This window comes from Pedobacter gandavensis (genome assembly GCF_032678465.1).
Classification (GTDB): Bacteria; Bacteroidota; Bacteroidia; order Sphingobacteriales; family Sphingobacteriaceae; genus Pedobacter; species Pedobacter gandavensis_B.
Map to the genome: position 1 here is coordinate 115,344 of NZ_JAVTSK010000002.1, position 57,671 is coordinate 173,014.

At 37.6% G+C, this 57,671-nt stretch carries 49 protein-coding genes and 1 riboswitch (2 of these 50 cut by a window edge); of the genes, 34 read left to right on the forward strand and 15 right to left on the reverse strand.

Features of this window, described 5'->3' with window-relative positions; genetic code table 11:
- The 6 genes from R2Q94_RS03550 to rplT all read left to right on the forward strand — a co-directional run.
- Positions 1-558, forward strand: partial view of an MFS transporter gene (locus tag R2Q94_RS03550; protein WP_316820061.1) — the 3' portion only. 747 nt of this gene lie to the left of the window's left edge; only the last 558 of its 1,305 coding nucleotides appear in the window; its start codon lies off the left edge, out of view; its stop codon occupies positions 556-558.
- A gap of 32 nt (positions 559-590) precedes the next feature.
- Entirely contained in the window at positions 591-1,319 is a 729-nt protein-coding gene (locus tag R2Q94_RS03555; protein ID WP_316820062.1) for a (Fe-S)-binding protein, read from the forward strand.
- A 172-nt stretch (positions 1,320-1,491) separates the two neighbouring features.
- Entirely contained in the window at positions 1,492-3,417 is a 1,926-nt protein-coding gene (thrS, locus tag R2Q94_RS03560; RefSeq protein ID WP_316820063.1) for a threonine--tRNA ligase, read from the forward strand.
- Positions 3,418-3,430: 13 nt separating this feature from the next.
- Positions 3,431-4,000, forward strand: a complete 570-nt coding sequence (gene infC, locus R2Q94_RS03565; protein WP_015807729.1) for a translation initiation factor IF-3 — start codon at positions 3,431-3,433, stop codon at positions 3,998-4,000.
- A 26-nt stretch (positions 4,001-4,026) separates the two neighbouring features.
- Entirely contained in the window at positions 4,027-4,227 is a 201-nt protein-coding gene (gene rpmI, locus R2Q94_RS03570) for a 50S ribosomal protein L35 (RefSeq protein WP_041887185.1), read from the forward strand.
- 74 nt (positions 4,228-4,301) lie between these two features.
- Positions 4,302-4,646, forward strand: a complete 345-nt coding sequence (gene rplT, locus R2Q94_RS03575; RefSeq protein WP_062547999.1) for a 50S ribosomal protein L20 — start codon at positions 4,302-4,304, stop codon at positions 4,644-4,646.
- A 66-nt stretch (positions 4,647-4,712) separates the two neighbouring features.
- Here the strand turns inward: rplT and bioD are convergent, their stop codons facing one another.
- The 3 genes from bioD to R2Q94_RS03590 all read right to left on the reverse strand — a co-directional run bounded on the left by bioD (position 4,713) and on the right by R2Q94_RS03590 (position 7,321).
- Positions 4,713-5,324, reverse strand: coding sequence for a dethiobiotin synthase (gene bioD / locus R2Q94_RS03580; protein ID WP_316820064.1), 612 nt, complete (start codon positions 5,322-5,324; stop codon positions 4,713-4,715).
- Position 5,325: 1 nt separating this feature from the next.
- Positions 5,326-6,450 (reverse strand): 8-amino-7-oxononanoate synthase, encoded by a 1,125-nt coding sequence (locus R2Q94_RS03585; protein WP_316820065.1) that lies wholly within the window; start codon positions 6,448-6,450, stop codon positions 5,326-5,328.
- 94 nt (positions 6,451-6,544) lie between these two features.
- The gene (locus R2Q94_RS03590; protein ID WP_316820066.1) at positions 6,545-7,321 is read right to left on the reverse strand and encodes a LexA family transcriptional regulator; all 777 of its coding nucleotides are present in this window, start codon (positions 7,319-7,321) and stop codon (positions 6,545-6,547) included.
- 134 nt (positions 7,322-7,455) lie between these two features.
- Between R2Q94_RS03590 and R2Q94_RS03595 the strand changes: the two genes are divergently transcribed.
- Positions 7,456-7,806 (forward strand): GIY-YIG nuclease family protein, encoded by a 351-nt coding sequence (locus R2Q94_RS03595; protein ID WP_316820067.1) that lies wholly within the window; start codon positions 7,456-7,458, stop codon positions 7,804-7,806.
- Positions 7,807-7,877: 71 nt separating this feature from the next.
- Here the strand turns inward: R2Q94_RS03595 and R2Q94_RS03600 are convergent, their stop codons facing one another.
- The 3 genes from R2Q94_RS03600 to R2Q94_RS03610 form a co-directional block, all read right to left on the reverse strand.
- The gene (locus tag R2Q94_RS03600) at positions 7,878-10,883 is read right to left on the reverse strand and encodes a basic secretory protein-like protein (protein WP_316820068.1); all 3,006 of its coding nucleotides are present in this window, start codon (positions 10,881-10,883) and stop codon (positions 7,878-7,880) included.
- Between the two features lie 308 nt (positions 10,884-11,191).
- Positions 11,192-13,666 (reverse strand): transglycosylase domain-containing protein, encoded by a 2,475-nt coding sequence (locus R2Q94_RS03605; protein WP_316820069.1) that lies wholly within the window; start codon positions 13,664-13,666, stop codon positions 11,192-11,194.
- 389 nt (positions 13,667-14,055) lie between these two features.
- Complete coding sequence (locus R2Q94_RS03610) at positions 14,056-14,466, reverse strand: hypothetical protein (RefSeq protein ID WP_316820070.1); 411 nt, start codon at positions 14,464-14,466, stop codon at positions 14,056-14,058.
- 720 nt (positions 14,467-15,186) lie between these two features.
- Here R2Q94_RS03610 and R2Q94_RS03615 point away from each other — a divergent pair.
- From R2Q94_RS03615 to R2Q94_RS03705, 19 genes are all read left to right on the forward strand, one after another.
- Positions 15,187-16,479: a nucleotide sugar dehydrogenase gene (locus R2Q94_RS03615; RefSeq protein ID WP_316820071.1), complete on the forward strand. Its 1,293-nt coding sequence runs from the start codon at positions 15,187-15,189 to the stop codon at positions 16,477-16,479.
- A 5-nt stretch (positions 16,480-16,484) separates the two neighbouring features.
- Positions 16,485-17,933: a lipopolysaccharide biosynthesis protein gene (locus R2Q94_RS03620; protein WP_316820072.1), complete on the forward strand. Its 1,449-nt coding sequence runs from the start codon at positions 16,485-16,487 to the stop codon at positions 17,931-17,933.
- A gap of 64 nt (positions 17,934-17,997) precedes the next feature.
- Positions 17,998-18,867 carry a glycosyltransferase family 2 protein gene (locus tag R2Q94_RS03625; RefSeq protein ID WP_316820073.1) on the forward strand — a complete coding sequence of 290 codons (870 nt, stop codon included), beginning with the start codon at positions 17,998-18,000 and terminating at the stop codon, positions 18,865-18,867.
- 34 nt (positions 18,868-18,901) lie between these two features.
- Entirely contained in the window at positions 18,902-19,999 is a 1,098-nt protein-coding gene (locus R2Q94_RS03630; protein WP_316820074.1) for a glycosyltransferase, read from the forward strand.
- 23 nt (positions 20,000-20,022) lie between these two features.
- A complete protein-coding gene (locus tag R2Q94_RS03635; protein WP_316820075.1) occupies positions 20,023-20,619 on the forward strand; it encodes a sugar transferase in 597 nt (198 codons plus the stop codon).
- A gap of 25 nt (positions 20,620-20,644) precedes the next feature.
- Complete coding sequence (locus tag R2Q94_RS03640) at positions 20,645-21,946, forward strand: hypothetical protein (RefSeq protein ID WP_316820076.1); 1,302 nt, start codon at positions 20,645-20,647, stop codon at positions 21,944-21,946.
- Positions 21,947-22,013: 67 nt separating this feature from the next.
- Positions 22,014-23,129, forward strand: coding sequence for a glycosyltransferase family 4 protein (locus tag R2Q94_RS03645; protein WP_316820077.1), 1,116 nt, complete (start codon positions 22,014-22,016; stop codon positions 23,127-23,129).
- Positions 23,130-23,155: 26 nt separating this feature from the next.
- Positions 23,156-24,058, forward strand: a complete 903-nt coding sequence (locus R2Q94_RS03650; RefSeq protein WP_316820078.1) for a hypothetical protein — start codon at positions 23,156-23,158, stop codon at positions 24,056-24,058.
- Between the two features lie 45 nt (positions 24,059-24,103).
- Entirely contained in the window at positions 24,104-25,210 is a 1,107-nt protein-coding gene (locus R2Q94_RS03655; protein WP_316820079.1) for a glycosyltransferase, read from the forward strand.
- A 44-nt stretch (positions 25,211-25,254) separates the two neighbouring features.
- On the forward strand, positions 25,255-27,099 hold the full coding sequence (asnB, locus tag R2Q94_RS03660) for an asparagine synthase (glutamine-hydrolyzing) (protein WP_316820080.1): 1,845 nt from the start codon (positions 25,255-25,257) through the stop codon (positions 27,097-27,099).
- Positions 27,100-27,178: 79 nt separating this feature from the next.
- Complete coding sequence (locus tag R2Q94_RS03665) at positions 27,179-28,300, forward strand: NAD-dependent epimerase (RefSeq protein WP_316820081.1); 1,122 nt, start codon at positions 27,179-27,181, stop codon at positions 28,298-28,300.
- Between the two features lie 338 nt (positions 28,301-28,638).
- Positions 28,639-29,943, forward strand: a complete 1,305-nt coding sequence (locus R2Q94_RS03670; protein ID WP_316820082.1) for a pectate lyase — start codon at positions 28,639-28,641, stop codon at positions 29,941-29,943.
- Positions 29,944-30,252: 309 nt separating this feature from the next.
- A complete protein-coding gene (locus R2Q94_RS03675; protein WP_316820083.1) occupies positions 30,253-31,401 on the forward strand; it encodes a glycosyltransferase family 4 protein in 1,149 nt (382 codons plus the stop codon).
- Positions 31,402-31,441: 40 nt separating this feature from the next.
- Positions 31,442-32,479, forward strand: coding sequence for a GNAT family N-acetyltransferase (locus R2Q94_RS03680; protein WP_316820084.1), 1,038 nt, complete (start codon positions 31,442-31,444; stop codon positions 32,477-32,479).
- Positions 32,480-32,533: 54 nt separating this feature from the next.
- Positions 32,534-33,337 (forward strand): phytanoyl-CoA dioxygenase family protein, encoded by an 804-nt coding sequence (locus R2Q94_RS03685; RefSeq protein WP_316820085.1) that lies wholly within the window; start codon positions 32,534-32,536, stop codon positions 33,335-33,337.
- Positions 33,338-33,348: 11 nt separating this feature from the next.
- Positions 33,349-33,846 carry a GNAT family N-acetyltransferase gene (locus R2Q94_RS03690; protein ID WP_316820086.1) on the forward strand — a complete coding sequence of 166 codons (498 nt, stop codon included), beginning with the start codon at positions 33,349-33,351 and terminating at the stop codon, positions 33,844-33,846.
- Positions 33,847-33,885: 39 nt separating this feature from the next.
- A complete protein-coding gene (locus R2Q94_RS03695) occupies positions 33,886-34,944 on the forward strand; it encodes a GNAT family N-acetyltransferase (RefSeq protein ID WP_316820087.1) in 1,059 nt (352 codons plus the stop codon).
- Positions 34,945-34,963: 19 nt separating this feature from the next.
- Positions 34,964-36,916 (forward strand): nucleoside-diphosphate sugar epimerase/dehydratase, encoded by a 1,953-nt coding sequence (locus R2Q94_RS03700; protein WP_316820088.1) that lies wholly within the window; start codon positions 34,964-34,966, stop codon positions 36,914-36,916.
- A 109-nt stretch (positions 36,917-37,025) separates the two neighbouring features.
- Complete coding sequence (locus R2Q94_RS03705; protein ID WP_316820089.1) at positions 37,026-37,415, forward strand: helix-turn-helix domain-containing protein; 390 nt, start codon at positions 37,026-37,028, stop codon at positions 37,413-37,415.
- Between the two features lie 274 nt (positions 37,416-37,689).
- Here the strand turns inward: R2Q94_RS03705 and R2Q94_RS03710 are convergent, their stop codons facing one another.
- From R2Q94_RS03710 to R2Q94_RS03745, 8 genes are all read right to left on the reverse strand, one after another.
- Positions 37,690-38,955 carry a DegT/DnrJ/EryC1/StrS family aminotransferase gene (locus R2Q94_RS03710; protein ID WP_316820090.1) on the reverse strand — a complete coding sequence of 422 codons (1,266 nt, stop codon included), beginning with the start codon at positions 38,953-38,955 and terminating at the stop codon, positions 37,690-37,692.
- A gap of 19 nt (positions 38,956-38,974) precedes the next feature.
- Positions 38,975-40,162, reverse strand: coding sequence for a DegT/DnrJ/EryC1/StrS family aminotransferase (locus R2Q94_RS03715; RefSeq protein WP_316820091.1), 1,188 nt, complete (start codon positions 40,160-40,162; stop codon positions 38,975-38,977).
- A 112-nt stretch (positions 40,163-40,274) separates the two neighbouring features.
- Positions 40,275-40,808, reverse strand: coding sequence for a UpxY family transcription antiterminator (locus R2Q94_RS03720; protein WP_316820092.1), 534 nt, complete (start codon positions 40,806-40,808; stop codon positions 40,275-40,277).
- Between the two features lie 116 nt (positions 40,809-40,924).
- Positions 40,925-43,237, reverse strand: coding sequence for a polysaccharide biosynthesis tyrosine autokinase (locus R2Q94_RS03725; RefSeq protein WP_316820093.1), 2,313 nt, complete (start codon positions 43,235-43,237; stop codon positions 40,925-40,927).
- Positions 43,238-43,263: 26 nt separating this feature from the next.
- The gene (locus R2Q94_RS03730) at positions 43,264-44,010 is read right to left on the reverse strand and encodes a polysaccharide biosynthesis/export family protein (RefSeq protein ID WP_316820094.1); all 747 of its coding nucleotides are present in this window, start codon (positions 44,008-44,010) and stop codon (positions 43,264-43,266) included.
- Positions 44,011-45,029: 1,019 nt separating this feature from the next.
- Complete coding sequence (locus R2Q94_RS03735; protein ID WP_316820095.1) at positions 45,030-45,671, reverse strand: hypothetical protein; 642 nt, start codon at positions 45,669-45,671, stop codon at positions 45,030-45,032.
- Positions 45,672-45,885: 214 nt separating this feature from the next.
- Positions 45,886-46,863 carry a helix-turn-helix transcriptional regulator gene (locus R2Q94_RS03740; protein WP_316820096.1) on the reverse strand — a complete coding sequence of 326 codons (978 nt, stop codon included), beginning with the start codon at positions 46,861-46,863 and terminating at the stop codon, positions 45,886-45,888.
- A gap of 114 nt (positions 46,864-46,977) precedes the next feature.
- Complete coding sequence (locus R2Q94_RS03745) at positions 46,978-47,934, reverse strand: helix-turn-helix domain-containing protein (RefSeq protein WP_316820097.1); 957 nt, start codon at positions 47,932-47,934, stop codon at positions 46,978-46,980.
- 263 nt (positions 47,935-48,197) lie between these two features.
- Between R2Q94_RS03745 and R2Q94_RS03750 the strand changes: the two genes are divergently transcribed.
- The 8 genes from R2Q94_RS03750 (at position 48,198) to R2Q94_RS03785 (ending at position 57,446) form a co-directional block, all read left to right on the forward strand.
- Positions 48,198-49,079 (forward strand): polyphosphate kinase 2 family protein, encoded by an 882-nt coding sequence (locus R2Q94_RS03750; protein WP_316820098.1) that lies wholly within the window; start codon positions 48,198-48,200, stop codon positions 49,077-49,079.
- Between the two features lie 61 nt (positions 49,080-49,140).
- Positions 49,141-49,330, forward strand: a riboswitch (cobalamin riboswitch).
- Positions 49,331-49,426: 96 nt separating this feature from the next.
- Positions 49,427-51,487, forward strand: a complete 2,061-nt coding sequence (locus R2Q94_RS03755) for a TonB-dependent receptor (RefSeq protein ID WP_316820099.1) — start codon at positions 49,427-49,429, stop codon at positions 51,485-51,487.
- Between the two features lie 44 nt (positions 51,488-51,531).
- Positions 51,532-52,683, forward strand: coding sequence for a YncE family protein (locus R2Q94_RS03760; RefSeq protein ID WP_316820100.1), 1,152 nt, complete (start codon positions 51,532-51,534; stop codon positions 52,681-52,683).
- A 54-nt stretch (positions 52,684-52,737) separates the two neighbouring features.
- Positions 52,738-53,853: a YncE family protein gene (locus R2Q94_RS03765; RefSeq protein ID WP_316820101.1), complete on the forward strand. Its 1,116-nt coding sequence runs from the start codon at positions 52,738-52,740 to the stop codon at positions 53,851-53,853.
- A gap of 124 nt (positions 53,854-53,977) precedes the next feature.
- On the forward strand, positions 53,978-54,868 hold the full coding sequence (locus R2Q94_RS03770) for a cell surface protein (protein ID WP_316820102.1): 891 nt from the start codon (positions 53,978-53,980) through the stop codon (positions 54,866-54,868).
- 34 nt (positions 54,869-54,902) lie between these two features.
- Complete coding sequence (locus R2Q94_RS03775) at positions 54,903-56,009, forward strand: DUF5074 domain-containing protein (RefSeq protein WP_316820103.1); 1,107 nt, start codon at positions 54,903-54,905, stop codon at positions 56,007-56,009.
- Positions 56,010-56,078: 69 nt separating this feature from the next.
- Positions 56,079-56,654: a DUF6580 family putative transport protein gene (locus R2Q94_RS03780; protein WP_316820104.1), complete on the forward strand. Its 576-nt coding sequence runs from the start codon at positions 56,079-56,081 to the stop codon at positions 56,652-56,654.
- Positions 56,655-56,765: 111 nt separating this feature from the next.
- The gene (locus tag R2Q94_RS03785) at positions 56,766-57,446 is read left to right on the forward strand and encodes an SIR2 family NAD-dependent protein deacylase (protein ID WP_316820105.1); all 681 of its coding nucleotides are present in this window, start codon (positions 56,766-56,768) and stop codon (positions 57,444-57,446) included.
- Here R2Q94_RS03785 and R2Q94_RS03790 read toward each other — a convergent pair.
- Positions 57,443-57,671 carry the 3' portion of an STN and carboxypeptidase regulatory-like domain-containing protein gene (locus R2Q94_RS03790; protein WP_316820106.1) on the reverse strand. 1,571 nt of this gene lie beyond the right edge of the window, so 229 of the gene's 1,800 nt are visible here — the last part of the coding sequence; its start codon lies off the right edge, out of view; the stop codon is at positions 57,443-57,445. The two genes, R2Q94_RS03785 and R2Q94_RS03790, sit on opposite strands and share 4 nt — an antisense overlap.

The following is a 57,671-nucleotide window of genomic DNA, read 5'->3' on the forward strand; positions in this document are numbered from 1 at the left end:
CGTTACCTAATTGCTTTCTTCTTTTACTCTATGGGCGTTCAAACGGTGATGCTGGCAGCAGCTGGTTTTGGAGAGAAAACCTTGCATTTAGGCACTTCTAAATTAATAGCCGTGATTTTGATAATGCAGTTGGTGGCCATATGGGGTGCGATATTGATGTCGAAACTGGCCAATAGAATTGGAAATGTGAATGTATTAATTTTAGTAGTCATCATATGGGTAGGGGCTTGTGTCTCTGCATATTTTATTACCAATGAATTTGAATTTTATGGACTAGCGGCAGTAGTTGGCCTGATTATGGGTGGTATCCAGTCTTTATCGAGGTCTACTTATTCTAAATTTTTACCGGAAAACACACCAGATGCGGCTTCTTTTTTTAGCTTCTATGATGTGACAGAAAAATTGGCTGTCGTAGTTGGTCTTTTTAGTTTTGCTTATATTGAGGAGCAAACCGGCAGTATTAGGAATTCTGTACTGGCTTTGGCCTCATTTTTTATAATTGGTTTGATATTTTTGCTGCTTTTAAGAAAGACAGCGCCAAAAATGGTTAAAGGTTAACCATAATAGATTTTAATAAGAATTAGATACACATGAAGATAGAATTGTTTGTTCCTTGCTTTGTTGATCAGTTATATCCTGAGACCGCATTTAATACGATAAAGCTATTGGAAAAGGCGGGTTGTGAAGTGTTTTATAATTCTGCGCAAACCTGTTGTGGGCAGCCGGCATATAATGCAGGCTATTGGGAACAGGCCAAAGAAACAGGAACGAAATTTTTGAACGATTTTTCTGGTACAGATTATATTGTTGCACCCTCTGCCTCCTGCGTAGGGATGGTGAAAAATGGATATAGTGATTTATTTACAAACACTAATCTTCATAATAAATGTCGCAATATTCAACAGAATATTTACGAGCTTTCTGATTTTCTGGTGAATGTATTGAAGAGAGATTATTTCGGTGCAGAGCTGGATGGGAAAGCCGTTTATCATGATTCCTGCAGTGGTCTGAGGGAGTGTAAGATTAAAGCAGAACCTCGTCAGCTTTTGTCGAAGGTACATGGATTGGAAATGGTAGAAATGAAGGACACTGATATGTGCTGCGGTTTTGGTGGTACATTTTCGGTGAAATTTGATGCGATTTCTTCTGCAATGGCCGAACAAAAGGTCAATAATGCAATAGAACAGGGCGCAGAATATGTGATTTCCACAGATTTATCCTGTCTGATGCATTTACAGGGATATATTGATAAAAATAATATTCCACTAAAAACGATGCATTTAGCCGATGTTTTAGCAAATGGTTGGTTAGAGTATTAGTTAAAATAAAAAATGATTTCTTATACCAGAACTCAGTTTCTGAATGAATTGTTATATTTGTAGCAATGGAGGTATAAAAACCACTATTATTTATATGATGTTTTATTACACGTAGAATAAGATTTGTATAAATTATTTAATTTCAATCAATTAACTTAAATCATAGTTGTAGATGATTAATATTACACTGCCTGATGGCTCCAGCCGTCAGTATGAAAAGGGGATAACAGCCCATCAAATCGCACTCTCTATATCGGAGGGACTAGCGCGTAACGTATTAGCTGCGGAAGTAAACGGAGAAATTTGGGATTCATCTAGAGCAATTGAAAGTGATTCAACTGTAAAGTTGCTGACCTGGAATGATGCTGCGGGTAAATCTACATTTTGGCATTCATCTGCCCACCTTATGGCAGAAGCATTGGAGGCTTTATACCCGGGTACAAAATTTGGTATTGGTCCTGCAATTGAAACTGGATTCTACTATGATGTAGATTTCGGGGACAGAGAATTTTCTTCAGACGACTTCAAAGCAATTGAAGCCAAAATGATTGAGCTGGCCAAACAAAAACAAGTTTTTGTTAGGGAGAGTGTTTCTAAAGCGGATGCGATCAAGTATTTTACAGAAAAAGGTGATGAGTACAAGCTGGACCTGTTAGAAGGACTGGAAGATGGAAAAATTACATTCTATAACCAAGGAGACTTTACTGACCTTTGTCGTGGGCCACACATTCCAAATACCGGGTTTGTAAAAGCGGTAAAATTGATGAATGTTGCAGGTGCTTACTGGCGCGGTGATGAAACTAAAAAACAACTGACTCGTATTTATGGGGTAACTTTTCCTAAAGCGAGTGAGCTGACTGAGTATCTTCATATGATTGAGGAGGCGAAGAAAAGAGATCACCGTAAGTTGGGTAAGGAATTGGAATTATTTGCTTTCTCTGAGAAAGTAGGGATGGGATTGCCATTGTGGTTACCTAAGGGGGCTGCTTTGCGTGAACGTCTGGTTCAGTTTTTAACAAGAGCACAAGCAAAATCTGGTTATGAGCAGGTAGTTACTCCTCATATTGGGCATAAAAATTTATACATCACTTCTGGTCATTACGAGAAGTATGGTAAAGATGCCTTCCAGCCGATTAAAACACCACAGGAAGGGGAGGAGTTTTTCTTAAAGCCGATGAACTGTCCTCACCATTGTGAGATCTATAAAGTAAAACCTCGTTCTTACAAAGACCTTCCTTTGCGTTTTGCAGAGTTTGGAACGGTATATCGTTATGAGCAAAGTGGGGAACTTCATGGATTAACAAGGGTTCGTGGGTTTACACAGGATGATGCGCATTTGTTTTGCAGACCGGATCAGGTAAAAGATGAGTTCAAAAAAGTAATTGATCTGGTATTGTATGTGTTTAAATCTCTTGGATTTAATGATTACATCGCTCAGGTATCCTTGAGAGATCCAGAAAACAAAACTAAATATATTGGTTCTGATGAGAACTGGGCTTTGGCTGAGGCGGCAATCATCGAAGCAGCTGAAGAAAAGGGCTTACCTACTGTAGTTGAATATGGTGAAGCTGCTTTCTATGGTCCAAAGTTAGACTTTATGGTGAAGGACGCACTAGGTAGAAAGTGGCAGTTGGGAACCATTCAGGTAGATTATAATTTACCTGAGCGTTTCGAATTGGAATATACTGGTAGCGACAACATGAAGCACCGTCCGGTGATGATCCATAGAGCTCCATTCGGCTCTTTAGAGCGTTTTATAGCGGTATTAATTGAGCATTGTGCGGGTAATTTCCCATTGTGGCTTTCACCTGAGCAATTTATTATCTTGCCGATCTCTGAAAAGTATGAAGATTATGCAAAAAAAGTTTCAGATGAACTAAATAATTCCGATATTCGCGGTTTGATTGACTTCCGGGATGAGAAGATTGGAAGAAAAATCAGAGACGCTGAGGTGAAAAAAATTCCTTATATGCTGATTATCGGTGAGAAGGAAATGGCGGAAGGAAAGGTTTCAGTTAGGAAACATGGAACTGGAGATTTAGGAGAAATGACTCAGCAAGAGTTTAGTGAATTATTAATTAAAGAAATAACAATTTAAATAGTATATAAATTTGGCATTAGGCAGACCAGGATTTAATAGGGGACCACGTCCTCCTTTTAAGAAAAAAGAAGCAGAACATAATATTAATCAGTTTATCAGGGCTCAGGAGGTTAGATTAGCTGGAGATAATGTTGAACCGGGGATCTATCCTTTGGCAAAAGCTTTAGCCCTTGCCGACGAATTGGAATTGGATCTGGTTGAGATCTCTCCAAATGCAGTGCCTCCGGTATGTCGGATCATTGATTACAGTAAGTTTGTTTACGAGCAGAAGAAAAAACAGAAGGAGATAAAAGCAAACGCAAAACAGACTGTCATTAAGGAGATCCGTTTTGGTCCTAATACGAATGATCATGATTTTCAATTTAAGTTGAAACACGCGATCAGTTTCCTTGAAAATGGGGAAAAGGTTAGAGCTTATGTACACTTTAAAGGTAGAGCAATTGTTTACAAAGAGCAGGGAGAGATCTTATTGCTTAAGTTTGCACAAGCACTTGAAGATATCGGTAAAGTGGAGTTATTACCTAAGTTAGAGGGCAAGCGTATGTTTTTAACGCTAGCTCCAAAAGTTGCTAAAAAATAAATAAATTACATAAATAAACACAGGTTATGCCAAAAATGAAAACCAATTCCAGTGCTAAAAAGCGTTTTTCGCTTACTGGAACAGGTAAAATCGCAAGGAAGAATGCCTACAAAAGCCACATCTTAACAAAGATGTCGACTAAACGTAAGCGTAATTTGGGTCACACTTCAATGGTGTCCGCAGCTGATATGGGCAACGTTAAGCGTATGCTTGCCATCGGTAAATAATTAAATTTTTAACCAGGTATCCGGTAGTAAGTTTGCTGTAATACGCAACACCGTTTATCAAAAAACAACACACTATGCCACGTTCGGTAAACGCAGTAGCTTCGAGAAGAAGAAGGAAAAAAGTCCTAAATATGGCCAAAGGCTATTGGGGATCAAGAAGTAAGGTTTTCACTATCGCTAAAAATACGGTAGAAAAAGGTTTGCAATATGCATACCGTGACCGTAAAGTTAAGAAAAGAGAATTCCGTGGATTATGGATTCAACGTATCAACGCTGGAGCTCGTCAACATGGTATTTCTTACTCTCAATTGATCGGTAAATTAGCGACTGCAAACATCGGTTTAAACCGTAAAGTTTTAGCTGATTTAGCAATGAACCATCCAGCAGCTTTCAAAGCAGTTATTGATGCAGTAAAATAGATCTAAGGATCATTTTAATAATAGAAAAAGGGAGCGAAAAGCTCCCTTTTTTATTGATGATGTTTTTTAAAGTTGAATGAATTTACCAGCTTCCGCAATAGACTCCTGATCCAGGCTTGTTAATTTTGGAATCTTACCAAGTATAGGAATACCGCTATAGTTTGCTATATAGCTTTCTGATTCCTGATTTTCCTCCCCATTGAAAATAATTCCTGCTACCGGGATTTGTCTTTGTTTCAATACTTCAAGTGTAAGCAAAGTATGGTTGATACTCCCCAGATAATTCTGTGATACAATGATGAGCTTTGCATTTAGTATAGGGATCAGATCTAAAATCAATTCTTTTTCATTGATAGGAACCATCAATCCACCGGCACCTTCAATAATCAACTGATTGTTCGTTACAGGAAGTTTGAGCGCGTTCGATCTAATTTCTATCCCGTCTAATCTTGCTGATAAATGTGGAGATAATGGCTTGCTTAGTCTATATTGTTCCAGATGAATCGCCGTTTTTGTATTACTGATGAGGTTTCTGATGGATAGGCTGTCACTTTGATCTAAATCTCCGGATTGGATAGGTTTCCAATAATCCGCCTGAAGTTTTTGGGTAAGAATGGCACTGACGATCGTTTTTCCGATACCAGTACCAATACCAGAAATGAAGTATGTATTATTCATATTATTTTAATAAAACCAATGATTGAATCAGGGCGTTAATTTCTTCTTCTGTATTGTATATGTGTAGGCAAATTCTTAATCTTTCTGTTCCTATAGGAACAGTTGGGCTAACAATAGCGCGAATATCGAATCCCTTTTGTTGTAAACTGGCTGCCGCATTTTTTGCAGTTGTATTACTTTGATAGCGTATTGTCTGAATGGTACTTTTACTGGTGAGTCCTCTGTAACCAGCTGACTTCAGTGCATTGCTATACTGCATGATGGTTTGCTGAAGCCATGGTGTATGGTCTGCTGAAGCCAGAAGTTGATAAGCACAGTTGATGCTTACAATATTATGGAGTGGTGCAGCGGTAGTGTAAATAAAGGATCTGGCATAATTGACGAGGTATTCCTTTAAAGGTGCCTCTCCCAGAACTATCGCACCATGACAGCCGAGTGCTTTTCCAAAAGTAACAACCCTTGCAAACACTTCTTTTTCCAGACCCAATTCCTGAATCCTACCTTTTCCATAGGGACCAAATACACCCAGGGCATGGGCTTCATCTACGATCAGGTTGGCTTCATATTTCTTACAGCAGGCACTGATTTCCTGTAAAGGAGCAAGATCTCCGTCCATGGAGTATACACTTTCTACGAGAACATATATATTTCCTGTAGCTATCTTTAGTTTAGCTTCCAGTGCTTCTATATTATTGTGTTTAAAGCTATATCTGTTGGCATGTGTGAGGCGTGCGCCATCAATCAGACTGGCATGTATGAGTTCATCTGAGATAATAGTGTCTCCACGTTGCGCTAAACTGGAAATGAGGCCAACGTTAGCATCGTAACCGGAGTTAAAAATAAGGCCACTTTCTGCTCCATGAAACTGAGCAATAAAATTTTCGGTTTCTTCAGTATAAAAATGGTTGCCACTAAGTAGTCTAGAGCCACCGGAACCTATGGGCACATGTTCAATCTGGCTGAGGGTATCTGTGATGTGTTGCTGTAATAAGGTTGATCTGGCGAAACCCAGATAGTCGTTCGAGCAAAAGTCGATAGGATATAGCGCAGTGGATAATTTTCTCAATGATCCTTTTTCTTTTCTATCCTGTAACTTGTGTAATATAAACTGCCAGGTCTTATTCATTGCCCAAAAATAAAGAAAGCAGGAGGAACCTGCTTTCTTTATTTTTAATTTATGCCTATGTTTTGTCTTTTTTAATGCTTTTTGGGCTTTAATATTAGTTTTTATTCAGTTGAGATATCGATTTCTGCATTTGCGCCATCATACTGCTCAGCGTTTCAATGCTAGGTTCTGGTGTAGGATCAGGAAGTGTCGAAGAAATAAAAGCCTTAGCCTTCCATATTTCCAGGATCTCTTCTGAAGGAATAGTGTATGGATCGTATAGCTTATTGTCGGATACTAGCTTTAGTTCTTTGTGCTCTTTAAATTTATTGCCAGCTCTTTTATAGACTACTCCTTCGTTTTTACTGATGACGATATAAGTTTCTCCTACTTTAACATCATTCCAGTTGTCCAGGTATTCCGCCAGGATGATACTACCAGATTGAATAGGTAACATAGAATCTCCAAGAATTTCAAAAGCCCTAAATGTACCTTGTTTTAAAAAGGGAAGAGGCAACTGAAATTTCGGTAAATCTTTAATGTATTCCGGATCGGCGAAACCGTTCAGGTAGCCTGCACTTGCTCTTACCGGTACCATTTCTATGTTCTCTTTATCGTCTTTATCAACGGAGATACTGAGTATTCTTAAATTAGAGCCCTGACTTTTTAGCTTAGGTTTCCAGTTATCATTGATATTCTCGTTGATGAATTCGTCAATTGTCAGCTCGTAGTAATCTGCTATTTTTTTTAGTAAATCATATTTTGGTTCTGCCCGGTCTTCTTCGTAAGCACCAACAAGTGATCTTTTAATGCCCATTGCATCAGCAAATTGCTGCTGTGTGAGGCCTTTTTTCTTTCTTAGGTATTTTAAGTTAGGGGAGATATTTGACATAAAATAAAAGTTTAGTATTTATTTGTTTTTACTAAATTAGTTAGTATTATTGTACCAATAAAGTTAGTAATATTTATTTGAATACCAAATAGCTATACTAACTAAATTAGTTTGTATCATTTAAACCTACAGTCATGAAGAAATTTGTATATATCGTCACCGATAGAAACCGCAAGAGTTTACATGTTGGAATGAGTTCTGATCTGATTAAAACACTTGCATTTTATAAGCAGATGCCAAATCTGTTTTTTGATTGCGGCCAGCAGCTCACCAGGTTGGTATATTTTGAAGAATTCAAGACAGAGGCCCAGGCATTGGGTAGGTTTAAAGTGATTAGTCGTTTTACAAGGATGCAAAAAGAGCGGATGGTCAGGTCTTGCAATCCAAACTGGATTGATTTGACGATGGGTTTGGATTTTGAGAATATCCTTAGTAGTAAGCCACTAATCAATCAGGTAACTTTACCATTTCAGACTTTGTCTTAGTATATGGAGTGGAGGAAGGATAAAAGAGGAACACCTTGTGGTGTAAGGCAAGATGTTCCTTTAATAAATTTTTACCAGCCTGGTGCAAAAGTTAATCCAAATACACCGGATTTTACATCTTTTCGCTGAAGTGGAAAGGCGTAATAAGGTTCTAATACAAAATAACCGAATACATTTACTCTAAGAGAAAGTCCAACGCTCAATGCAGGCACACGTTCATTGGTAACTTGTGTAAGAATTGGATTGCCATCTTGATCTAAAATGGGGTTACCCTGTCCATCTTTTGCAGGTTCAATCTGGTAGCTGGGTTGACTTTTGAAAACCACTTTATTTCCCTGGTTCCAGGCCAATCCAGCATCGAAAAATAAGTTCAGGTCAGTAAACAATAGTTTCGATGGTATCTGAGCCAATTTTTTTGGTCCGGTAAAAGGTAGGCGAACCTCAAAATTAAAGATGGCCATTTTACTTCCGGAAAGTTGATTAATGTCAAAATCTCCATTGCTGGAATTGCGGCTCTTATAGAAGGAATTTGCTTCGTATCCTCTGATGAGATAAGGATATCCCGCATATAAAGGATATAATCTTTCTCCTTGTTTACCTACTCTAATGTAATTAAATGTTCTTGCAGCAAGTGTAAATGGCTTAATACGCAGGTATTTTCTAACGTCAACTGCAACAGCATAAAATTTATAATCTCCAAAATACTGTTCTACACCCAGACGGTATCTAAAACCATCAAGGGGAGCCGTTAACCCCATCACGGAATTATCTCCCACAAGAGATGCATTCACTTGCATGATGGTAAAAGAGTTTAAAGAGAAACCCAATTCCTGCGCAGCTTGTGCTGTATTCGCTTTTGTTCTGTCGGAACCCAGATAACGCCCAGCAAAACCATTTATATTCTCGTAGTAATTATTGAATCGATCTACCCGGTAGCTATAGCGCGACAAGCTTCCACCCATTTCAAATCGATGTACTTTGTTGAAAGGGTAGGCGCCAAAAACCTGGGCTTGTTCTTCAAACGTACGGATAATATTTGTACGGTCATTGATTACATCCATTGGTCCATCAGGACGATTGATTCGCTCCGGAACAATATCCCGATAGCCTGTGACATAAGGAACATGGGAAATAGCTGCTCCCCAGTTGATCCTGCTGGCTTGATTGATATAGCCCACTAGACCGCCAAAATCTTTAACATCTCCGTTGATGGAAAGATTGGCGATGATCTGATTTTTGCCTAGAATGTCACTAAATCTACCAGAAATACCTCCTTGTACTCCAGTTCCAAATCTACTTGTTGAAACGCCTACACCACCGCTGTTGGCCAGGTAGTCCAATTTGAATTTAGGTTTATATGGTATGAGCCTCATAGAGTCGGCTATCGTTTTTTCAAATCGTTCGAAGTTCAAAAGGTTGTTGTTAACGATATCCACACCAGTACTTTCTACCGGAGGAAGTACTGCTGCATCAAAGTTTACTGCGTTCGCATCGACAGGTTTAGCTCTGAAATTTTGACGAGAGGAATGGTACAAGGTATACCTCTGTGAACGATAGTAACTATACACAATATCGTCATTTCTGGAAACACTCATAGCAGGAGAAAACTCTGTGATCCCGCTGATTCCTGTAAAGTAATCAGTCAATTGCTGTACTTTTTGATCAGTCAGGCTGTATTCATACATATTTCTGAAACCATCCCTATTAGAAAGAAAGTATATTTTTTTGCTATCTCCTGAAAACTGTGCATTTAAGTTGTTTGCGCCTGGAAACACCGGGATATTCGAAAGCGTTTTACTTTCAATATCGTAAATGCTTAGGTTTAGGGGGTGGACCGCATTATAGCTCTTTTGGGACATAGATACTCTATCGGAAGAGAAAACGATTTTTTTTCCATCAGTTGAATAGTTTGGCGCATAGTCCGAGTAACTATCATTGGTGATCTGGCTGACCTGTTTTGTTTTTAGATTATAGGAGAAGATATCACTTTGTCCCTCCATCATTCCTGAAAAGGTAATATCTTCTCCGTTGGAAGCCCAGGAAAGGTTACCAAATTGGGCAACCGCTCCCATTGCCTCCTGAAGTAATACTTTTCCTGTGGCCACATCAATGATCATCAATTGATTTTTTCCTTTACTAAAAATACTGAAAGCGAACTGCTTGCTGTCTGGGGACCAGGTGCCTGCTGATTCCAAAAAGTTAAAATCATCGATATGGGAATTGGAAACCTGACTACTCAATTTTCGTATGATCTTCCCGGTTCTTGCATCTGCAAGGAAGAGGTCGATCCCAAACAGGTCTTTTTCTGATAAAAAGGCGAGGTATTGACCATCCGGACTGATAGCAGGAGCCACATTCATATTACCTGCGTTTTTATTGTCAATGATCTTGGTCCCTGTAATCTTAATCTGAGAGCTGTCGGGTTTTAGCATAGGTCTATAATGCGCCTCTATTGCATTTTTCCAAAGACCTGAAAGTGTGCGGTCATCATAACCAAAAATATATTTTAGACCATTTTCATATCCATATTTCGCAGTTGCTTTAAACAATGGGACAATAGTTGTATCTCCATAAACGGAACCTACAAAAGTCCAGAAAGCTTGTCCATATCGGTAAGGGAAATATTTATTGGAATTGGTTAGGTCTTTTAAGGAGGGTACATCTCTATTGAGCAATGCATCTCGCATCCACATGGAAGTGAAAGCATCTGTCTTTCCAATAGACAAGTATTCTGCCATTCCCTCAACCATCCACAATGGTGTGTTACTAATGTTCTCTAGGCCGATCGAATCCTTTTCTAATAAAAGACGATACTGAAAGGCATGAACAAGCTCATGTCCCAGTACATGACGGGTTTGGTTATTGAGCTCCATTACGGGCATAATCACACGGTTTTTAAATGCTTCGGTTACCCCTCCGGTTCCTATTCCAATTTCTCCGCTCAAAGCAGTGGTAGTTTGAAAATCAGGATGGTTGTTGTAAAGAATAATTGGATTTCTCTTAACAAATGTATCTTTGAATATTTCCTGATGCATTTTATACCAGGTTTCGGCATCTTCTGCGAATTTCTTGACCATCTTCTCATTTTTGAGGTAGTAGTAAATTTCAAAATGGGGGGTCTGTAAAACCTTGAATTTCTCATTCTTATACCGCACAACATTTTGTCCGAAAACCTGTCCCTTGAGGTTACTGGCTGATAGACTTAGGATAATCAAAAGAGGAAGTAATCGTCTAAAAAGGGTAGCGCTTATATTCATATGGTGATTATATTTTGTTAGGGTTAAATTTATACAAAAATGTCTTATAAAATAGGCTGCTAACAGGCTCATTTTATAAGACATTTTTCAAAAGCGAAATCCGCTATTCCAGAAGGGGCTAAATTCTTTTATTTAGTTGCAGGTTTGGCTTTTTCCTGCTCTTTTTTTATGCGTTCTCTTTCTTTTTCTTCTTCACGTTCTTTCTTTCTCTGCTCCCGTTTTTCTTTTCTGGTTAATGGAACTTCAGTAGCGGGCTGCTTTACGGGTTCCGGAATTTTTTTCTCCTCAGTTTTGAGGATATCTTCTTCTTTTATTACTGGTAACTGGTCATCTGCTATTGGCACTTCTGTACTGGTAGAGTCCATGGCCAGACTATCAGTGGCAGCTGTATCTACTCTTATTCTCGGACTTGGGCAGTTAATTTCCCGCGTGATTTTTACTTTTGCTTTCGGGAAAGGACCGTAAGTATAGCCTGTACTAGGGTCATGATATACTTTTTCCATGAATTTGGCAAAGATTGGCAATGCAGTTCTGGAACCTTCTCCTGTTGCACCATTGTTAAAGTGAGCAGTACGTTCATCACAACCTACCCAGACACCAGTGACCAGATCTTTGGTTACGCCCATATACCAGGCATCTACATAATCAGAAGAAGTTCCTGTTTTTCCGCCAATCTGGTTTCCTTTTTTCCACAGATCCCATTCCCAGAGTGCCTGAGAAGTTCCACCAGGTTCTTCCATACCACCACGTAGCATATACAACATTAGCCACGCAATTTCTTCGGAAAGTACTCTTTTAGTTTTTGCTTTGAAGTCTTCAATTAAATTGTCGTCCTGATCGGTGATTTTCTCTACTAAAATAGGGTCGGTTCTCACACCTTCATTCAGGAAGGTACTGTATGCTCTTACCATTTCATAAACGGTTACATCATTTGGGCCAAGGCTTACTGATGGTACCGCTTGTAATGGACTTTCTATTCCACATTCTTTTGCCCATTTAACCACATTATCTGCACCAACGGCTTCAGTTACCTGGGCAGTAATGGTGTTTACAGATTTACCCATTGCCCATCGAAGAGACATTTCCCGGTAACTGTAGTTCCAATCAGCATTTTTTGGTTCCCAGTATTCGGTTTTTCCTTTTTCCTGATACTCAATTTTAACCGGCTTATCAGTGAATTTATCGCAAGGACTCATACCTGCTTCCAGTGCTGCCAGATAAGCAAATGGTTTAAATGTAGATCCTGCTTGTCTTTTGCTTTGGTTTACATGATCATATTTGAAAAATTTATGATCTATACCACCTACCCAAACTTTAATCTTACCACTGAAAGGATCCATTGTCATCATTCCAGCGTTCATAATCTTTCCATAGTACCGGATAGAATCCATCGTAGAGAAGAGGGTATCTCTGTCGCCTTTCCAGGTAAAGATTTTCATTTTTTTCTTTTTATTGAAATAGGCTTTTACAGAATCCGGACTGTTGCTGTATTTTTTCTCCAACAAAGCATAGATGGGTAATTTGCGCATGGCGCGGTCCGGGTAATCCACCTTTTTCTTTTCAGAATCCTGCCATGGATCTTCATTACCCCAAACACTGTAAAATCTTTTTTGGATAATTTTCATTTGATCTGCGACTGCCTCCTCTGCGTATTTCTGTAGTTTAGAGTCGATAGTGGTGTAAATTTTCAAACCGTCTTCATAAAGATCGTAATCGTTATCGTCAGCCCATTTTTCGAGGTATTTATCAACTGCAGCACGTAAATAGGAATCTCCATCGCTACCATCATCTATACTTCCTTCTTTAAGTTTGATTGGAGTACTTTTGTATGTGTTTAATTCCTCTTTGGTGATGTAATTGTATTTATTCATTTGAGCCAGGACTACATTTCTACGTTCCAATGCTTTTTCAGGATTCTTCACTGGGTTATAGATGGAAGTCCCTTTTAACATGCCTACCAATAGTGCAGATTCTGGTACCTCTAGTTCATTTGGTCCTTTGTCAAAATAAACTCGTGAAGCAGTTTTTATACCAAAAGCGTTGTTTCCAAATGAGACCGTATTAAGGTACATGGTGATAATATCGTTTTTAGAATAATTGGCCTCCAGTTTTACGGCAGTCATCCATTCTTTTAACTTTGAAACAATGGTACGCACTACCGGAATATGTTTAATGACACCCTGTGATTTATTATACCGCGTTCGGTACAGGTTTTTTGCAAGTTGTTGGGTAATGGTGCTGGCCCCACGTTTGTCGCCAGTAGCAGTGGAAATTCCGCTAGACAAGAGGGAACGAAAATCTATCCCCATATGGCTATAAAAGCGAACATCTTCTGTCGCGATTAAAGCGTTCACCACACTGGGAGAAATGTCTTTAAAATTTACCGGAGTACGGTTTTCTTTATAGTAGCGGCCGATCAGTTTTCCATCAGATGTATACAATTCAGAACCTACACTTTGTGTTGGAGCTTTAATGTCTTTGTAAGAAGGGGAGTAGCCAAATAGCCATAAAAAGTTGAGCTGTAGCGCACAAAAGAATATGATAATGCAATAGAGGAAAATGCTGATATAGCGGATATACTTATTGCGGATTTCTTTAAACATGGAAGTAAAGATCAAAAAAAACGTAAAACAGTTTGTGTTAAATAATGTTAAAATTGCTAACGCAAATTAACGTAAAAAAAATTGCGAATGTTCTTATTTGTTGTTTAAAAGCGTTTTTAGTCTTTTCCTGCTTAAAATAAGCAGCCAATCAGCCATAGACTCTAAAAATGGATTGTTTGTATAGGAACAGTTTAGGATTTAAGATTGTTTGCAACGAAAAAACGAGCAGGGGTGATATCGAAAGCTCAGGTCGCAATGATTAATCGAATGAGATTCGATTAACTCATGAGTATAATCTGTCCATTTCCATGCAGAAAAATGGACAGATTCTTATAAGTAGGATTTAGCTATGGCTTCATGATATATTGATGAAGACCTTTGCTTGGAATTTAGACCATACTGAAATGATCACTAATCTCTGTATTGATAGGGCTTAAGCTGGTTTTCTTGCCTGGGTAATTCAGGTCGACAAGCATTTCATTATACCGCTCTAACAAGCTTATGTATTTGTTCATCCAATAATCTACGGCTTTAGTTGTAATCTCATCTTGGTTCTCTTTTTTACTACCAAGATTTTTAGTGTTTGGATTCTGGGCATTTGAAAATTCTTCAGGGAATTCCTTTCGGAAGTCATAATCTATAATCTGACCAATTTTACAGATCATTTCAAGATTTATCTGCCCGGTTTCAAACCAATTATATATAGCTGTCCTACTGACTTGTAATTTTCTTGAAAGTTCGCTGATTCCGATCTTGTTACGTACTATACGTTCGATCACATCTCCTTTATTAGGTGTCATATTTGTAAATAGTTTAAAGTTAACTTAATCCAATTATCAAAATATACCTGACCAGTGGGATGTGCTGGTCTTCTTGACAGTGTGAAAAAATGATACCAGTTAAATATAAGTTGTGTTTATGATGCAACTTTAAACCTTATTGTTGTAGAAGTTTTGTGAATTGTTTCATTTCACAATCGCAATGAACGTTATTGACGGACTAAGTATTTTTTTTTGATTTTAAATCGAACTGGTTCTTTCTACAGAAAGTGTTGATTTTTGTGTAAATATGGGGAATCTATGTGTAGTTCTGAGGTTTAATTTTTACAATATTGTAAACCAGGATGTGTAAAGTGTACAATAATATAACAACTCTAATAAATCACTGTTTTGTAAGTAATTATTCCCTAGCTTTATTCTATGAAATCACTTATTATAAGCGGTTTTTAGAACAAGGCTTAGTTTCAAAGACGAATTGTCTGAATAATTAGCTGATTAATTTTATAAATACGGAGGGTGGTGTTTCTTGGATGTTTTAGTTCAAAATCAGCTGATGTAACTGATGTAGCGAAGCTATAAGTCAACTTGATTATTCAAATTCCCTTCGATCACCATTAAAAATCAACCATTAGATTTAGTCCTACCATCATCATTAATGATGTGTTCATAAGTTGATACTTTTTGTTAAGAGTTTTAACTCCAGAATGATTGTCTAATTCATTTATTTCTAACACTTTAGTTATGCTATACTCCCGCAGTAAAATTGGTATTATTGGCCTTGGGTACGTAGGTTTACCCCTCGCTGTTGAATTTGCAAAGAAATACAAAGTAATTGGATTTGATATAAATATAGAGCGGGTTTCTGAACTCAACTCAGGTTTAGATCATACACTTGAAATTGATCAGGAGCAATTAAATCAGGTGTTGACAAATGATTGCAGTTCAGCGCAGGGCCTGTATTGTACTAATGACCCTGAAAAAATGGAAAGTTGTACTATTTATATCGTCACAGTACCTACACCAGTAGATAAAAATAACCGTCCCAATTTAATGCCTTTAATCAATGCCAGTTTAACGGTGGGAGCCGTGCTTAAGCCCGGAGATATTGTTATTTATGAATCTACCGTTTATCCAGGGGTTACAGAGGATGAATGTGTTCCAGTATTGGCTAAAACGTCCGGACTTGAATTTAATGTTGATTTTTTTGCCGGTTATTCTCCGGAACGCATTAATCCAGGAGATAAGAAACATACAGTGGCTAACATTCTTAAGATCACTTCTGGTTCAACACCTGAGATTGCAGAGGTTGTAGATCAGCTGTATAGATCTATCATCGTTGCCGGGACCCATAAAGCGTCCTGTATTAAAGTTGCAGAAGCTGCTAAAATCATTGAAAATGCACAACGGGACATTAACATTGCTTTCGTGAATGAGCTGGCGATGATTTTTAATCGTTTGGGTATTAATACAAATGAAGTGTTGGATGCTGCGAGTACGAAATGGAATTTTTTAAATTTCAGGCCCGGTCTTGTTGGTGGACATTGTATTGGAGTAGATCCTTATTATCTTGCTCAAAAGGCACAGGAAGCGGGGTATCATCCAGAAATTATTTTAGCTGGGCGAAGAGTCAATGATGGCATGGGCGCTTATGTAGCAGACCAATTGGTAAAACAAATGATCCAGAAGGACACTCATATCGTGGGTGCAAAAGTGTTGGTGTTGGGCTTTACCTTTAAAGAGAATTGTCCGGATGTAAGGAATACGAAGGTTATTGATATTATCAATAGATTGAAAGAGTATAATGTACAGGTTACTGTTCATGATCCATGGGCGAATGTTGCACATGCCAAACATGAGTATGGAATTATATGTGAGAATGGGGAGTCTAAAACCAGAAAATATGATGGAATACTATTAGCGGTTGCCCATCAGGAATTTAAAAAAATTGAGTTGCCCAATTTATGTAAAAAGAATACCGTTGTGTACGATATCAAATCTTTGCTCCCAAATGCATCAGTCGATTTCCGATTATAAAGGTGATGGATTTACAGGGAAAAACAATTTATGGGGTGTTTTGGTCGGTTGGTCAGGAATTAAGCTCAAAATTCATCAGCTTTCTTATTACGATTATTCTGGCGAGGATTCTGTCTCCCGCAGAATTTGGTTTAATTGCAATGTTGTCTGTTTTTATAGCAATTGGGAATTCATTATTGGATGGGGGATTAACCTCATCTTTAATCAGAACCACAGACATCAGTCAAAAAGACTGTTCTACCGTCTTTTATTTTAACATCTTTGGGAGTATCTTGATTTATGGCTTTTTGTTTTTAGCTGCTCCTTTTATCTCCAGGTTCTATGAACAACCAGTGCTTACGAATGTAGTTCGGGTTTATGGCATATCCTTAATTATTAATGCTTTTTTTGGAATTCAACAGACGCTTTTGGTGAAGGATATGAAATTTAAAACAATGACGATGATTCAGATTCCATCAGTGATTGCAGGTGGTATAGTTGGTGTTATTTTAGCAAAAATGGGTTATGGGGCATGGAGTTTAGTGTGGATGAGCCTGGTTACCTCATTTATTTCAACGGTATTACATTGGTATAATTCCAGCTGGCGGCCAGTTTTGCTGTTTGATCGGGATAGTTTTAAAAGTCATTTTAACTATGGTTATAAACTCACTTTGTCGAGCCTGATCGATAAATTTTACCAGAATATTTATACGATTATTATTGGTAAATTTTACGCTCCTGCACAACTGGGTTTCTATTCGAGGGCTGATTCAATTAGCCAGTTACCGATTGGTATTATATCATCAGCAGTTAATAAAGTCACCTTTCCAATGTTTGTAAATATCTCTCATAACAATGAGCAGCTGGTACTTGTGTACAGGAAGGTGATGTTGCAAGTACTTTTCTGGATGGCACCCACATTAATCGCACTTTGTGTAGTCGCAGAACCTTTGTTTCGACTCGTGTTAACCGATAAATGGCTCCCTGCCGTTCCATATTTTCAAATTCTATGTGTCGCTGGAATTACTTATCCCATCCATGCTTACAACTTAAATATTTTAAAAGTTAAAGGGCAGACACATTTATTTTTGAGGTTGGAGATGATAAAAAAAGTACTGTGTGTGATTGGGATCCTCTGTGTTTTTCCTTTGGGGATTTATGGATTGCTATATTTTCAGTTGGTTTATAGTTTTTTGGGTCTTTATATCAATTCTATTTATACCGTAAGATTTATTAACTACAGTTTTTGGAGACAAATAGGGGATATAATACCCACATTTTTCATCTCAGTTTTAGTGGGGGGCAGTTGCTATTTCTTAGATAAAATCTTGTTGAGCGCCAATTTTAATGATTTTTTCAGAATTATAACATTGGGCTTCACTTACTTTATCGGTTATTTTTCAGTAAGTTATCTCTTTAGATTGTCAGCGGTTGTTGATTTTAAACAGCTTGTGCTGAAAAGGTTATATCAATAAGGAGCGAAGGATCTTCGCGGCTTTTCTTCTTCAAAATACAAAATCAAAGAATCAATTATACGAAATGGAAGCAAATGATCATGAAATTATGGTTAGTGTGAGTTGTCTCACCTACAATCACGAGCAATACATCGCTCAAGCTCTGGAAGGCTTTATCATGCAAAAAACAAATTTCAAATTTGAAGTATTGGTTGGTGAAGATTGCTCGACAGATGGTACCAGAAAAATTGTGGCTTCGTATCAGGAAAAATATCCTGAAATTATTAAAATGTTAACCTCAGAGCACAATGTTGGATTAAAGGATAATTTCAATAGGATTGTAAAACAGGCTAAAGGAAAGTATATGGCTATGTGTGAAGGCGATGATTTCTGGACTGATCCTTATAAACTTCAGAAGCAGATTGATTTTCTGGAAAACAATCCTGACTATATCATCTGCTGCCATTATTCAAAAATTATTAATCAGGAAGGGGACACGTTGTATGTACATCCTAATCCTGTGAGTCTGGAGTTTGGTTATGAGGATATATTGCAAGGAAACAAGGACGAAACTTTTACAGCTACACTGATCTACAGAACCAGCCTGGATGTTACCCATATGGGGACTCAGGATTGGTATCTTAAATGTCATGCCCCTGATAAATTCCTGAAATTATATGCAACGGCCGTTACCGGTAAGAAGATATATGTGATGCCGGAAGTGATGAGTTGCTATAGAAAACATGTAGGTGGTGTCTGGAGCATGGTTGATCCACAGATTATTAGGGGGAGAATGCTCAGTGATTTTAATGTAATTATTAAGAATTTCAAATATCCGACAGCCCTGAAATGGAAACTGTTAAAAGTTTATTCCAAAAATTATCTCCGACATGACATTAGACATTTGCAATTAAACAACGCCATAAGTACCATCAAATATCTCCTGCTTTATTAAGAAACATGACCTTAAGGTTTAAAATTGATTGAATATGAGAAAGCTCAAACTTTTTTTTGTAATTAATTCCTTAACATCTGGTGGTGCAGAACGTGTGGTCACCAATCTCGCTAATTATTTTTATAGAGAGGGCTTCAATGTGACTATGATCTGTTTAAATTATAAAGAGCCAGTTTATGCTATAGACGACGGCATGAGGCTTATATACCTGACGAATAGAGCTGAAAAGGATAGTTTGCCTTACCGAATCTGGTTTGCAATGGTTACCTTCTTTAAACTGCTGTCTCTTTTGATTAAAGAAAAACCGACTACTGTAATTTCCTTTATGACCTCCGCTAACCTCTGGGCAGGTTTAACTTGTAGCCTGACAAGAACCCCTTTTATTGTTTCAGAACGAACTACACCTGACAATACCATTCATAAGTTTAATTCTTTTCTAAAGTGGATTTATTTCCAAGTGTATCGTAAATCTAAAGCGATAGTGGTACCCGCAAAAGCAATTGAAGGTTGTTTAAAGAAAAACAAATCATTTCAAAAACTGAACAATTTCTATCTCATCAAAAATTATGTGAATGTATTTCAGCCAGTTGGCCTGGAGCAAGTTCATTATAAGAAATTTATTCTTGGGGTGGGACGGCTGTCTTATGAAAAAGGTTTTGATCAATTAATCGACGCTTATAGTAAAATAAATATTCCTGAAGTGGATCTTATCATCGCAGGAGACGGAAATGAACGGGAACTTTTAATGGAAAAGATTAAAAACCTTGGTTTGTCAAATTCTGTGCGACTTATTGGTGCTAGGGAAAATCTCCAGGATTATTACCAGCAAGCAGAATTGTTCGTACTTCCTTCAAGAAATGAAGGTTATCCAAATGCCTTGATTGAGGCGATGAGCATGGGATGCCCTAGCATCGCTATGGATTGTGAGTTTGGCCCTGCTGAAATTATTGAAACTGGTAAGAATGGAATTCTGGTAGAAGATAGAAATATAGGTATGCTTGCAGAATCTATGTTGGAGGTTTTAAATGACTCAGAATTTCAGAGAAAGTTATCGAAAAGTGGAAAAATGATCAATCAAACAAACTCCCAGGAATTGATCACTTCAAAATGGCAGGAGTTAATATTGAGCTAGTGTTTTCCCTAAATGGACATATTATGTACGTTAAAAGAGCATTTGATGTTATTGTTTCTATAATAGGCATGCTAATTCTTCTTATTCCATTTCTTTTCATCGCCATATTTATTATGGTAGACTCCAGAGGAAGTGTTTTTTACAGACAAACACGCGTAGGTAGAAATAGGGTTAACTTTGAATTGTTGAAATTCAGGACGATGTACGTTAATTCGGATAAAGCAGGCTTACTAACGGTTGGAGATCATGACAAACGAATCACTAGGATTGGTTACTGGTTGAGGAAATATAAAATAGATGAATTACCTCAATTGGTTAACGTCCTTAAAGGAGATATGAGTTTTGTTGGACCAAGACCAGAGGTACATAAATATGTTGCGCTGTATAATGCCCAGCAGGAAATGGTACTTTCAGTAAAGCCCGGAATTACGGATTGGGCCTCGATTGCTTATTCAGATGAAAATGAGTTGCTGGCCAGGTCAGATGATCCGGAAAATTTCTATATCAATGAGGTGATTCCATCTAAAATCATGCAAAATCTGAAATACATTAACAAACATGACATCTGGGTTGACCTTACTATTATATTCCTCACCTTGAAAAAGATAATGATCAGGTAATCGACGATCACAAAATCATAAGGATATGCTATTTAAAAAAATTATGATCACAGGATTAATGACAGGATATTTATACACCTTGTCTTTCGGGATTTTCATGACTCAAATCTTCAGAATTCCAGCACCACTGGTATTTTGTTTGCCATTGATTGTTCTTTTTAAAACGCAGAAATTCTCGTTTTTATACTGGAAAGAAGCGATTTTTTTCTTCTTTGCCCTTTTTCTTTATGATTTTATTGGCATGTCTGATCGCCTATCTTTTTTTTCAAGCCTGATTGTAATTTCATGTTGCCTGTTTTATTTTAATTATTTCGTGGGGTACGACAGGCGTAGACTCAATCTTTCTGTAGGGATATTTTATGTGTTATTGTTATTCTCTGCTGTTATTATGGTATTGAATCATTTTTTTCCTGCCAGAATAGATCAAGTGAGGGGAATATTGCTCAATGATACCATTATTCAGACCCCAGCCGGCCTGGCGCTGACCCAGTTTAACTATGGATATCAGCTAGCGGCATTGGTGTCTTTCCTTTTTGTTTTTACGCATGTATTTCGATTGAATATTTTGCTAAAAATTATCGGTTTGATCGTATGTATTACTTTCATCTATCTCGGGATGAACCGCTCAGTATTTGTTACCTTTTTAAGTTCCTCTTTTTTGTTTGTGGTTTTCTATTATCGATACAAGTCTATTTTTATCATAGTTGCAGCAGTATTAATTGGTTTTGTAGCTTACGCTTTTATTATCAAGGAGAATTTCGATGCTAAAAATAACATTCTGGCTAAGAATGAAGGGAAAAATGCAAATGAATATAACCGGGTTGGACTTTCTGAAGAGAACCTCAAGATATATGCAGATTACCCTTTTGGCTTAATCTTTTATGGGAAAAACTGGGGCGATGTTACTTATAGAAGTACAACCTTCAGTCCGGGCTTGACTTCCCATAATGCTTACCTGATGTTCTTTACTTATCTCGGACCGTTTCTTGGACTTGGCTTGTTGATATTCCTTTATTTTAGGGTGGGCAAAATATTCTTTGGGGTATTGTTTAAGATCAGGGATAAGGATAATGCATTACTCATAGGATTGTGCTTTTCTTTTTTAGGCGTTTCCATCAATGCATTTTCTCATAATGGTTGGTTGATCAGTGCAGATGGGCCCACCTTGTTTCTCTACCTCAGTATACTCCATTTGGCTAAAATTCAAAAATATCCTAAAGCTCAGGAGCATATCGAGCTGACCCTGGAGAATATTGACGTTGAAAACAATGGTTTTGAATATGAAAATGGCAACAATTTAGGAAATCATAGGTTGGGATATCGTTAATTGATCTAAGAGCCCATTCATTATATTCTGATCGGGATAGCTGAAAAATTGTAAATAACGTTTACTCATGAATAAAATAGCACATATTGTTGGTGATTTGGGCAGAGGGGGTGCCGAACGTTTCGTAGTAGATCTATGTAACGAATTCGCTGAAAAGCCGTATAATGAAGTGCATTTAATCTCACTTTGTTACAATAATCCGGAAACTACCTTTGTCAATGAAATTAGTGAAAAGGTAAATTATTTATCGTTTTATAAATCCCCAGGATTCAGTTTACAAGTACTTGTAGAATTGACCAACTGGTTGTTAGTACAAAAAATTCAGATCGTTCATTCCCATTTAAACTCTTTGGAGTATTTGATGCTCTACCTGTTCAAGAAAACAGAGACTAAGTTTTTTCATACCATTCATTCTACTGCAGAGGCTGAATGTCCAGGTTTTATGATGAAATCATTACGGAAAAGTCTTTATAAAAGGAAGTTGGTTACTCCAATAGTTGTTTCCAAAGATGGGAGTGAATCTTTCCGTAGATATTATGGTTTAGACAATGATGTGGTAATAGAAAATGGCAGGCCATTTTTAGCTTTAACAAAAGAGTACCCAAATCTGGTCAGGAAATATAAAGGAAATCAAGATGCCTTTCTTTTAATTCATGTTGGTCGAATTGTTAAAGTAAAAAATCAACAATTACTCATTGAAGCAGTACAAAAATTCAATCACAAGGAGGAGCAGAAATGTAAATTGTTAATTATAGGAGAAGTCCGTGATGAAGCCTTGTATCAAAACCTTCAAGAATTAACAAAGAAAGACCAGTTTATCGAATTTTTAGGGGGGAAGGACAATATTGCAGATTACCTGAATATTGCAGATTTTTTTTGCCTGTCAAGCTTTTATGAAGGGATGCCCATTTCTTTAATTGAAGCTTTCTCAGTTGGCTGTATCTCTATATGCACTCAGGTTGGTGGAATTAAAAATATGATTAATCACCAGGATACTGGGTTCTTAAGTACGGATGATAGTGTAGATAGTTATTATCAAGCATTAAGGGAGGCCATTTTTTTTCAGGATAAGTCTAAGATCAGGGAGAATGCTAAAAATGCATTTAGGCTAAAATACCATATTGGAGCCTCTGAAAAAAGACATAGTCAGCTTTACAACATGCCTATCACTAGTTTATCCTAAGTATACACCTCTATTAGCTTAAACGTATGAATAAAGTAATCGATAGATATTTTGGTGCCGATAAGTGGAATATTGGAGTGTTAAGACAATCTGCAGAAGACCTGGTGCTCAAAAAAGGTTTCAATAGAAAAGTGATGTGGCTTAAAGAGGACCATGCAGATTATTCAGCAGATCCTTTTGTAGTAGACATTGATTCAAATCTGTATGTCTATTATGAAGAACTTAATTTTTGGAAAATTAAAGGTAAGATTTCTCAGATCAGTAATTTTGATTTCAATACAAAACAAGAAGTTACCGGGTTTTTTCCGGCCGATATACATTTTTCCTATCCATATATTTTCCAGGAAAAAGATAGTTTTTATTGTGTTCCTGAAACTGCTGATGCAGGGGAGGTGAGTTTATATCAGCTGCACCATGAGCATTCCAGCGTATTGATTAAGAAAAGGATATTGCTCTCCGGAGCACGTTATGTAGATAGTTCCATGATCAGATATCAAGGGAAATACTGGCTCTTTACCAATATTGATGGAGCTTTGAATGCTTTGTACATCTATTATTCGGATGATTTGGATGGGGAATTCATTCCACATTCAATGAATCCAATCCCAGTGAGCTTAAAAAATTGCAGAGGGGCAGGTAAACTCTTTATCGTGGATGAGGTGTTATATAGACCAACACAAAATCTTGAACTTAGGTATGGGGGCTCAATTATGATCAACAGGATTGAGAAGCTGACAACGGATGATTTCAAATCTGAGGAGGATTTTGAGCTGTTTCCAGAAGCCCCTTATTTACAAGGTATGCACAATATTAGTTTTGGTAAAGATTTTATAGTGGTGGATGGAAAAAGAAGAAGACATTCTCCGATTACCCCCGTACACCGGTTGTTAAAGAAAATTTTCTATAAAAGATCACCATCCTTCCATTAAAATATACGAGGCATAGAAAGCTTTATTCCTTAATCATCAGATATTATGGTACAGAATGTATTATTTATAACAACCGGCCTGTTAAAAGGTGGGGCAGAGACACAATTGATTAAGATTGCCAGATTTTTAAATAGCAAGGATTATAAAGTGTGTATTGTTTCTTTAAAGCCCATTAATGATTTTAATATTGATTTCAAATCGGAAGGGTTAGAAGTGGTATTTCTCAATACATGGTTCACAAAACCTGTCTCGAATTGCATTAACCTCTGTAGAACAGTAAGCGCATTTAAGCCTGATGTAGTGATTGCGTTTATGTTTATCTCTATCATTTTTGCTCGTTTTCTGAAAATGTGGTTTAAGTTTCAATTGATATCCTCTATCCGGACACCTGTGATTGCTAATAAATGGTACAGTCTATTTAAATTAACTGCAGATTGGGATGATGTCATCGTCTATAACTCTCATAAATCTAAATCTAATTTTGAGAAAAATAAGCTGGTAAAAAAAGCAGGCTTGGTGTTAAATAATGCCATCACGCTTCCAGAGCTATCTTTAACCAAAAAGTTGACATTAGAAAAACAACCATTTGTTTGGATTTCCATGGCTCATTTTGTTCCAGAAAAGGATTATCAGACCTTATTTAAAGCGATCGCATTAATTAAAGAAAAAAATTTCAGGGTAGATATTTTGGGAAACCTGTTTCAGCAGGAATGGCCAGCGGAGGTCATCAATCAATTGGGGATAGCTAATCGTGTCAGGTTATTAGGTTTAAAAACTGATACCAGTATTTATCTGAAGGAAGCAGATGGTTTTGTGCTCTCTTCTTTTTTAGAAGGGATGCCTAATGCATTGCTGGAAGCGATGGCATTTCATAAACCTGTTATCGCTTCTGCGGTAGATGGTATCGAAGAGCTGCTTGAAAACATCGACTGTGGCTTTCTATTTAAACAAGGTGACGAAAAGGAGCTAGCCGAAAAAATGACGGAGATGATGAAAATGTCTGTCGCAAAGCGGGAGGCTCTTGGAAAAAATGGACGAAAACATATTCAAATGTACTTTTCAGAAGAAAAGGTTTTCCAGGATTGGAAATCATTAATTGACCAGCTCGCTGTAAAGAGGAAAGCTTCTTTATCAGGATCATTATCACACTAAATCAGTATTTGCTACACTCCATTCATCGCTTAAAAATCAACCATATGTGCGGAATATTTGGGACTTTAAATTTCAATTCCAGAGAGCATGATGATCACATCTATCGCGATCTGTTTCATCGTGGGCCTGATGAACAACGTCATCTCCAACATGATAACCTAGAATTATACCATACCCGGCTTGCTATACAGGATTTAACTGAGCAAGGGCAGCAGCCGATGAAATATCAGGGGCTTAGCATTGTTTTTAATGGGGAGATATATAATCATATGGAAATCAGAAAGAAATATGGTTTGCTGGATACTTCAAACTCTGATACCAAGACCATTTTGATGCTATATGAAGTAATTGGAATGAAGATGTTAGAGGAATTTGATGGCATGTTTGCCTTTGCTTTATATGATTCTGTGAAAAAGAAGTTGTACCTGGCTAGAGACCGTGCAGGAAAGAAACCCTTGTATGTATTTGTGAAGGGGGTACAGTGTGTGTTTTCTTCTGAATTGAATATCCTTTCGAAAGTGGTACGTCCTGAAATAGATTATGCTTCAATTGCAGATTACTTATATCTGGGATATCATTACAGGAAGTCAACACCTTATCAGCAAGTATCTGAGCTTGAAAATGGATGTTACATGGAAATTGATACCCATTCTAACCTCAGTAAAAAGGTGAAATGGTTTGATATTGCTACTTTTTATCAAACTGAAAACAAATTAAGCTATTCCGATTCCATTGAAAGATTAGATCATCACCTTCAACTTGCAGTAAAAAGAAGAATAGATAGCTCGGATCTGGATGTAGGTGCCTTTTTGAGTGGAGGAATTGACAGTGGGTTGGTCTGCGCTATAGCAGCCGGACATACAGCAAACCTAAAAACCTTTACAGTTAAAGTCGAAGGTAGTTATGATGAATCACATCTGGCGAAAAAAGTAGCTGAAAAATATGCTACAAATCATACCGTAGTAGATATCACCTTCTCGGATTTACAGAAAGATATTGAAAAGATTCTAAGTAATCATGGAGAGCCTAATTGTGACAATTCTGCGATTCCAAGTTACTATGTTGCAAAGGAAGCAAAGAAACACATTACTGTGGTGCTCAACGGAGATGGAGCAGACGAATTATTCGGAGGTTACCGACGTTATGTACCCTTTAAGCATTTTGATTTTTTCAATTCGGGTAAGCTGAGCACTACTGCTGCCAAAATGTTAACCAGTATTTTGCCCATTGCTAATGAAAAGCAAAGCAGTTACAATTACTTTTACCGGTTATTGAAATTGGCGGGTTACCATGATATTCTTAAGGTTTATAATTCCGCATCCTGTGATTTGTTTGTAGGTTTTGAAAACCAGTTTCTACGCAAGCCATTAATGAAAGAGATGACGGCAGACCTCTGCATGGTGAATCAATTGCCGATATCTGCGTTAAAAAAGATTATATTAACTGATTTTCAGTCCATGTTATTTAGCAGGCTACTTCCCAAAATGGACATCGCAACGATGGCACATTCCCTGGAAGGAAGAAGTCCGTTTTTATCGAAAGAAATTTTAGAGTTTGCTCCAGGTTTACAAGACCATTATAAAGTAAACAACCTGACCACCAAGCCCATTCTAAGGAACTTGGCCCTCAGGTATTTGCCTTCAGAGCTGATCAATCAACCAAAACGTGGCTTTGAAATTCCCCTAAAATCCTGGGTGAATGGAGAATTAAAAAGTATTATAAATGATTATTTGCTTGCCCCAGATCCCTTGTACGCTAAAATTATTAATAAAAGTTTTATCGAGGATTTAATCGATTCAAAAGTTAAAATCTCGGATGAAAGAAGAGCAAAGATTCTCTTTTGCATTTTCGGACTTGAGGTTTGGTTTAAGGGCTGCTATCGCAAATAGGGTATTCTCAAGTCTATCTGTTCCTGCCAGAAATTATCAATTGATACAAAACCATATTTAAACATTTAAAATAAACACTATGAAAATTTTAGTAACTGGTACAGCCGGATTTATTGGCTTTCATTTAGCAAAACGTTTATTGGAAAGAGGAGATGAAGTTGTCGGTATAGATGTCATAAATGATTATTACGACGTGAATTTAAAATATGCCCGTCTTGAAGAGTGTGGCATTTCCCGTGAACAGATTGTTTATGATCGGCCTATGCTGAGTACAAAGTATAGTAACTACGTATTTGTAAAAATGGATCTTAATGATAAAGATGGAATGATGGAGATTTTTAACCAGCACCATTTTGACGCAGTATGTAATTTAGCGGCCCAAGCGGGTGTACGATATAGTTTAACAAACCCTGAGGCTTATGTGGAGTCGAATATCAGTGGATTCCTCAATATTTTGGAATGCTGCAGATATGCGAAAGTTAAACACCTACTGTATGCCAGTTCTTCCAGTGTTTATGGTTTAAATACAAAAATGCCTTTTTCTGTTCATCATAATGTAGACCATCCGGTATCCTTATATGCTGCTTCTAAAAAGTGTAATGAACTCATGGCCCACGCATACAGTCATCTTTTTAATCTACCTACTACTGCCTTGCGATTTTTTACGGTTTATGGTCCATGGGGCAGGCCGGATATGGCCTTATTTATATTTACTAAAGCCATCATGGAAAGGAAACCAATTGAAATTTTCAATCATGGAAATATGAGTAGGGATTTCACCTATATTGATGATATTGTGGAAGGAATTCTACGCTTAATTGATTCGCCTGCTGAGGCTAATCTAAATTGGGACTCTGCACAGCCAGATCCGGCAAGTTCAAAGGTACCTTTCCGTTTGTTTAATATTGGTAGGGGTGCACCGGTAACACTCCTGGATTTTGTTAAAGAAATAGAGGAAAATATTGGTATACCTGCCATAAAAGAGTATTTACCAATGCAATCAGGGGACGTTTCGGCTACCTGGGCAGATATTTCGGCTTTGGTGAAAGAGTTAGAATACAAGCCTAAAACCTCTGTAAAGGAAGGAGTTGCTCAATTTGTGGCCTGGTATAAAATGTTCTACCATTGTGATAAGGAGGTGAAAAAGCGTGCAAGAATTAGACCGACAAATCAAATTCCAGTATATGCAACCAAAATTTAAGCTATAATTTAACCAAAAACAGGTCTTATTGTGTCATTTAAATGTCACTAAAAATAAATGTGAAGCACCTGTGTAATCACTTTACACTCTGTTTTACAGCTCTATAGTCTTTGTTTACTGCCTCCAAGCGCAATATTCTCAGTTTAAACACCTCTCAATTCAGTTTTCCTTTGTAACTTTTGAGATACAATTTTTTTACAACCTCCCCGTTTAAAAGGGGTATTTAAAAAAATTAGAGTGTTTTAATGGAAAGATTGAAAGAAAAATTTAAAAAAGTGTGTGTACTAAGTTTATTGTTATCGACAATTTTAACATTTAGTCAATGTAAAAAAGAAGGAATGGTGCCCCAAAACCAAGATGGCTCCATCACTAATGAAATCCCTGGCGTATTGGACTCACAAGCAGTGAGCGGAACAGGGGGAGTAATGCAGGTCAATGTATCAGGCGCCACTTCAGATGGTGGTTTTGCGGTAAGAATTCCAATGGATTCTAAATTGATCAGCGATTCAAATGAAAAACCAACTGTTTCAACAGTAAGAGTTTTTGAAAATGGTGTAGAAATTGGGCCAGGTCACTCTGCACATGATGACATCAGAACTAAAGGAAATGGCCGTTTTAGCCATAAATCAAATTTCCTTTATTTATCAGCATCTGATAACTCGAATCCTAAAACTAACGGTAAAAAATATACCTATACAGTAAATGGACAAAGTGTAACCCCACCTGTAACCACTCCGCCAACAACTGATAAACCTGTTGCCCCGGTAACTGGAGATGAACCAATTGGTTATGCCTCGGTAAACGGTAAAACAACTGGTGGTGCGGGCGGTCAAACTGTAACCGTAACGACTTTAGACGCATTTAAAAGTGCGCTAAGTTCTAAATCACCCTTGATCATCCAGGTTTCTGGAACAATTACAGGTACAGGATTATTGCAGGTTGAATCTAATAAAACGATTTTAGGACTAAGTGGGTCAAAATTAATCGGTGCAGGACTTTTGATCTACAACAAGAACAATGTGATCATCAGAAATATGACCATCAGTAAGGTGCGTACCTATTCAAACATTATCATCAAGGAAGGCTCTCACCACGTTTGGGTTGATCATTGTGACCTTGGATCAGAGCGTGTAAGTGACTGGGATTACTATGATGGATTATTGGACGTTGGAACAGGTGCAGACTATGTGACTTTATCATGGAACAAACTGCATGACAACCACAAGGCAATGCTGATCGGTTTTAGCTATACTAGACCAGATGATGCGAACCATCTTAAAGTGACTGTACACCATAATTTGTTTACTAATATTTCAGAACGTACACCGGATGTTAGATACGGAAATGTACACGTGTTCAATAACTATATGTTGAACGCAGGTTATGTAGGTTCACTAATGGGAGCAACGGTAAGAGTTGAAAACAATTATTTCAAAGGTTCTTCTTTACCAATCAGAACTGAGATCAGTCCGGTTGCAGGTGTGATCAGTGGCTTAAGTACCAACATATTTGAAAGCTCAGGTAGTAACAAAATTACTTCAGCACCTTCAAGCTGGGTACCTACTTACGAATATAGATCAGTACTTACAGCAGCAGCAGATGTACCAGCTGTGTTAACCAAAGGTGCAGGTGCTACATTGTAAGCATCAATCATATTATTCTGGAAATCAGTAGACCTATGTTTCAATTGATTGGTCGTGTATTTCCTGGAATTCACCATTCGAGCTACCTCTATATCAGAGGTAGCCTGAATGGTTTTTAATCATCCCCTTTTTTGTAGCGTAAATTTACTGGCGCCTGCCAGGTATTTCAGATCTCTTCTTTTTTCAGGTTCCAACCTTAGGAATTCTTTTAAATGTGTCTTGTCAGGAATCATGACTACACCAAATTCAATTGGGTATCATAATTCATATTATATAATCGATTCAGATGATATTAAAACACTGTGTATTATGGACAACAAAAGAAAAAATGTATTAATCGCCTGTGATTCATCCCACACTTTGCTGGAGTTCCGTGGCAAACTTATAGAAGAGTTAGTCAAGGATAATAACGTAAGTGTTTTTACTCCGAAAATTTCAAGACAACAGGTTAGAGATAAGTTGGAAAGCTTGAATGTATCCATTTATGAAAATGATTTGAACGGAAGCAATGTCTCAATTTTTTCTGATCTAAAATATATCATGCAGCTGTATCGTTTGATTGAAAAAACTAAACCAGATGTGTTTTTTCCATACACCTTTAAACCAGTTATTTATGGCACTATGGTTGCAAAGTATTGTAAGATAAAATGCATTACACCTATGCTCACCGGATTAGGTTATAATTTTACGGAGGATGGAGGCAGGAACCGCTTGGTTACTGCAGTTACCAAGTTGTTACTAAAATTGAGTTTAAGGGGAAACCAGGGAATCAAAATCATTTTTCAGAATAAAGATGATTACCATAAACTGCTACACACCGGCATTATTAACCAAAAACAACAAGCTTTTGTGGTGAACGGCTCTGGTGTAGATTTAAGCCATTATGATTATTCAGAACCGGATACCTTAAATATTAGTTTTTTAATGATCTCCAGATTGATCAATGCCAAAGGGATAAGAGAGTATTATGAAGCGGCTAAAACGGTTCGCAGCAAGTATCCTGAAATTAAGTTTAAGCTGATTGGTTCTTTTGATAATAATATCGATTCTATAGCAGTCGAGTTGTTTTCCAAAATTTTATTTGACGATACACTAGAATATATAGGCAGGGTAGATGATGTGAGGCCTTATATTAAAAATGCTTCTATTGTGGTGCTCCCATCCTATTATGGGGAAGGAGTTCCCAGATGTTTGCTGGAAGGAATGGCGATGGGTAGAGCAGTAATCACTTGTGATTCTGTAGGATGCAGGGAGACGATCTATAATTACTCCTCTGGTCGTAATGGTTTTTTAGTTCCAGTGAAAAATGTGACCGCTCTTGTCGCAAAAATGGAGTACTATATTAACAATACGAAAGACATCATCTTGTATGGGATTAACGGAAGGGACTTTGCAAAAAAGAAGTTTGATGTGAATCTGGTTAATGCCGAAATGTTGAAAATTATGAAAGTTGGTTAGCAAGAGATAAATAAATTGCTGTATTAAAGTAACATTCGCTATGAAATACCACTTGATCAATATCGAACAGTCGGCAGACTGGGATGAATGGGTTCATACTGCTGTAAATTATGATTTTTACCATACCTGGCATTATCATTCTTTGGAAAAGAATGGAGAACCACTGCTTTTTGTGTATGAGGAGAGTAATGTTTTTATTGCACTTCCATTGTTAAAAAGGGAAATCAACAATTCCGGTTTGTTTGACCTTACTTCAGTGTATGGTTATGCCGGACCAATTTCTAATTTAAAATTTTCAGAGATCCACGATCAGTTGCTGGAGAATTTTAAAGATGCTTTTTTAAGTTTTATGAAAACCCATGGATTTATCAGTGTTTTCTCCAGACTGAATCCCTTTATTGACCAGAAAATACTGATCGAAAAAATTGGGGGAATCTGGGATAATGGGAAAACTATTTATATGGATTTGTCTATTTCAATCGAAGAGCAAAGAGCCGGGTATGAAAAAAGACTGGGTCGCCAAATCCGACAAATGAGAAAAATGCCATATCGTATCAAGGAAGCCAATTCTGAAACAGAAATTCGCTTATTTACGGCAATGTATACCGATAATATGTTGAGACTTGGTGCGGGGCAGCGTTATTTTTATGACGAAAATTACTTTTTGCAACTCCTGAGTCATAGAGGGAATGAATGCAAATTAATTGTGATCTATCTCGAAGATGAAATGATTTGTGGAGCAGTCATTATGTGCTCTGGAAATATGATCCGAAATCATTTATCTGCAACTGCCAATGCTTATGTCAGTCATTCCCCAAGTAAGTTGCTCACTGATGAGATTAGTCTGATTGGCCGACAACTTGGAAAGCGATACTTTCATCTTGGTGGTGGACTTGGAGGTAAAGAAGATTCCCTGTTTAAGTTTAAATCTTCCTTTTCTGCACTACTCATGGAAGATAGCACCTGGAGGTTTGTGTCTGATTCGCTCGTGTATAACGATCTGGTCGAGAAAAGAAACGAATCCGCTAATCTAAATTATTTCCCACTCTACCGGGTTCCGGCCTCGGCCCTTGAATAAAAGTTCAATAAAATTTGATAATTAACTGAAGTATAACCTCTAAATCTTTGTGCTTTGAAAAACAAATTTTTTTATTCTGAAGCCACTTTAAGTGACTTTGAGAATGCAATCGATCAGTATGGTTGGGTCATCTATGAAGATGCTGTAGATGATGATATGATCCAGAAAATAGTTGATGATCTTGAACCAGCTTATTTATTAAGAAGGGAAATTCAGGTTCAGAATGGAATTGAGACAAATATGGAAGGAACTTTACACCATTTGCTGGAAAAGGATAATTTCAGTTTGCCTTTCTTATCAAAGATGTATTGTGATAAAGAAATGAGACACTTTCTGGATGGCAACTATATCGTAAATGGGATAAGTGGAGTGCTTAATTTTAAAAACCTAAAAGCTTATGTTCATCATATACATAGAGACATCAGAAGCTTTACCGGGGACTTTAAAATAGCCATTCAAATGATTGTTTTACTAGATGATTATACACTTGATAATGGTGCAACTTACTTTCTTTCAGGGTCTCATAAAAAAGATGTTAAACCTTATGACATATTTTTTTATGAACAGGCGGATAGGGCAGTGGCAAAAAAAGGAAGCATTATCTTATTTGATTCGAATATCTGGCATGCAGTAGGAGTGAACACCACGGATGAGCCAAGAAGAGCATTGACAATGACCTTCACCAGGCCATTTTTCAAACCACAGTTCGATTTTCCTAGATTTTTAGGTTACGAATTTGGTACGAATTTAAATGATCATTTAAGACAGGTGATTGGCTACAATGCCAGGATCTCGGCCAATCTGCAGGAGTTCTACCAACCACCACATCTAAGAATGTATCAACCAGGTCAGGGTTAATAACGCAAAATATGAATAGTCCTATCTATCTGAGGCCATTGAACGTAGAAGATGCGAAGATCTCTTATCAATGGCGTAATGATCCAAAAGTTTGGGTTTTTACAGAGTTCAAACCAGGAAATCCTGGTATTACCATGGAAAAGGAAACAGATTGGCTCCGGCTTAAATTAGAAAAGGCAAACGATAAGCGGTTTGCCATCTGTTTGAATGATAGCGGTCAGTACATTGGAAATGTACAGCTGATTGATCTAAATGAGGGTCAGGCTGAGTTTCATATGTTCATCGGAGAGCGTGATTTTTGGGGAAAGGGAATAGGAAAGGCTGCAACTCAATTGATTCTTGAACGTGCATTTTCAGAGATGAATCTGGAAAGCGTATTTCTGTTCGCACATGAAGACAATGCTGCAGGGCTTTCAATTTATCATAAACTGGGCTTTGTACCAGTAGGAAAGCATGAGAATCAAATAAAAATGCTGTTGACAAAACAGAACTTTAAGCCGATCAACTAAGGCTTCGATTTTTCTATTGATATTTAATTTCCTACGATTATGATCAAATTAATCACTCTACTGGAAAGGAGGGAATGGACAGCCTATGTTAATGCAGCTGCAGAATATGATTTTTATCATACCTGGCTCTATCATTCTCTAGACCAAAGTGGCGATCCTTTCCTTTTTGTATATGAAGACGATCAGAATTATATTGCCTTTCCCTTACTAAAAAGAACAATTTCTCAAACTTCATTCTGTGATCTAAGCTCTGTTTATGGTTATTCCGGACCGATTTCTAACCGGAAATTTCAGGATATAGATGACACGTTCAAAGATGATTTTATGTTTTCATTTTTAGAATTTCTCCATATTGAACAGAATGTATCCGTCTTTTCAAGACTTCATCCGCTTTTTAACCAGCATCTCTTGTTTGAAAAATCTGGAGGTGTCCATGAAAATGGAAAAACAGTAGCAATTGACCTCAGTACTTCGATTGAGCATCAACGGAAAAAGTACAGGAGAAATACATTAAAAAGTATCCAAAGGGCCTGGAAATTAGGTTATACCATTAGAACCAGTAATAATCGGGAAGATATTGACCAGTTTTATGAAATATATACGGACAATATGGAACGGATAGAGGCTTCAGAAGGTTACTTTTTTAGTAGGGAGTACTTTCTTAATCTGGTGGGTAATGAGGATTTTGATTGTAGATTAATCCTGGTCAGTATGAAGGAGGAAGTCGTATGTGGTATGATTGTTACTTTTACTCAGGGCATTATTCAGGGACATTTAGTTGGAACCAAGAAAGCTCATCTAATAAATTCTCCGGCTAAATTTTTAGTAGACGAAATTACTTTAATAGGACGAAATGAAGGAATGAAATACCTTCATTTAGGAGGAGGAGTCGGCTTTAAAATGGATACCTTGTTTAATTGGAAAGCAGGGTTTTCAGACTTGTATTTAGAATATAAAAGTTGGCGATATGTAGCCAATAGTCTTGTTTACCACTCCCTGGTAAATAAACGGAAAATTGATAATGCCATCAATATTGATTTCTTCCCGCTTTATCGTGCATTGCTTAATGGGTTATCCATGGGCTGTTTTTTCAATTGATCACCTAAATCTTCATCTTATGAAAATGCTACTTTTTCGAGACAAAACGTATTCACGTTGGTTGATTTTGTTAATAGATCAAATCATCGTCTCCTGGACTTTGTTTATGTCTTTTCTACTCCTCCATAAATTTGAATATATCCAGTTGATCTATTCAAATTTCTTGGTCTATACACTGTTATATAGTGTAATTTCAGTTGGAGTATTTGTATTGATGCGCATACATACCGGGATTATCAGGTATTCAAACACCCAGGACATCATCCGGATATTCATGGCGGTATTGGCAACAAGTGCAATTTTTACCTTTGTGAGCAAGGTTTTTTTTATTCCACATTTTAGGATCTCCTCCAAATGGTTTCCCGAAATTCTAACCATGAATTTCTTTGTGTCTTCATCGATGCTGATTATGCTACGAATCGCAGTGAAAAGCTTGTTTTTTTATGTCAAAACGATGGAACCCGGGGATAAAAAGGAGAATATTTTGATTTATGGCTCGGGAAGGGACTCTATTCTTGTCAAAAAGGCTTTGGAAGCTGGAGATAAGAATAACCTGAATGTGTTTGCTTTTGTTGACGATAATCCGGATAAACTCAATAAGCATATCGAACAAAAAAATGTATATCACTCTAAATCAATTGCGGCGTTACAACATAAGTTTAATATCCAAAAAGTTCTTTTTGTTGGTGATGACTTAAATGTCAATGGTAAAAAGGTAACTATTGATAAATGTATTGAATTGGGTATAAAAGTAGTTACCGTACCACAATCCGAAAAATGGCTATATGGTAAACTTAGGGCAAATCAGATTAAAGATTTGAAAATAGAAGATTTACTACATAGAGAACCCATCGTATTGACCAAAAACAATATTTTAAGAGAAATGGAGGGGAAACGTATTCTCATTACCGGCGCAGCGGGTTCTATTGGATCAGAAATTGTGCGTCAGATTGTTGGATTTAACCCTGAATTCGTTGTGTTGTGCGATCAGGCAGAAACACCATTGCATGATTTGCAATTGGAGATTCAAGATGATTTCATAGGGGCTAGAACCCATATTGTGATGGCAAATATTCAGAACAGGTCAAGAATGAAAGCAATTTTTGAGGAGTATCAGCCCCAGATTATTTTTCACGCCGCTGCGTATAAACATGTTCCAATGATGGAGAGTAATCCTTCTGAGGCTGTTTTAACTAATGTGTTGGGTACAAAAAATATTGCAGACCTGGCCATAGAATATGAAGTAGAGAAGTTCGTTATGATATCCACAGATAAAGCAGTAAGGCCTACAAATATCATGGGTGCTTCCAAACGACTAGCAGAAATGTACATTCAATGTTTGAATAATGAGGCTAACCTCAAGCTATCAACTGCAAATAATGAGGAGCTGATCCAGCAACCTGTTCATCGGACTAAATTCATCACCACCAGGTTTGGCAATGTATTAGGCTCAAATGGTTCGGTGATTCCAAGGTTTAAAGCTCAGATAGAGCGGGGAGGCCCGGTTGCGGTGACTCATCCCGAAATCACAAGATATTTTATGACCATTCCCGAGTCTGTTCAATTGGTATTAGAGGCTGCGGCAATGGGTAACGGAGGTGAGATCTTTATTTTTGATATGGGAGAGCCGGTTAAGATTGTAGATTTAGCCATTAGCATGATCAAATTAGCAGGCCTGATTCCTGATAAAGACATTAAAATCATATTTACAGGTCTAAGGCCAGGTGAGAAATTATATGAAGAACTTTTGCTGGTAGAAGAACAGACCATTTCTACCTACCATCCTAAAATTAAAATATCGAAAATCATAAATCATAGTATCTTTTATGTGCAAAATGTCATCGAAGAGCTATTGTTGCTCAATAATTCCAATAATGATTTTGCTATGGTTAAGAAAATGAAAGAAATAATACCAGATTTTAAAAGTAAAAACTCAAAATACGAGAACATAGATCAATACATCGTAGGCTAATGTTTTTTTCAAAAACTGCGTTTTTCCTCTTGTATTATTGTCATTTCTTTGTTATATTTATATAGATCTCATCCCTCTGATTCTAGTACTCATTATAAACCATTTTGCTATGAATTTAAATGTAGGTCAAGTAATTGAACATGTTGTCAGAAAGGATCATATGGGGATCACTGAACTTTCTAGGAAATTACACGTTAGTAGAAGAACCATTTATAATTGGTTTGATCAGGAATCTTTAAGTTTTGACATTATTTGTAAAATTGGAAACGTCATGAATCATGATTTTTCTAAGGAATTTCCAGACGATTTTGCTCGCTTACAAGATGAAGCCAGAGAAAAGAAGCGGGACTTTTCAAATATTCAGGATAATTCCACAGCAAACTACTCCACCGCCGTAAATTATTGGATGAATAAATACATCCACTTACTCGAGAAGTATAATGAGCTTCTTAGCCAGAAGTCTCCCAACCAATATACGGACATAGAATCTGACCTGTAATTGTCCAAATTCTTTCTGCAAAATTGCCTCAGCAAAAAGCTGAAAAGGTGTCCAAAAACAGGGCGCCTTTTTTTATGTCTATTTTCTTTCAACTGGGCCAATCCTTCGGTTGAAGGACATCCTATACGGCCATTTTTCCGAAAACCAGGAGAAATCTTTTCTGATTTTAAAAGGTATACAAAAGTAGGGAGAGCTCAGGCAAAAAAATCAAAAAAAAAGGTGCCCTCAATTTTCTGAGGGCACCTTTTTTTAACAAGACAGGAAAACAGTACCGTTATCCAGGCAAATAGGACGATTTGACCATTGCTAATTCTTTGTGTTTGCTTTCCAGCATTTGTGATTGTACCGCCTTAATTACTGCATCGATAATGTAATCGGTATCTGCATCAGATAGTGTAGGGTAAATAGGTAAAGAGATTTCACAGGCATATTGCTTATAGCTATTCGGGTAATTCACCATATTATACCCAGTTTTTTTGAAATAACTTAGCATGGGCATCGGGATGAAATGAACATTTACGATGACTCCGAAGGCTACAATATCTTCAATAATATGGTCTCTTTGTGCTTCAGTGATATGTTTGATGCGCATTGGAAAAATATGATATGAAGATTCTCTTGATAAATCCTTTAATGTTGGTGGGATAAACCATTCATAATTACTCAGTACATTACAGTATTTTTCTGCGATTTTTTTGCGTTCTGGTAACAGTGAGCGCTTATATTGTTTGATTTGAGCTAAACCTATTGCAGCGCAGATATCAGGCATATTAATTTTTAAACCCTTGTACAATATATCATACTTCCAGTTTGCACCTTTTGATTTGGCATAAGCATCCTTATTTTGACCATTTAAGGAGAATATTTTTAGAAAGCGGTACTCTTCATCGTGGTTAAAATTACCAGGTAAGTTCAAGCAGGCACAGCCTCCTTCAGCAGTGGTTACATTTTTTACGGCATGAAAAGAAAAGATGGTAACGTCACTGCTTAAAGCTGAGGAGTGCCCCATGTAAGAAGAACCGATAGAATGTGCAGCATCTGAGATCAAAAGGATTCTGCCTAGTTTTCGTTGCTCTTCAGATCTGGGAACAAATAAGGACCTGATCCTGGAACTTCTGATTAAAGTTTTGATTACATTGTAATCGCAGGGCAAACCTGCAATGTCGACTGCAATAATTGCCTTTGTTCTATAAGTAATTGCCTTTTTTATACATTGTGGATCGATGGTTAAGTCATCGGAAATATCGACCATTATGGGGGTTGCACCACAATGTAATACAGCAAGGGCTGTTGCGCAATAAGAATAGGCAGGAACAATGACCTCGTCACCTTCCTGTATCCCAAACCACTTGAGCATCATGATTGCACCTGATGTCCATGAGTTAATGCAGACGGCGGCTTTAGATCTTGTTAAGCGCATCACTTCCCTCTCCAGTTCTATTACTTTCGGTCCGGAGGTAATCCAACCGGATTTAAGGGTGTCTACTACTTCATTAATTACATTTTGATCGATAAACGGGGGAGAAAATGGAATATTCATGATTGTTGGTTTAAGTTGGTTACATCGGTGTATTAGGCTTGGTAATGGAGTTTAGATCATTAATTTCTGTTGCGATTTTATCGGTGATGAGTACACCAAAATTATCTGTAGCAGTAGCAGTCTCCTCCGAATAATTTTGAGTTCTTAAAATGACACGACAAATCATGTCGAGGTCAGGAAGTGTCAAGGTATGGTAGAGTGGTAAGCAAACGATTCTATTCGCGATATCTTCACAAACAGGCATGGATACAGGATCTACATAGGGTAGGGTGGATAGTGATGGAGAGAAATACCTCCTGCAGTACACTTTGGAGAGCTCCAGTTTTTCAGTACACCGTTGTCTGAGTTCTTCTGTTTCAAATAGGATGGGGAAATAGGCGTAGTTGTAATCCTTGTCTTTATTTAATTTTGGAAAGCTGGCATGCACCTTTTCTAACCGTTGGAAATAATGAAGTGATAAGAGTTTTCTCCTTTTCAGGATTTCATCTACGTATTTTAAGTTACACAAGCCCATTGCGGCATGGAATTCACAATTCTTACCATTCACCCCTAATCCGGCGAAAGTATCTGGAGTACTGTGACCAAAATTTCGGATGTACTGCATTTTCTTTAGGAGATCAGGATCACGTGTAAATACAGCTCCGCCTTCTATAGTATGGAATAATTTTGTGGCATGGAAACTGGTTGTGCTGATATCTCCGTAATCAAATACGGACCTGTTTTTATACATCGTTCCAAAACAATGTGCGGCATCATAAATTACTTTTAAGCCGTGTTTATCTGCTATGGTCTGGATGGCATCAATATCACATGGGTTTCCATAAACATGTGTCGCCAGAATGGCTGAGGTTCTTGGCGTAATTGCAGCCTCTATCTTGCTGGGATCTATATTAAAGGTTTCGTGATCAATATCTACATACACTGGTTTACAGCCTTCCCATACAATACTGCTTGTGGTGGCTACATAAGTAAATGGTGTAGTGATGATTTCTCCGCTAAGTTCTAATGCTCTGATGGCCAGCTGTAAGGCAAAGGTGCCATTACAAACGTATAGCAGGTGATTTACATTCAGATATTGCTTCAGTCTTAGTTCCAGGTCATTTAGTAAAGGACCATTGTTAGTCAGCCATTGACGTTCCCAAATGCTGTCGAGGTATTCTTTAAATTCATCTTCCTTTGGAAGAAAAGGTTTGGTTACAGGAATCATTTGCTTAATTTTAATGGTGAAAATTTATTGCATATAGCATTGGCCATTCATGTGGGACATGAATGGCTGTCAATCTTATTCTGAAAGAAGAAATAGGGGGATTAGCAGTGGATTATATGGCAGTATTCAGCATCACATCGCTGATGGGGATGGCACTCACTATAGCGCAATTTAAATGGTCCAACAACATTAAAACATGCTTGCCCTGAACTTTTATGACAGTTCCTTCCTGGTTATAAAAGATCCCGTGTTTAATCCGGATTCGATCACCCAGATTGATCTGTTGTACATCAATGATCTCACATGCTATTTCTTTGCTGATCAGCTCTTCAATTTTTTCAATTACACAATCTCTGATGACAGCAGGTTTTCCCATGTAGTAAATGAAGTTTAATACCCCAAGTGTTTGTCGAACTTTATATTCTTCCCGCTCATTCACCCACACAAACACGTATCCGCTAAAAAGGGGTAAATCCACAACTTTCTTTCTGTCGGCCCATTGATTGGTGACCCTTCGAAGGGGGCAATAGGATTTGATGTCCTGTAATTTCAATAATTTGTCTACTTTTTTCTCCCATCTTGGGCGAGTATAGACTACCAGCCAGTGTCTGCTCCAATTACATCTGGAGCCGAATTGATTTTCCATATTGAGAATTTTTAGATTGAACAAGAATTAGTGTTGACGCTGAAAAAAGGGCAGAGCTTCGCTACATCACTTACATGATCAGGGTACTGGAAGAATAATTTAGGGTTGATTATTTACTAATTTTTGGAGACTTCAAAACCATAACCATATCCAAAGCCGCCATATCCATAGGTATTACTGTTCTCTACTTTTGCATCATTGAAAACGACCATAGGGTTAGTCAGTTTTTTGTAGTACAAAATATCTTTTAATATGTTCAGTTGTAGTTTGTCAGTGTAATTGTAACGGATCAGGTAAATGCTGAGGTCTGTATATGCAGATAGACTGAAGGCATCAGCCACCTGCCCAACAGGAGCGGTATCAATGATTACATAATCAAATCTACTTTTCAATTCTTCTACCAACTTTCCGATTTTTGGATGCATCATCAGCTCAGAAGGACTGGTGGTAATCGGACCGCAATCCACCACAATTAAGTCATGGTATTTTCTTGAATTGGACAGAAGGTCGTCTATCGTAATTTTAGGATTCAGTAAGTAATCTGTAATGCCGATTTTTGAATCTAAATGCAGTTTTTGAAGTAACTGAGGTTCGCGCATATCGAACTCCAATAAGACCACTTTTTTGTTCACTGAGGCTAATGTGAGTCCCAGATTGATCGAGAAAAAAGTTTTTCCTTCAGATTTCATACAGGAGGTAATCAACATCACCTGATCGGGTCTGCCATTGTTCATGAAGTTGAGGTTACTCCGTATGTACCTGAACAATTCTGTAATGGTTGATCGGTTATTGTGGTCTATCACGGATACTTCATTTTTATCCACATGGTTTAATACACCCAAGACAGGTACGCCGGTTAACAGTTGTATGTCTTTTACATCCCTTACTTTATTATTTAATATAGATCTGCCATAAATGACAGCACCAGGGATCAACAGGCCTGCAAAACTGGCACAAAGATAAATCAGTTGCTTTTTAGGGGCTACTGGGACACTATTGTATGCAGGTTTATCAATGATCTGAGAGGTTGGGACTGTTGCAGATAAGGAAAGTGTTGTTTCTTCTCTTTTTTGTAGCAAATACCTGTACAATCCAGATTTTACACTTTGCTCCCGGGTTCGTTCCAATAATCCTCGTTCCACTGCTGGTACTGATCGTACCTTCGAATTAAACCTTGAGCTCATGGCCTGTTGGTTATTTCTTTCAATTTGCAAGGCTTTTTTAATGTTCTGTACGTTCTCCTGAATGTTTGATTTTAAACTCACCAATTGGGCAGTCAGGTTTTGTACCAAAGGATTGCCTTCTTCAGAAGTTCGTAGCATTTTAGCCCTTTCCTGCTGAGTCGCATTATACTTGGCGGTTAGATCAGTTAGGGTAGCATTATTGATGTTTAAGGCGCTGGGCACCATGTTTAAATTATTATTTTGAAGGTATTTTTCCAAAGAAGAAAGCACGCCGAGTTGAGCGTTTGTATTAGATAACATTTGCCCGTATTCTCCAGATTTGGTTACATTCATCAAGGCATCTGAATTGACATCGGTGACTGAGTTGTCTTGTTTGAAATTTTCGACATCATGTTCTACACCTGTTAAATCCTGTGACAATGCATCTAATCTTTTGTCAATAAATTTGATCGTATTTACGGCAATCAGATTTTTGCGAATTACATCCTCTTCATTGTATTTTCTGATGAGTACTGTCAGAATATCCAGACCTCTTTGGGGGATGTTGTCCGTAATACTGAGCGTAATCGTATTGGCATCTTTTACAATTGGAAGAACCACTAAGCCTGTTAAACTATAGGATTCAGCCATGCGTTGTAAGTTCTTGAATTTCAGTAAAACTGGTTTGCTATTGTTTTGAATGGCAGGCCCTTTGCTGACCACTATTTTATAGCCAGGTTTTTGCACTACACTATCATAAGGCAATATCCATTTTTGATCTTTATCAGTTAACATATACTGATGATCATTGTAGGGACTAACTTCCGGGGCTTTTAGGTATCCGGTAGCATTTACGCCAAGAAGCTTTACTTTTACAGGCAGATTTTTCCCATATAATTCTACATCTTTTAGTGTCCCTTTATTAAAGTAGGAAGTTTCCAGAGAGAGTGCTTTTAAGGTTTTATAAATCAGGTCCCTCGAGCGCAGGACTTCCATTTCATTGTCCGCCTTACGATCATTACGAAACATGTTTAAGTCACTGAATGCGCTTTCTTTAACTTCTCCTTCTCCTTTTCTATCGTCCTGAACCATGAGAGTACTACTCACTTTATACCTTGGGTTTAGGGTTTGCAAATAGAGAAAAGCAACTCCAAGACATAATATAAAGGTCAGGATAAAAACATACCAGTATTTTAAATACTTCTGTATATTTTCTCTTAGGTTTTCGAGCGTAGAGGGCGCCTGTTGATAAACATTTGAGTTCATGATTTTACAATTAAAATTGAACAGGATTATCTTAGAATTACAGTAAGTATTACAGCTACTGCTGAAACGCAGGTAGAAATGATAGGGAGTAGCGTATTGTTGACCTGTTTCTCTTTAGATTTGTCAGGCTCTACATAAATGATGTCATTTTGTTTCAAATGAAAGTAAGGGGAGTTGTAGATGTTTTTGTCGTTGAGGTTTAATCGCGTCATATTCCGTATGCCGTCTTCTTCCCGTATTACCAATACATTTTCTCTTCTTCCAAAGACCGTCATATCGCCAGCCATACCTAATGCTTCTAATATGTTGATTTGCTCTCCAGGAACATTTAATGAAGCCGGATGGTTCACCTCACCAAGTACCGTAACTTTGAAGTTGACAAGTTGGAGGTCCACATATGGATCCTTAATCTGTTTTCTTAGAACCTTTGTAATTAAGTCCTGTGCTTCTTCCAGATTCAGGCCTTCAACTTTTATTTCGCCAACGAGTGGTAAATTGATATTTCCGGCATTATTTACTCTGAAGCCACCCTTACTATTTATGGGTGTATTGCTGTTATTCGCATTTGCACTTGCAAACAAAACATTGTATTCTGTATTTAAGCTGGTTAATGAGATGCTCAACTGGTCGTTCTTTTGCAGCTTGATATCAGCAGCTTTTTGAATTTGATCATTTGAGACATTTGATAAGTTGCTGAAATAGACTAGGTCTCTTTTAGGCGCACAGCCTAGTATAGTCAGCGCAATGAATAAAACAAACGTTAAATTTTTCATTTTGTTGGAGGTTAAATGAATTAACTAATTGATATCCCCTGAATTCTTAGACTAAAGTTAGATAAATAATAAACCATAAAATGAGTACCGATTCATGTTGTGTTTTAAATTGTGAACCTTCACACATTTGCTTTACGAAATTTTACATTCTGTAAGATGTTTTGCACAAAATAGTGGTAAAATAGAGCAATGTTTTTACACTGTATTTTTCTTTACTTCTACAGCAAAAGCGAGTAATGTTATGATCTTTCCAAAACTGCTTGAGAAATGTGATAAAGTATGGTTAAAAAGTGGAGGGCTTACCTACAAATGAAGAACCATCTGTGATTTGGATGATGAAGAGTAACGATCATCGCTGCGGCTTTAGAAAAGTCACTTGTCTTGAAAAATCCAGGTCAAATGCGATTACGTAGATGCTGTATGAGTCTTATCGTGTATTGATTTTTGTGTGTTTGTGCAGGGATTTTTTAGAAGTTGTAAAACTTGATGACAAATAAACGAGGGCAGATGGAAATTGTCGACTAAATATGTTCAGAATATTCAACGGATCCCCCTGGGGAAGAGGCAACAAAAAGGCCAGGAGTGCTCGATACACTTCTGGCCAAATGCCGGAATTAGGAATGATATGCAATTCAACTTCTCCTTTTGCAAGTGATATAAAGTAGATTGATTGTTGTCCATCTATGCCCTAAAACCCGCGGTTTTGCTGTGATCAGGATTTGGTAAGCTGGTATTTAGAAAAACCATACAATATATTTACTTGCGGCATTCAATTGATCTAAATCAGCTACCAGCTGCAAAAGATTTAGGTAAAAGACCCGGGCAAATTCCCGAATTTAAGCCCAGGGCCTTTTCGCATTAAAAACAAGCTATTATTTGGTCTATGTGTATTACTTTACTTTGTTATTCATCGACATTTGTTCCAGCTGGTGCTTTTTCCATATACGTCCCATTCAGCATTGATAAATTTAGGACGGCCTATTCTGATTTTTTGTTGCATAGGTAACAAAATTCCTGGTTTAATTGTCCCGGTTTTGCTTGTATAAGGCATATGCGGTACTCAGTCTGGATCTGGAAACATTCAGGTGTTGCGCAATAAAATCCTTATTTATTCTATTAATGATTGTAGGATGGTGTTTTAGAAATAAAACCAGTCTTTCTTCAACAGTTGATTTTAACAAATGCTGATAGAATTTGTTATAAGTTTCCCGCTCAATCTGTAAATGCGTGGAGAGGGCAATCAGTTGGGGAGAATATTTGAGTAAACTTTTTAGGTGATAATGTCCGATGGAAAGGATTTCACCATCTTCCAGCATTTGAATCTCCTCTTTTCTATCGTCATAATTTACAAAACTGTTGACATCAAAAAGGATGTCGTCTTTTTTCCATAGGCGGGTAACAAAATTTCTATCCGTTTCCTGATCGTAATAGAAGCTATGGGCAATTCCGCTATATAAGTAATGAAGGTGACCATCTTCATAAGATCCACTTTCTTCTATATACTGATCCTTGCTGATATGTTTTAGTTTGCTATTCGCAACAATGTAAGCGATACATTCCTGGGTTAAAGGTCCAATTAACAATTCCATTTTTGGGATGATTTCTTTCCGTAGAATCATGTCTAACCTTATCCTGTTTGATTCATTTCCAAATACTTTCATAACTCATGATTAAAAATTTTACCACAAACATTGATTAAGAACGACATGTTGATTGAATTATTCATTTGAGAGGTTTTGTGGTAATTTATTGATAATAATAAAGTTATGCACTCTATTTTTTAATTCAAACGGACAATCCTTGCAAAATATCATAAAATAAACACAGGGGTTGTGCAGGAAAAATCCACCTGTCTCCTTTATTAAAAACTAAGGATTAAACACAGATTCTAACTTCATTAGGAGGGAGGCCGAATTTCTTTTTAAACGCGCGACTAAAGTATTTAGGGTCATCGTAACCCACACGCACAGAAATCTCCTGTATGGTATTTTGTGTAGATAAAAGTAGTTTTAAGCCATGATGCATTCGCAGATCTATCACCTGTTGATGTAATGGCTTACCAAAAGCCTGTTTTGCAAGTCTGGCTAACATCGTGCCGGAGATCATAAAATGGTCCGCCAGGGCGGTTTCATCTCCTGCAATTTTACCGGCAAAATGTATATTTAAAAATTCTGCTATTTCCTGCGTTTTTTTCTCCTGATTTTTTAAAGTGGCTCTGCCTTGTTGCAGCTTTTGTAGATACCTTTTGATACAGGTATTTAAGAATATAAGTAAATCAATTTCGGTGTCTCTTCTCCCGGATATGTTGTTCAACTTCAACAGATCAGTAAATTGTTGCCTTGCGATGTTAAAACTGGGGAGTGCATAAGTTGGAATTTCGCTAGCCTGATAGCTGTGTATCAATTCCTGCAGATCTTCAAGATTTCCGTATTTAGAGATGAGCCATTCCGGATTTATGGTTAATACCAGTATTTTATGATGACCGGCCATCAGGATACGTTTGTATTTCCCGCCTTTGATATAGGAAAGCCTACATGAGTTTCCTAATAGTTCTGATATGACATCATCAGCATCGTCGCAAAATGCAGAACAGTCATTCTGCATTGCGGTTAAAAATAATGAATCTTGTGTCACCTCAAAGTCTACCGACAGATATGATTTTACATGATATTCGTATAGTTGGATATGAGCAAGATGGTGGCTGATCGACTGAGTCAGAACCCTTACATCATTTAGGGTCATATAACTGCTGTCGGCTTCAGCCAAAGCAAATAAACTCAAGTCTTTTCGTTGATCGAAGGGGGGATGAGAAATTGATGATGGATTGAAAAGCAATTTAATGTGAGCGCGCATAAATTTGTGTTTGAATCAAATTTATAGACTTCATTTCAGTCAAAAAATGGCAAAAAATAACTTATTTTTCAGAAAACACTCAAATTAGTGATAAAATTATATAAATAAAAAATTTCAGCTTGGATTACGTAATTTTTCCTTTTTAGGAGGATATCCGTAGTAATTTTTAAAAACTTTGCTAAAATGAAAGATATTTTTGTATCCAATCTCCGTTGCTACTTTCCCCACTGTAGATGTGCCATCCTTTAGCATTTCTTCTGCTTTTTCCATCCTGTGTTTTGTAATGAATTTATGGATGGTAAGGCCAAAAGTTTTAGTAAATTGTCTGTTTAAGGTTACTGTAGTCATATTAAAGTGATCTGCAACTTTCCTTGCGTTACCAATATTGTGTTGGTTATAATTGTCCATTAAATAGCCTATGATCTTATAAGCAATATGGTTGGTGTTTACCTGGTCATTCTGAGGGTTGTCCGGATGTGTTTTTGCCTGGATCTGCTCAGAAGAGAATAAAGCTTCCACAAGCATTAAGTACTTGTCTAAAGTCAAATTTAAAAAAGAGGCACAGTAGCCCAATGGTAAGCCACCTACTGGATATTTTTCCAGAAATAATTTCACTCTTTCTGATTCAGGAAGCCTTAGCATTTGAAGTACTTCCTCTGCATCCTTCTTTTCTGCAATAGCAACATGCTGGATCAGTTTTGCAGTTTCCGGATAATCAAGTTCCAGGCTCATCACATCAGCCCTCTTAATCTCCAACACAACCACTTCTCCTATAGCCATAAATTTGAAACGAATAGGAACGTTTTCAAAAAAACTTTCTAAATCTGTGACAATATCCTTTGGGTAATAAATCCTGTTTACAATGTCTTCTCCCTTGGTACCGGTTCTGAGGATAAGGATAAATCCCGAAACCAGTTGCCAGGCCTTACTGGCGATATGACCTGGTTTTAAAAACATATATCCCGATTTTCTACGCCTCTCGGTTATTAAGGGTTGTATGTCGTTCCAAAAACCTGCCGAAAGTGGCGTCATATTATTTAAATCATTCAATAAACGAGCAATATTTTTCATATAGGAAAGATATTCATTGAATCAAGAGCGATAAGTTTAAACTTATTTTAGATAAACTTAATAAAATTAAACTTAATAGTGGTAATGCAACGATGTTTTATTTTGATATTTTTTCATAAAAGTCTTTTAATTCTATTTATTTCGGTTTTTCGAACACTATTGCATATCGTCTAAACATTTTGATCAAAATAACGTTCTTTGTTGGAGTGCTTTAGGTTCTTTTGCTACTTACTTAGGGAAAAACTCAAGATAAATCATCGCTAATGAAAAAAGAAATCGAAAAATCCCGGGTTGTTCCCGGTGGGAAATTTTCCCTAAAGGATCACGATACCAGTTATACCGGAACGTTAGAAAAAGAGGCTGGAAAAGCTGAACTGGACCTATCGAAAGAAGCCTTGGTCAAATTACAGGAAAGATTGTATGCCGCCGACTCTCATTCCATTCTTATTATATTTCAGGCTATGGATGCCGCCGGAAAGGACAGTGCAATTGCACATGTAATGTCAGGATTAAATCCTCAGGGTTGTCAGGTTTATAGTTTTAAAACTCCCACTGCTGAAGAGTATGATCATGATTTTTTATGGCGCCATTACAAAGCCTTACCCGAAAGAGGACGTATTGGAATTCATAACCGATCTCATTATGAAAATGTACTGGTCTGCAAGGTTCATCCGGAGTATGTATTGAATGAAAAGATTCCAGGATATTCTAACCTGAAAGTGATTGATGATAAGTTTTGGAAGAGAAGATATGAAAGTATCCGGAATTTTGAAAGACACCTCTCTGATAATGGAACTGTAGTGATTAAATTTTTTCTTAATGTTTCTAAGGAAGAGCAAAAGGAGAGGTTTTTAGAACGGATTGATAACCCAGCAAAAAACTGGAAATTCTCCTCTTCGGACATTACAGAACGAGAAAAGTGGGAAGATTATATGAAAGCTTATGAGCAAGCCATTAATGAAACCGCAACAGAACAAGCACCTTGGTATGTGATTCCTGCAGATAAGAAATGGTATGCCAGGTTGTTGATTAGTCAGATCCTTGAACAACATTTAAAAGAAATGGATCTAAAATTTCCGGTTTTAGCTGAGGAAGAAACGGCGAAACTGGAGGAAATTCAAAGAGCCTTACTACTTGGGGGCTGAGTTTTAGTTCAGCAGTATTTTATATCATTGGCTAATGTTTGTTCTTAGCGGGATATTTAAGTACATTTGCCACGCTTTTGGTTCCCGGTAATGTTTACCGGGATTAAAAGGGAATACGGTGTAAGTCCGTAACTGTCCCGCAGCTGTAAGCTCTATAACGGTATTCTAATCACGGCCACTTTTTTTTATAAATTGGGAAGGCAGAATCCCGGGAGTAAGTCAGAAGACCTGCCTTTAGCATAATATTTCATAGCTTTCGGGGATTGAAGCTTGGAGTGAGTGCTTATTTACTGTATTTCATTTCCATGATCTAACTGTTTGCTGTGGGTAAATAACTCACAACAAAAATGAGAAGAAACAATTTTGCCCATCAAGGCATCAAGGCTTGTTTTTTTGCTTTTCTAGCCTTTATCGGCTGCGGAGGAGCTATGCCCTTAAATTTGCAGGCCCAAAATCATCCGGTCAAGCCTGTAAAACAGGATTCTTTGGAAAAAGTGAATGCCTTAAAAGAGGTGCAGATCAAAACGATAAAACTCAGTAGACGACAAACCTCTTCCACTCCTTTACAAATTCTTTCAGGCGCAGAGCTGGAAAAATTAAATAGCCTTTCTGTTGCAGATGCAGTCCGGTATTTCTCTGGCGTACAGCTGAAAGATTACGGTGGAATTGGCGGATTAAAAACCATCAATGTACGCAGTATGGGGAGTAACCACACGGCTGTTTTTTATGATGGAGTACAGTTGGGCAATGCACAGAATGGCCAGGTAGACCTGGGCAAATTTTCATTGGATAACATAGAGGAAATAGAATTATACAGCGGACAAAAAAGCAGTATTCTTCAGGCAGCAAAAGGGTTTGCTTCTGCGAGTTCCCTGTACCTTAAGGCCAGAACGCCAAATTTTGAACAAGGTAGAAGCAATCGTCTGAAGGCGGCATTCCGAACAGGTTCTTTTGGCTTATTTAATCCTTCCATACTTTGGCAAACCAAGCTTTCAGAACATACCTATAGCACAGTTAGTGCAGAGCTGAGAAAAGCAAACGGACGTTATAAATACCGAATCACCAATGGAGTGTATGATACAACAGCTGTAAGAACTGATGGAGATGTAGAAGCAATGCGTGTTGAGTTAGGCTTAAACGGTATATTGCGGGATAGTAGTAAATGGAGCTTGAAATTGTATGGATATAAAGACAATCAGGGTTTACCCGGCGCCATTGTAGCCAATGTCTTTCGATTCTCTCAGCGAATGTGGAACCGAAATTTCTTTGCTCAATCCGCTTATGAAAAACGCATTGGCAATTATAGCCTTTTGGCTTCCGCTAAATATTCAAATGATTATATGCGCTACCTCAACCCTGATATCATCACTACTTCTGGATTTTTGAACAATACTTATCATCAGCAGGAATTGTATTTTTCTTTGGCCAATAAGTTGAAAATTAATAGATATTGGGATGTAGTATGGTCTGCTGATTTTCAACGGAATGATTTGAATGCTAATCTGGATCTTTTTGCCTATCCCACCAGAAATACAATACTGAATGTTTTGGCTACACAGTTGCATTTCGACAGATTTGATGTTCAGGCCAATTTATTGAGTACACTGGTTCATGATAAAGTAGAATCCGGTCCCGCGGCAGGTAACAGGAATGAACTTACACCAACCGTTATGGTGTCATGGCAACCATTCCAGCAGAAAGAATTCCGGATTCGCTCTTTCTTCAAAAGCATTTTCAGAATGCCGACCTTTAACGATCTTTATTATACTTTTTATCAGTTTACCCTGCTTAACCCAGAGTATACCAAACAATACGACCTTGGTTTTACTTATATTAAAGGTTATGAAAACAGAGCATTGTCTCAATTTTCTGTGCAGGCTGATGCTTACTTTAATCAGGTTAAAGATAAGATTGTAGCAGTACCAGGAACCTCACAAGCCATGTGGAGTATGAGAAATTTAGGTAAAGTAGAGATCAAAGGATTAGACCTAAACATTCAATCTGCCTGGGAAGTAGCTGATGCGATTAATTTAAGTCTGGGCTTGAATTATACTTACCAAAAGGCGATCGATTCCGACCCAAAATCTACCACCTATAAAAATCAAATTCCTTATGTTCCTTTGCATAGCGGGACTTTCTTAGCAGGGATAGCCTATAAGAAGTTTGCAATGAATTATAGTTACCTGTACACTGGTGAGCGTTATGATCAGAGTGCAAATATTCTTAAGAATTATGTCCAACCATTTTATACCCATGATATGGCAGTTCATTACAATACCCAAATTCAGAAAAGGAAATTAAGACTTACAGCAGAAGTAAATAATCTGGCCAATCAGGCTTATGCGGTCATTACCAATTATCCAATGCCTGGGCGTTCCTATCGATTTAGTTTAACCTATGATTATTAAAGCCTGTGGAAATGAAGATTAAAAAACCGGTTAAATTATACATTATGAAAAAGATGAAAGCAAACCTCAAATGTAGTTGTTTCCTGTTGTTCCTGGCCTGCGCTGTCTTGAGCGCCTGTCGTAAAGATTTACAGGTGATTCCAGAAGAACAGGTGATGCTGCTGCCTGCTCAACCTTCCCGTCAGCTACAAGGATTTTATCTGGTTAATGAAGGCAATATGGCGATGAATAAGGCTTCTTTAGATTATATGGACTTTACGACAGGGGTATATAGACGAGATATTTACAATCAGATCAATCCTGCACAAATCAATGGGCTTGGTGATGTAGCCAATGATGTCGGGATCTATGGTTCGAAGCTTTATATTGTAGTCAATATTTCCAATAAAATAGAGGTGATGGATGCAAAATCAGGGAAACGCATTCAACAAATTAACGTGACTAATCCACGTTACATCACCTTCAAAGATGGGAAAGCTTATGTCAGTGCTTACCTCGGACAAGTTGGGGTACCTAATGCTCCGAATGGGGTAGTGGTTCAAATTGATACGACTTCACTAAAAGAGGAAAAAAGAATTGAAGTAGGCAGACAGCCAGAAGAAATGGCCATCGTTGGACAGAAGTTATATGTCGCCAATTCCGGAGGCTACAGTCCACTGAACTATGATACCAGAGTTTCTGTGATTGATTTGAATACTTTTACCCTGGTTAAAAATATTGAAGTTGCCATCAATCTACACCGTGTAAAAGCGGATAAATACGGTGATATTTATGTCACATCCAGAGGGAATTACCTGGATATCCATTCTAAAATATTTGTGATCGATACCAAAACTGACCAGATCAAAACACATTTTGATATTGGTGCCAGCAATATGGTTATTGATGATGATATTGCTTATTTCTACGGTTCAGAATGGAGTAATCACACCGGAAAGTTTAGCCTGAGCTATGGGATGCTGAATGTTAAAGAGGAAAAGATCCTCGATAAAAAGTTTATCTCCGATGGAACAGAGCTAAAAATTGCAATTCCATATGGAATTGCAGTAGATAAATACACTAAAGAAGTTTTTGTAACAGATGGAAAGAATTATGTCTCTCCAGGAGTCTTGTATTGCTTTAGTCCTGAAGGAAAAATGAAATGGTCGGTGGTAACCGGCGATATTCCAGCCCATTTTGCAATGGTCTACAAATAAAACTTGAAATCAGCTATTATTAATAAAAGAACAATAACAAACAAACCTAATCACATGAATACCTCAAAGACCAAAAACGGAAGATTATTCCTTTTGCTTGCAACAGCAGGCTTATTATCCCTAAGTTCTTGTAAAAAAGATAAACTGCCTGAAATAGATCCTTTAACGTTGACTACAAAAGGAATCTACGTATTAAACGAAGGTTCATTTATTGCAGGTAATGCAAGCAGCATTAGTTTTTATAATGTGGTCACAAATAAAGTGGAAAATGATTATTTCAGGAAGCAAAATGGCATTGCTCTAGGCACAAGTGCCAACGACTTGAAACAATACGGTAGCAAAATGTATTGTGTGATCACCGGAACTACAGCAAACGCTAAAGATTCATACCTGGAAGTGATCAATATTGCAAACGGAAAATCTTTAAAACGCATTCCTTTTTCAGATGATAATGGTGGATTTATGCCAAGATTTATCGTGTTCAATAAGAACAAAGCTTACGTTTCAGGCTACGATGGTAAAATCACCAAATTGGATACTGCAAGTTTGACGATCGACAGCAGATTGCCGGTTGGAGGTGCATTGGAGCAATTGGCCATCGCAAATAATAAAATTTATGTGACCAACTCTGTGCAGCCAAACTTCCCTTCGGCAAACAATTCTTCAGTATCTGTAGTTGACCTGAATACCTTTACAAAACTGAAAGAAATCCCAGTAGGTCTTAATCCAAGAATAATTGCGGCTACAGCTACTGGTGATTTAATCGTACAGACTTCTGGTAATTATTCTACTATTGCCGGAACAATTGACAGATTGAGCAGTGCTACTGATACCAAATTGAGTACTGGCGCAGATTTAGGTCTTTCTTTTTTGGCTATTAATGAAAACAACGGTTTCGCCATTGGTTACGGTGCTTCAGTTTTCCTAAAAGCCTTTAATCCAGCTTCAGGAGCCCTTGGGAATGACCTGATTACTGATGGTACAGCTACTCAGATTACTTCCGCCTATACCATCACTGAAAATCCTTTAGACCATGCTTTCTTTGTTGCTGATGGAAAAAACTATACCAGCAATGGAGCGATGTTCTGTTATGGTAAAGATGGTAAACTGAAATTTTCTTTTGAGACTGGAGTTGTTCCTAAGGCAGCTGTATTTCAATACGGTTATTAATTCCTTTTGCTCTAGAATTATAATGACATCCTAATTTAAAATTAATCAGCAGCAAAACGCTGACAAATAACGGTGAAAATGCTAACGATTGCTTCATCTTCCTTAAAAATATAATTATATACCAATGAAAATTAAATACTACCTGGCATTTATAGGTATTGCCACCCTGGCTTCCTGTTCTAAAGACTCCGATTCAACACCTGAGCCTGACCCAATTGTCGGCACTAGCTTTGCCAATAAATTAATTGAATATTCACCTGCTCCTGGTCAGTTTATCAACACTGATCTTGGTAACCAGAAAGGTGCAAATACGGTTGTCGGACAGAAAGGTCTGGTTAGTCTGGGTGCCTGGGGTGGATCAATCGTCCTTGGTTTTGACCATACGGTGATCAACCAGATCGGGAAAGAGGACCTCATCATTTATGGTAATCCATTACCCACTTTTTCAGAACCCGGAATCGTATGGGTAATGCAGGATACAAATGGAAATGGATTGGCAGATGATACCTGGTATGAAATTGCAGGTAGCGAATTTAATAAACCAGGTTATAAGCGTAATTATTCAGTGACTTATACCAGGCCGGCCAATGATGCTGACCCTGTAGCCTGGAAAGATAGCGATGGCAAAACAGGAACAGTACTGACCAATCAATACCATAAACAGGCATATTTCCCTGATATGAAAGATAAGGATGGAAAAATCATTACGGAATATACAATAAAGGGCTCAGTTTTACCCTCATCAAATATTGATATGAGTATTCCTACGATGATTACCAGCAAGCCATTTGCATGGGGCTATGCCGATAATGTTAGTGGAGGCGATAAAATTGACATTGCAAATGCAGTTGATCAGGCAGGAAATAAAGTGGATTTGAAAGGAATTAAATTTATTAAAATTCAAACCGGCATACAGGCTAATATGGGATGGTTAGGAGAACTTTCAACTGAAGTTGCCGGCGTAGAAGATATTAGTCTGATCAAAGTACTTACACCTGTAACCTCAACACCATAGACCCATTCAAAACAAACACAATTCAAATAATTAAATGAAGATCACCAATTTTAAAGGAATAGTATTAGCTACAATTTTATCCGCTACACTATTCTCATGCGCTAAAGACAACGAACCTCAAGTCATTACAGACCCCATTGAAGTTCCTGGGAAATATGACAATGGCTTTTTTATCATCCATGAAGGATGGTATGGACATGGTACAGGATCAGTATCCTTTTATGATGCCGCAAGCGGAACACTTAAAGACAGTGTTTTCCAAAAGGAAAATGAAGGAAAAGGATTTGAGCCGGCAAGCTCTACGGTACAATATGGTACTGTTTTCAATAAAAAACTATATGTAGTAAGCAAGGTAAAGGGACCAGTAGTGGTTGCTGATGCAAAAACAATGAAAGAAGTAGGTAGAATTCCTGGTTCTGCAGATTATGACTGGCGGGCATTCGTAGGTATTGATGAAAATAATGGCCTTTTAAGTAGCACAGATGGAATTTACCTGATTAATCTTAAGACTTTAAAGCCAGTATTTAAGTTAATTGGGACTAAAGGACAGATTGGTGATATGTTGAAAACAGATAAATACATCTATACCCTTTCTCAATCAGAGGGGGCAGTCATTTACAATATTTCTGATCTTTCGGTTCAAAAGAAAATCGCTGGAGTAAGTACGGGCTTTGTAAAAACCCCAGATGGGAAAGTATGGTTTACTGCAGGAAAAAATCTGATTAAATCAGATCCGATTACTTTAGAAACTGAAAGTATTGAGTTGCCATTTAATACTTACAGCACTTTTGGAGCATGGTTCTCTTCGCCAATTATTGCTTCAACAAAAGAGAATGCAGTGTTTATGATAAAAAGTTCAAACGGATGGGGCGGTGGCCAGGATATTTATAAATATGTTTCAGGTAATCCTGGATCGTTGGATAAACCCTTCATTACGGCCACTGATAAACAGGTTTATTATAAGAAGAACCTGGGCTATTATGCGCAGGCAGACCAAATTGTAACGACTACCATGTTGCCTGGATTTGGAGCCAATTCAGAGAGCAATTATCTAAACATTTATGATGCAAAAACAGGTGCCTTGAATAAAACTGTGCCGTTTAAAGGTTATTATTTCCCTGCAATGTTTGCCTTCCATTAAACCTTGTTACCCTGGGCTTTTTTATGCCGTGGAAAAAATATAACTTTGTTTTATAATAATTAAATGAATATGTCTGAATCTAAATTCAACCCGCGTTCGATAATCTTGTTAATGATTATCATTTTTGTAAGCATTATCCGCATTGCTGCGCCTTTATCTGGCGAATTTAAAGAGATCGCTAATTTCTCTGCAGTAGGGGCAATTGCCTTATTTGGCGGTGCATATTTCAATAACAATGTTAAAGCTTTTGCATTTCCTATCTTAGTTTTAGTGTTGAGTGATATTTTTATTGCTAAGATGTCAGGATATGGCTTTTTCTATGCGGGATGGTACTGGACATATATCGCGTTTTTAGCGATGGTAACTGTTGGTAAACTGGTGATGAAAAAGGTAAATGTGGGCAGCTTCGCTACAGCTACTTTTATCGGTGTTTTCCTACACTGGATCTTAAGTGATATTGGTCCAATGTATGCACCAAGTATTTACCCTCAAACCTTAGCGGGTTACGGACAGTGTTTAATCAATGCAATTCCTTTTGAACTGAATTTTCTATATGGCACAATTGCTTATGGAGCAGTAATGTTTGGCGCATTTGAAGCATTAAAAGCGAAATACCCATTGCTAAGTTTAGCAAAAACAGCATAAAAACGAATGTATAGCTAACAAGCAATACATCAGCAATCCCGGGACCTTTGCGGTATTCAAACCTCAAGCTCCCGGGATTTTTTTTTCGCCCTGAAATGACTTCCTTTGTTTATGAAAAAGAAACTTGTCGTATTAACCGGTGCGGGCATCAGTGCGGAAAGTGGCCTGAAAACCTTTAGAGATACGGATGGACTTTGGGAAGGTTTTAATGTCTATGATGTAGCCACTCCGGAGGCCTGGCGTAAAAACCCGGAATTGGTCCAGGACTTTTATAACCAGCGTAGGAAACAGGTGCGATTAGCTCAGCCTAATGCAGCACATATCGCATTGGCAGCGTTGGAGGCATCATATGATGTACACATCATCACTCAAAATGTAGATGATTTACATGAAAGAGCCGGTTCTACTAAAGTAAGCCATTTACATGGACTCATCACGCGTTCTCAATCCGACAAAGATCCTCGTTTAACTTACCCTATTGAAGGCTGGGAACTCAAAATGGGTGAGCTCTGTGAATTGGGAACACAACTTCGGGCACATGTAGTTTGGTTCGGGGAGGAAGTCCCAATGATCGAAACAGCAGCCAGGATTTGTTGTTCCGCAGATATTTTCGTACTAGTTGGGAGCTCCTTAGCAGTATATCCGGCGGCCGGACTGGTCGATTTTGTACCTGTTAGCACTCCGATGTACATCATCGACCCTATGATTCCAAAAGTGAGAAACAACCATCGGCTGGTTAAAATTGAAAAGAAGGCGGTCGAAGGGATGAGAGACTTACTGACTCTACTTTAGAATAGTGTAATTCCGGCATTCCAACCATACCATCCCTTATTGTTTCCACTAAAATTATGGTGCCGCTTAGGAACAATTGCTTGTTTATAGTTTGTAGCACTTGTTCCAGGAGCTGCATCACTGTTGTAATAAGAGTAAGCAGGCCCACCAAAAATGCTTAATCTTTTAAACAATTGGATCTGTAAGTTGACTTGTAATTTGGTTAGGATATTGGATTGTTTCCAG

Bases quoted from the DNA above. Each gene is read 5' to 3' on its own strand.
- R2Q94_RS03555 (WP_316820062.1), top strand. From the start codon at position 591: ATGAAGATAGAATTGTTTGTTCCTTGCTTTGTTGATCAGTTATATCCT.
- thrS (WP_316820063.1), top strand. From the start codon at position 1,492: ATGATTAATATTACACTGCCTGATGGCTCCAGCCGTCAGTATGAAAAG.
- rpmI (WP_041887185.1), top strand. From the start codon at position 4,027: ATGCCAAAAATGAAAACCAATTCCAGTGCTAAAAAGCGTTTTTCGCTT.
- rplT (WP_062547999.1), top strand. From the start codon at position 4,302: ATGCCACGTTCGGTAAACGCAGTAGCTTCGAGAAGAAGAAGGAAAAAA.
- bioD (WP_316820064.1), bottom strand. From the start codon at position 5,324: ATGAATAATACATACTTCATTTCTGGTATTGGTACTGGTATCGGAAAA.
- R2Q94_RS03585 (WP_316820065.1), bottom strand. From the start codon at position 6,450: ATGAATAAGACCTGGCAGTTTATATTACACAAGTTACAGGATAGAAAA.
- R2Q94_RS03590 (WP_316820066.1), bottom strand. From the start codon at position 7,321: ATGTCAAATATCTCCCCTAACTTAAAATACCTAAGAAAGAAAAAAGGC.
- R2Q94_RS03595 (WP_316820067.1), top strand. From the start codon at position 7,456: ATGAAGAAATTTGTATATATCGTCACCGATAGAAACCGCAAGAGTTTA.
- R2Q94_RS03600 (WP_316820068.1), bottom strand. From the start codon at position 10,883: ATGGTCAAGAAATTCGCAGAAGATGCCGAAACCTGGTATAAAATGCAT.
- R2Q94_RS03605 (WP_316820069.1), bottom strand. From the start codon at position 13,666: ATGTTTAAAGAAATCCGCAATAAGTATATCCGCTATATCAGCATTTTC.
- R2Q94_RS03610 (WP_316820070.1), bottom strand. From the start codon at position 14,466: ATGACACCTAATAAAGGAGATGTGATCGAACGTATAGTACGTAACAAG.
- R2Q94_RS03615 (WP_316820071.1), top strand. From the start codon at position 15,187: ATGCTATACTCCCGCAGTAAAATTGGTATTATTGGCCTTGGGTACGTA.
- R2Q94_RS03620 (WP_316820072.1), top strand. From the start codon at position 16,485: ATGGATTTACAGGGAAAAACAATTTATGGGGTGTTTTGGTCGGTTGGT.
- R2Q94_RS03625 (WP_316820073.1), top strand. From the start codon at position 17,998: ATGGAAGCAAATGATCATGAAATTATGGTTAGTGTGAGTTGTCTCACC.
- R2Q94_RS03630 (WP_316820074.1), top strand. From the start codon at position 18,902: ATGAGAAAGCTCAAACTTTTTTTTGTAATTAATTCCTTAACATCTGGT.
- R2Q94_RS03635 (WP_316820075.1), top strand. From the start codon at position 20,023: ATGTACGTTAAAAGAGCATTTGATGTTATTGTTTCTATAATAGGCATG.
- R2Q94_RS03640 (WP_316820076.1), top strand. From the start codon at position 20,645: ATGCTATTTAAAAAAATTATGATCACAGGATTAATGACAGGATATTTA.
- R2Q94_RS03645 (WP_316820077.1), top strand. From the start codon at position 22,014: ATGAATAAAATAGCACATATTGTTGGTGATTTGGGCAGAGGGGGTGCC.
- R2Q94_RS03650 (WP_316820078.1), top strand. From the start codon at position 23,156: ATGAATAAAGTAATCGATAGATATTTTGGTGCCGATAAGTGGAATATT.
- R2Q94_RS03655 (WP_316820079.1), top strand. From the start codon at position 24,104: ATGGTACAGAATGTATTATTTATAACAACCGGCCTGTTAAAAGGTGGG.
- asnB (WP_316820080.1), top strand. From the start codon at position 25,255: ATGTGCGGAATATTTGGGACTTTAAATTTCAATTCCAGAGAGCATGAT.
- R2Q94_RS03665 (WP_316820081.1), top strand. From the start codon at position 27,179: ATGAAAATTTTAGTAACTGGTACAGCCGGATTTATTGGCTTTCATTTA.
- R2Q94_RS03670 (WP_316820082.1), top strand. From the start codon at position 28,639: ATGGTGCCCCAAAACCAAGATGGCTCCATCACTAATGAAATCCCTGGC.
- R2Q94_RS03675 (WP_316820083.1), top strand. From the start codon at position 30,253: ATGGACAACAAAAGAAAAAATGTATTAATCGCCTGTGATTCATCCCAC.
- R2Q94_RS03680 (WP_316820084.1), top strand. From the start codon at position 31,442: ATGAAATACCACTTGATCAATATCGAACAGTCGGCAGACTGGGATGAA.
- R2Q94_RS03690 (WP_316820086.1), top strand. From the start codon at position 33,349: ATGAATAGTCCTATCTATCTGAGGCCATTGAACGTAGAAGATGCGAAG.
- R2Q94_RS03695 (WP_316820087.1), top strand. From the start codon at position 33,886: ATGATCAAATTAATCACTCTACTGGAAAGGAGGGAATGGACAGCCTAT.
- R2Q94_RS03700 (WP_316820088.1), top strand. From the start codon at position 34,964: ATGAAAATGCTACTTTTTCGAGACAAAACGTATTCACGTTGGTTGATT.
- R2Q94_RS03705 (WP_316820089.1), top strand. From the start codon at position 37,026: ATGAATTTAAATGTAGGTCAAGTAATTGAACATGTTGTCAGAAAGGAT.
- R2Q94_RS03710 (WP_316820090.1), bottom strand. From the start codon at position 38,955: ATGAATATTCCATTTTCTCCCCCGTTTATCGATCAAAATGTAATTAAT.
- R2Q94_RS03715 (WP_316820091.1), bottom strand. From the start codon at position 40,162: ATGATTCCTGTAACCAAACCTTTTCTTCCAAAGGAAGATGAATTTAAA.
- R2Q94_RS03720 (WP_316820092.1), bottom strand. From the start codon at position 40,808: ATGGAAAATCAATTCGGCTCCAGATGTAATTGGAGCAGACACTGGCTG.
- R2Q94_RS03725 (WP_316820093.1), bottom strand. From the start codon at position 43,237: ATGAACTCAAATGTTTATCAACAGGCGCCCTCTACGCTCGAAAACCTA.
- R2Q94_RS03730 (WP_316820094.1), bottom strand. From the start codon at position 44,010: ATGAAAAATTTAACGTTTGTTTTATTCATTGCGCTGACTATACTAGGC.
- R2Q94_RS03735 (WP_316820095.1), bottom strand. From the start codon at position 45,671: ATGAAAGTATTTGGAAATGAATCAAACAGGATAAGGTTAGACATGATT.
- R2Q94_RS03740 (WP_316820096.1), bottom strand. From the start codon at position 46,863: ATGCGCGCTCACATTAAATTGCTTTTCAATCCATCATCAATTTCTCAT.
- R2Q94_RS03745 (WP_316820097.1), bottom strand. From the start codon at position 47,934: ATGAAAAATATTGCTCGTTTATTGAATGATTTAAATAATATGACGCCA.
- R2Q94_RS03750 (WP_316820098.1), top strand. From the start codon at position 48,198: ATGAAAAAAGAAATCGAAAAATCCCGGGTTGTTCCCGGTGGGAAATTT.
- R2Q94_RS03755 (WP_316820099.1), top strand. From the start codon at position 49,427: ATGAGAAGAAACAATTTTGCCCATCAAGGCATCAAGGCTTGTTTTTTT.
- R2Q94_RS03760 (WP_316820100.1), top strand. From the start codon at position 51,532: ATGAAAAAGATGAAAGCAAACCTCAAATGTAGTTGTTTCCTGTTGTTC.
- R2Q94_RS03765 (WP_316820101.1), top strand. From the start codon at position 52,738: ATGAATACCTCAAAGACCAAAAACGGAAGATTATTCCTTTTGCTTGCA.
- R2Q94_RS03770 (WP_316820102.1), top strand. From the start codon at position 53,978: ATGAAAATTAAATACTACCTGGCATTTATAGGTATTGCCACCCTGGCT.
- R2Q94_RS03775 (WP_316820103.1), top strand. From the start codon at position 54,903: ATGAAGATCACCAATTTTAAAGGAATAGTATTAGCTACAATTTTATCC.
- R2Q94_RS03780 (WP_316820104.1), top strand. From the start codon at position 56,079: ATGTCTGAATCTAAATTCAACCCGCGTTCGATAATCTTGTTAATGATT.
- R2Q94_RS03785 (WP_316820105.1), top strand. From the start codon at position 56,766: ATGAAAAAGAAACTTGTCGTATTAACCGGTGCGGGCATCAGTGCGGAA.